General features: G+C 64.4%; 45 protein-coding genes and 1 tRNA gene. 34 read left to right on the forward strand and 12 right to left on the reverse strand.

Going from position 1 to position 51,948, the window contains the following annotated elements; all coding sequences use genetic code 11:
* Nucleotides 1-170 precede the first annotated feature (170 nt).
* The 5 genes from RBB31_RS18950 (at nucleotide 171) to RBB31_RS18970 (ending at nucleotide 4,504) form a co-directional block, all read left to right on the forward strand.
* On the forward strand, nucleotides 171-827 hold the full coding sequence (locus RBB31_RS18950; protein ID WP_306130824.1) for a CatB-related O-acetyltransferase: 657 nt from the start codon (nucleotides 171-173) through the stop codon (nucleotides 825-827).
* A gap of 243 nt (nucleotides 828-1,070) precedes the next feature.
* Nucleotides 1,071-1,925 (forward strand): MaoC family dehydratase N-terminal domain-containing protein, encoded by an 855-nt coding sequence (locus RBB31_RS18955; RefSeq protein WP_306130862.1) that lies wholly within the window; start codon nucleotides 1,071-1,073, stop codon nucleotides 1,923-1,925.
* Nucleotides 1,922-3,160, forward strand: coding sequence for a CoA transferase (locus RBB31_RS18960; RefSeq protein WP_306130825.1), 1,239 nt, complete (start codon nucleotides 1,922-1,924; stop codon nucleotides 3,158-3,160). The genes RBB31_RS18955 and RBB31_RS18960 overlap by 4 nt, the downstream gene beginning before the upstream one ends.
* A gap of 89 nt (nucleotides 3,161-3,249) precedes the next feature.
* Nucleotides 3,250-3,325 (forward strand) — tRNA-Trp (locus tag RBB31_RS18965).
* Nucleotides 3,326-3,502: 177 nt separating this feature from the next.
* On the forward strand, nucleotides 3,503-4,504 hold the full coding sequence (locus tag RBB31_RS18970; protein ID WP_306130826.1) for a PleD family two-component system response regulator: 1,002 nt from the start codon (nucleotides 3,503-3,505) through the stop codon (nucleotides 4,502-4,504).
* A gap of 56 nt (nucleotides 4,505-4,560) precedes the next feature.
* On the opposite strand, the gene RBB31_RS18975 is transcribed toward RBB31_RS18970, so the two are convergent.
* Genes RBB31_RS18975 through ugpB form a run of 4 tightly spaced genes read right to left on the reverse strand, consistent with a single transcriptional unit; the run spans nucleotide 4,561 to nucleotide 8,738 of the window.
* Nucleotides 4,561-5,643, reverse strand: coding sequence for an ABC transporter ATP-binding protein (locus tag RBB31_RS18975; protein WP_306130827.1), 1,083 nt, complete (start codon nucleotides 5,641-5,643; stop codon nucleotides 4,561-4,563).
* A gap of 3 nt (nucleotides 5,644-5,646) precedes the next feature.
* The gene (ugpE, locus tag RBB31_RS18980) at nucleotides 5,647-6,495 is read right to left on the reverse strand and encodes a sn-glycerol-3-phosphate ABC transporter permease UgpE (protein WP_306130828.1); all 849 of its coding nucleotides are present in this window, start codon (nucleotides 6,493-6,495) and stop codon (nucleotides 5,647-5,649) included.
* Nucleotides 6,495-7,376 (reverse strand): sn-glycerol-3-phosphate ABC transporter permease UgpA, encoded by an 882-nt coding sequence (ugpA, locus tag RBB31_RS18985; protein WP_306130829.1) that lies wholly within the window; start codon nucleotides 7,374-7,376, stop codon nucleotides 6,495-6,497. The genes ugpE and ugpA overlap by 1 nt, the downstream gene beginning before the upstream one ends.
* A gap of 45 nt (nucleotides 7,377-7,421) precedes the next feature.
* Nucleotides 7,422-8,738: a sn-glycerol-3-phosphate ABC transporter substrate-binding protein UgpB gene (ugpB, locus tag RBB31_RS18990; protein WP_306130830.1), complete on the reverse strand. Its 1,317-nt coding sequence runs from the start codon at nucleotides 8,736-8,738 to the stop codon at nucleotides 7,422-7,424.
* 276 nt (nucleotides 8,739-9,014) lie between these two features.
* Between ugpB and RBB31_RS18995 the strand changes: the two genes are divergently transcribed.
* The 5 genes from RBB31_RS18995 to rplA all read left to right on the forward strand — a co-directional run bounded on the left by RBB31_RS18995 (nucleotide 9,015) and on the right by rplA (nucleotide 12,466).
* Complete coding sequence (locus RBB31_RS18995; protein ID WP_306130831.1) at nucleotides 9,015-9,854, forward strand: hypothetical protein; 840 nt, start codon at nucleotides 9,015-9,017, stop codon at nucleotides 9,852-9,854.
* A gap of 132 nt (nucleotides 9,855-9,986) precedes the next feature.
* Nucleotides 9,987-10,184, forward strand: coding sequence for a preprotein translocase subunit SecE (gene secE / locus RBB31_RS19000; RefSeq protein ID WP_057796846.1), 198 nt, complete (start codon nucleotides 9,987-9,989; stop codon nucleotides 10,182-10,184).
* 190 nt (nucleotides 10,185-10,374) lie between these two features.
* Complete coding sequence (gene nusG / locus RBB31_RS19005) at nucleotides 10,375-10,908, forward strand: transcription termination/antitermination protein NusG (protein WP_306130832.1); 534 nt, start codon at nucleotides 10,375-10,377, stop codon at nucleotides 10,906-10,908.
* A gap of 432 nt (nucleotides 10,909-11,340) precedes the next feature.
* Nucleotides 11,341-11,766, forward strand: coding sequence for a 50S ribosomal protein L11 (rplK, locus tag RBB31_RS19010; protein ID WP_103762101.1), 426 nt, complete (start codon nucleotides 11,341-11,343; stop codon nucleotides 11,764-11,766).
* 1 nt (nucleotide 11,767) lies between these two features.
* Nucleotides 11,768-12,466: a 50S ribosomal protein L1 gene (gene rplA, locus RBB31_RS19015; RefSeq protein WP_306130833.1), complete on the forward strand. Its 699-nt coding sequence runs from the start codon at nucleotides 11,768-11,770 to the stop codon at nucleotides 12,464-12,466.
* Between the two features lie 69 nt (nucleotides 12,467-12,535).
* On the opposite strand, the gene RBB31_RS19020 is transcribed toward rplA, so the two are convergent.
* On the reverse strand, nucleotides 12,536-13,522 hold the full coding sequence (locus RBB31_RS19020; RefSeq protein WP_306130834.1) for a PleD family two-component system response regulator: 987 nt from the start codon (nucleotides 13,520-13,522) through the stop codon (nucleotides 12,536-12,538).
* Nucleotides 13,523-14,063: 541 nt separating this feature from the next.
* Here RBB31_RS19020 and rplJ point away from each other — a divergent pair.
* From rplJ to RBB31_RS19050, 6 genes are all read left to right on the forward strand, one after another.
* On the forward strand, nucleotides 14,064-14,582 hold the full coding sequence (rplJ, locus tag RBB31_RS19025) for a 50S ribosomal protein L10 (RefSeq protein ID WP_103762104.1): 519 nt from the start codon (nucleotides 14,064-14,066) through the stop codon (nucleotides 14,580-14,582).
* A gap of 72 nt (nucleotides 14,583-14,654) precedes the next feature.
* Complete coding sequence (gene rplL / locus RBB31_RS19030; RefSeq protein ID WP_222452564.1) at nucleotides 14,655-15,038, forward strand: 50S ribosomal protein L7/L12; 384 nt, start codon at nucleotides 14,655-14,657, stop codon at nucleotides 15,036-15,038.
* Nucleotides 15,039-15,404: 366 nt separating this feature from the next.
* Nucleotides 15,405-19,571 (forward strand): DNA-directed RNA polymerase subunit beta, encoded by a 4,167-nt coding sequence (rpoB, locus tag RBB31_RS19035; protein ID WP_306130835.1) that lies wholly within the window; start codon nucleotides 15,405-15,407, stop codon nucleotides 19,569-19,571.
* 92 nt (nucleotides 19,572-19,663) lie between these two features.
* A complete protein-coding gene (rpoC, locus tag RBB31_RS19040; RefSeq protein WP_306130836.1) occupies nucleotides 19,664-23,905 on the forward strand; it encodes a DNA-directed RNA polymerase subunit beta' in 4,242 nt (1,413 codons plus the stop codon).
* Between the two features lie 126 nt (nucleotides 23,906-24,031).
* On the forward strand, nucleotides 24,032-25,465 hold the full coding sequence (locus RBB31_RS19045) for an amidase (RefSeq protein WP_306130837.1): 1,434 nt from the start codon (nucleotides 24,032-24,034) through the stop codon (nucleotides 25,463-25,465).
* Nucleotides 25,462-25,959: a L,D-transpeptidase gene (locus tag RBB31_RS19050; protein WP_306130838.1), complete on the forward strand. Its 498-nt coding sequence runs from the start codon at nucleotides 25,462-25,464 to the stop codon at nucleotides 25,957-25,959. The genes RBB31_RS19045 and RBB31_RS19050 overlap by 4 nt, the downstream gene beginning before the upstream one ends.
* Nucleotides 25,960-26,175: 216 nt before the next feature.
* Here the strand turns inward: RBB31_RS19050 and RBB31_RS19055 are convergent, their stop codons facing one another.
* Nucleotides 26,176-26,829: a YggS family pyridoxal phosphate-dependent enzyme gene (locus RBB31_RS19055; protein WP_306130839.1), complete on the reverse strand. Its 654-nt coding sequence runs from the start codon at nucleotides 26,827-26,829 to the stop codon at nucleotides 26,176-26,178.
* 174 nt (nucleotides 26,830-27,003) lie between these two features.
* Here RBB31_RS19055 and RBB31_RS19060 point away from each other — a divergent pair, with 174 nt between their 5' ends.
* A complete protein-coding gene (locus tag RBB31_RS19060) occupies nucleotides 27,004-27,492 on the forward strand; it encodes a DUF3576 domain-containing protein (RefSeq protein WP_306130840.1) in 489 nt (162 codons plus the stop codon).
* A 17-nt stretch (nucleotides 27,493-27,509) separates the two neighbouring features.
* Here RBB31_RS19060 and RBB31_RS19065 read toward each other — a convergent pair whose 3' ends face one another.
* The gene (locus RBB31_RS19065; RefSeq protein ID WP_306130841.1) at nucleotides 27,510-28,757 is read right to left on the reverse strand and encodes a glycosyltransferase; all 1,248 of its coding nucleotides are present in this window, start codon (nucleotides 28,755-28,757) and stop codon (nucleotides 27,510-27,512) included.
* Between the two features lie 198 nt (nucleotides 28,758-28,955).
* On the opposite strand from RBB31_RS19065, the gene leuS reads away from it, so the two are divergent.
* From leuS to holA, 3 genes are read left to right on the forward strand one after another with little or no spacing between them, the layout of a single operon-like run.
* The gene (gene leuS, locus RBB31_RS19070) at nucleotides 28,956-31,508 is read left to right on the forward strand and encodes a leucine--tRNA ligase (protein WP_306130842.1); all 2,553 of its coding nucleotides are present in this window, start codon (nucleotides 28,956-28,958) and stop codon (nucleotides 31,506-31,508) included.
* Nucleotides 31,495-31,986, forward strand: a complete 492-nt coding sequence (lptE, locus tag RBB31_RS19075) for an LPS assembly lipoprotein LptE (RefSeq protein WP_306130843.1) — start codon at nucleotides 31,495-31,497, stop codon at nucleotides 31,984-31,986. The genes leuS and lptE overlap by 14 nt, the downstream gene beginning before the upstream one ends.
* Nucleotides 31,983-33,008 carry a DNA polymerase III subunit delta gene (gene holA / locus RBB31_RS19080; RefSeq protein ID WP_306130844.1) on the forward strand — a complete coding sequence of 342 codons (1,026 nt, stop codon included), beginning with the start codon at nucleotides 31,983-31,985 and terminating at the stop codon, nucleotides 33,006-33,008. The genes lptE and holA overlap by 4 nt, the downstream gene beginning before the upstream one ends.
* A 6-nt stretch (nucleotides 33,009-33,014) precedes the next feature.
* Here the strand turns inward: holA and RBB31_RS19085 are convergent, their stop codons facing one another.
* Nucleotides 33,015-33,443 (reverse strand): GFA family protein, encoded by a 429-nt coding sequence (locus RBB31_RS19085; RefSeq protein ID WP_306130845.1) that lies wholly within the window; start codon nucleotides 33,441-33,443, stop codon nucleotides 33,015-33,017.
* 131 nt (nucleotides 33,444-33,574) lie between these two features.
* Between RBB31_RS19085 and RBB31_RS19090 the strand changes: the two genes are divergently transcribed.
* Nucleotides 33,575-34,162 carry a glutathione S-transferase family protein gene (locus tag RBB31_RS19090; protein ID WP_306130846.1) on the forward strand — a complete coding sequence of 196 codons (588 nt, stop codon included), beginning with the start codon at nucleotides 33,575-33,577 and terminating at the stop codon, nucleotides 34,160-34,162.
* Nucleotides 34,163-34,180: 18 nt separating this feature from the next.
* Here RBB31_RS19090 and RBB31_RS19095 read toward each other — a convergent pair whose 3' ends face one another.
* Complete coding sequence (locus tag RBB31_RS19095; protein WP_306130847.1) at nucleotides 34,181-35,353, reverse strand: TIGR03862 family flavoprotein; 1,173 nt, start codon at nucleotides 35,351-35,353, stop codon at nucleotides 34,181-34,183.
* A gap of 167 nt (nucleotides 35,354-35,520) precedes the next feature.
* Here RBB31_RS19095 and RBB31_RS19100 point away from each other — a divergent pair, with 167 nt between their 5' ends.
* The 3 genes from RBB31_RS19100 to RBB31_RS19110 are packed head-to-tail and all read left to right on the forward strand — an operon-like array spanning nucleotide 35,521 to nucleotide 37,675.
* Entirely contained in the window at nucleotides 35,521-35,814 is a 294-nt protein-coding gene (locus RBB31_RS19100; RefSeq protein ID WP_306130848.1) for an HNH endonuclease, read from the forward strand.
* 58 nt (nucleotides 35,815-35,872) lie between these two features.
* A complete protein-coding gene (locus tag RBB31_RS19105; RefSeq protein WP_306130849.1) occupies nucleotides 35,873-36,235 on the forward strand; it encodes an STAS/SEC14 domain-containing protein in 363 nt (120 codons plus the stop codon).
* Nucleotides 36,236-36,271: 36 nt separating this feature from the next.
* The gene (locus RBB31_RS19110; RefSeq protein WP_306130850.1) at nucleotides 36,272-37,675 is read left to right on the forward strand and encodes a multicopper oxidase family protein; all 1,404 of its coding nucleotides are present in this window, start codon (nucleotides 36,272-36,274) and stop codon (nucleotides 37,673-37,675) included.
* Between the two features lie 76 nt (nucleotides 37,676-37,751).
* On the opposite strand, the gene RBB31_RS19115 is transcribed toward RBB31_RS19110, so the two are convergent.
* Nucleotides 37,752-38,366 carry an enoyl-CoA hydratase/isomerase family protein gene (locus RBB31_RS19115; RefSeq protein WP_306130851.1) on the reverse strand — a complete coding sequence of 205 codons (615 nt, stop codon included), beginning with the start codon at nucleotides 38,364-38,366 and terminating at the stop codon, nucleotides 37,752-37,754.
* Nucleotides 38,363-39,106, reverse strand: a complete 744-nt coding sequence (locus tag RBB31_RS19120; RefSeq protein WP_306130852.1) for an SDR family oxidoreductase — start codon at nucleotides 39,104-39,106, stop codon at nucleotides 38,363-38,365. The genes RBB31_RS19115 and RBB31_RS19120 overlap by 4 nt, the downstream gene beginning before the upstream one ends.
* Before the next feature lie 162 nt (nucleotides 39,107-39,268).
* On the opposite strand from RBB31_RS19120, the gene RBB31_RS19125 reads away from it, so the two are divergent.
* The 7 genes from RBB31_RS19125 (at nucleotide 39,269) to RBB31_RS19155 (ending at nucleotide 47,565) form a co-directional block, all read left to right on the forward strand.
* On the forward strand, nucleotides 39,269-40,810 hold the full coding sequence (locus tag RBB31_RS19125) for a DUF2125 domain-containing protein (protein ID WP_306130853.1): 1,542 nt from the start codon (nucleotides 39,269-39,271) through the stop codon (nucleotides 40,808-40,810).
* A 91-nt stretch (nucleotides 40,811-40,901) separates the two neighbouring features.
* On the forward strand, nucleotides 40,902-42,422 hold the full coding sequence (locus tag RBB31_RS19130) for a DUF2125 domain-containing protein (RefSeq protein ID WP_306130854.1): 1,521 nt from the start codon (nucleotides 40,902-40,904) through the stop codon (nucleotides 42,420-42,422).
* Nucleotides 42,423-42,426: 4 nt separating this feature from the next.
* Nucleotides 42,427-43,956: a hypothetical protein gene (locus RBB31_RS19135; RefSeq protein WP_306130855.1), complete on the forward strand. Its 1,530-nt coding sequence runs from the start codon at nucleotides 42,427-42,429 to the stop codon at nucleotides 43,954-43,956.
* Nucleotides 43,957-44,067: 111 nt separating this feature from the next.
* Complete coding sequence (locus tag RBB31_RS19140; RefSeq protein ID WP_306130856.1) at nucleotides 44,068-45,411, forward strand: TldD/PmbA family protein; 1,344 nt, start codon at nucleotides 44,068-44,070, stop codon at nucleotides 45,409-45,411.
* Nucleotides 45,398-46,189, forward strand: coding sequence for a 3'(2'),5'-bisphosphate nucleotidase CysQ (locus RBB31_RS19145; protein WP_306130857.1), 792 nt, complete (start codon nucleotides 45,398-45,400; stop codon nucleotides 46,187-46,189). Before RBB31_RS19140 ends, RBB31_RS19145 begins: the two co-directional genes overlap by 14 nt.
* Nucleotides 46,190-46,345: 156 nt before the next feature.
* Nucleotides 46,346-46,615, forward strand: coding sequence for a hypothetical protein (locus tag RBB31_RS19150; RefSeq protein ID WP_306130858.1), 270 nt, complete (start codon nucleotides 46,346-46,348; stop codon nucleotides 46,613-46,615).
* A 47-nt stretch (nucleotides 46,616-46,662) separates the two neighbouring features.
* Nucleotides 46,663-47,565 carry a DMT family transporter gene (locus RBB31_RS19155; protein WP_306130859.1) on the forward strand — a complete coding sequence of 301 codons (903 nt, stop codon included), beginning with the start codon at nucleotides 46,663-46,665 and terminating at the stop codon, nucleotides 47,563-47,565.
* Here RBB31_RS19155 and RBB31_RS19160 read toward each other — a convergent pair.
* A complete protein-coding gene (locus tag RBB31_RS19160) occupies nucleotides 47,498-48,325 on the reverse strand; it encodes a glycosyltransferase (protein WP_306130860.1) in 828 nt (275 codons plus the stop codon). The two genes, RBB31_RS19155 and RBB31_RS19160, sit on opposite strands and share 68 nt — an antisense overlap.
* A gap of 458 nt (nucleotides 48,326-48,783) precedes the next feature.
* On the opposite strand from RBB31_RS19160, the gene rpsL reads away from it, so the two are divergent.
* Genes rpsL through fusA form a run of 3 tightly spaced genes read left to right on the forward strand, consistent with a single transcriptional unit; the run spans nucleotide 48,784 to nucleotide 51,782 of the window.
* Nucleotides 48,784-49,155, forward strand: coding sequence for a 30S ribosomal protein S12 (rpsL, locus tag RBB31_RS19165; RefSeq protein WP_103762132.1), 372 nt, complete (start codon nucleotides 48,784-48,786; stop codon nucleotides 49,153-49,155).
* A 12-nt stretch (nucleotides 49,156-49,167) separates the two neighbouring features.
* Entirely contained in the window at nucleotides 49,168-49,638 is a 471-nt protein-coding gene (rpsG, locus tag RBB31_RS19170) for a 30S ribosomal protein S7 (protein ID WP_057796812.1), read from the forward strand.
* Nucleotides 49,639-49,658: 20 nt separating this feature from the next.
* Entirely contained in the window at nucleotides 49,659-51,782 is a 2,124-nt protein-coding gene (gene fusA, locus RBB31_RS19175) for an elongation factor G (RefSeq protein ID WP_306130861.1), read from the forward strand.
* The last annotated feature ends 166 nt before the right edge of the window (nucleotides 51,783-51,948 follow it).

The raw sequence follows: 51,948 nt of genomic DNA on the forward strand, positions 1-51,948 counted from the left end.
CCATCCGCGAAGGCGGCCGCACCGTCGGCGCCGGCGTGGTGTCGAAGATCCTCGAGTGATCCGAGGCACGGCGTTGTTCCGGATGTGACCCGGGAACTCTTTGAGACATTTGAAAGGGCGTCCAGAACGGGCGCCCTTTCCTTTTCGGGGTTGGAGTGAGATCAAGGCACATGACACACCCGTTTCCCGCCCCCGACACGCGCAACCCGGTGATCCTGCCCGATGGCAGCGCTCATGCGGGGACCGTTTTTCTGAAGGCCGTGATCGACCATTCCCGGTTCATCGTCGGAGATTACAGCTATGCCAGTGCGACCCGTCCGCCCGAGGACTGGGCCGCGCACCTGGCGCCGTACCTGTTTCCCTTTTCGGACGAGAAGCTGGTGATCGGCAAGTTCTGCCAGATCGCCGACGGGGTGGTGTTCATCACCGCCTCGGCCAATCATCGGCGCGACGGGTTCTCGACCTTTCCCTTTGCGGTGTTCGACCATGCCACGGCCGCAAACCGGCCAAGCCTGCCGGAGTGGTCCGGACCGGACACGGTGCTGGGGCATGACGTCTGGCTGGGCAAGGATGCGCGCGTACTGCCGGGGGCGCGGCTGGGCAATGGCGTGATCGTCAGCGCGGGGGCGGTGGTGCGAGGTGAGATCCCGGATTACGCGGTGGTGGCCGGCAACCCGGCGCGGGTGGTGAAGTTGCGGTTCGCCGCAGACACCATCGCGCGGTTGAACGAGATTGCGTGGTGGAACTGGCCCATCGAACGCATCCTGAAGCATGAGGCGGCGATCTGCGGCGCGGACTTGGATGCGCTTGAACGGGCGGCACCTTAGGGCCGACTGAGGCAATCTGCCGCAAAGCGAAACAGGTTCCGACAGGGCTGCTTTCAGCGATCTCGCTGTCGCGCATGAGCGCCGACGCGGGCTGAAAGCGCCATGAAATCAACGCCCAGACTTCCGGTGTGCATCTGCAGCAAAGATGCGGCATACCGTAGTATTCATTTAACATATTGAAATGTTGACATTTTTTCTGACTAGGCCAAGCTCTCGCACGAGGAGGAGCACGCCTTGGATCAAGTGAACCTGTCAGCATGGGAAGGCCGGACCGAACGGCGGGAGGGTGGGATCTCTCCGGCGCAGGCGGCGCAGATCCATGCGACCATCGGCGACCCGGCCAAGGACGCGCCGGAGGCGGGCGCGGCGATGCCGCCGCTGTGGCACTGGTGCGCCTTTCCGCCCGTTTGCCCGCTGGAGGAGCTTGCAACGGACGGACATCCGAAGCTGGGAGGCTTCCTGCCGCCTGTGCCGCTGGGGCGGCGGATGTGGGCCGGGGGCAAGCTGCGTTTTGGAGCGCCGCTGCGCGTGGGGGTGCCGTTCGACAGCCGCTCGACCATCGTGGGCGTGACCGAGAAAGCGGGCAAGACCGGGCGCATGGTTTTCGTGTCCGTCGATCATGAACTGAGCGCCGAGGGTGCGGTGGTGATCGAGGAGCGGCAGGACATCGTCTACCTGGACCTGCCGACCGAGTTTCGACCGCCGGCGAAGCAGCCGATGCCGGAGGAGACGGTCGGGCGCTGGAGCCAGCCCGTCAACGAGGCGCTTCTGTTCCGTTTCTCGGCCATCACCTTCAACGCGCATCGCATTCATTACGACCTGCCGTATGCGCAAGAGGTCGAGCATTATCCGGGCCTTGTCGTTCATGGGCCGATGCAGGCCGCGTGGCTGATGCGGGCGGCGACGGACGTGAAGGGGCGGGCCCCTGAAAGTTTTACCTTTCGGGGCGTGCATCCGATGCTGTTGGTGCCCGGGGCCACCAACGAAATGACCATTGCCGCCTACGCGCAGGAGGAGGCGCGCGGGCTGACGTTATACACCGGACAGGCCGGGCATCAGTGCATGCAGGCCACCGCCACATGGGAGGAAACCACATGAACAAGATCCTGAAAGGCATGAGAGTGGTCGAGGGGTCCGCCTTTGTCGCGGTGCCGCTGGCAGGCATGACGCTGGCGCAGATGGGCGCCGAGGTGATCCGGTTCGACCGGCTGGAAGGGGGCCTGGATTACGGGCGTTGGCCGCTGGCGCCCGATGGGCAGAGCCTGTTCTGGGCAGGGCTGAACAAGGGAAAGAAATCGGTCGCGGTGAACATGCGGTCGCGCGAGGGTCGCGAGCTGATCAGCCGTATCATCACTGCGCCGGGGCGCGATGCGGGGCTGTTTTTGACCAATCTGCGGGTGCGTGGCTGGATGGATTACGCGACACTCAGCAAGCGGCGGCGGGACCTTGTGATGGTCAGCATGCTGGGAGATCGCGAGGGGCGGTCGCAGGTGGATTACACGGTGAACCCGGCCATCGGCGTGCCGCACATGACCGGGCCGGAGGGGCATCCGGACCCTGTGGCAAGCGCGCTGCCGGCCTGGGACCTGATTGCCGGGAACCTTGCCGTGTCCAGCCTGCTGGCTGCCGAGCGGCACAGGCTGCGCCATGGCGAAGGGCAGGAGGTTGTCCTGACGCTGAAGGACGTGGCGGCGGCGACGATGGCGCATCTGGGGATCGTGGGCGACGTGCACCTGAACGACCACGATCGGGGCAAGTCGGGCAACGCACTCTATGGCGCCTACGGGCAGGACTTTGCCTGTGCCTGCGGCGGGCGTGTGATGGTGATCGGGCTGACCCAGCGGCAGTGGGAAGGGCTGGTCAAGGCCACGGCCACCGAGGATCAGATGAAACTGCTGTCGCGGCGGCACGGGGTGGATTTGAGCGACGAGGGCGTTCGCTGGCGCCTGCGGCACGAGATTACCGCCATCCTGGCGCCGTGGTTCGCCGAGCGGCGGATCGAGGACTTCGCGGGCGACTTCAACGCCATGGGTCTGACTTGGTCGGTGTTCCGGGGCACGCGCGAGGCGGTGCGCGCGGACCCGGATTTCGGCGAGGCGAACCCGATGTTCTCGATGACCGAGCAGCCCGGCATGGGCCGATTCCCGGTGCCGGGGCACCCGGCGGCGTTCGGCAGCCATGGCCGCGTACGGCCTGTGCCCGCGCCGGCGTTGGGGGCGCATACCGAGGAGGTTTTGGGCGATGTTGCGCGGCTGAGCGATACGGAAATTTCGAAGTTGTTCGACGACGGGATCGTGGCGAGCCCGGAATATGGCAAGAAATCGGCAGCCTGATCAAAGAAATAAAGTCGAAAAATCCGCGTGCGCGTCAGGAAGGGGACTTGATTCCGCCGTGCAGGTGCCGTACCTGAGGCGTCGGCCTTAGGGGTATAGCTCAGCTGGTAGAGCGACGGTCTCCAAAACCGTAGGTCGCGGGTTCGAGCCCTGCTGCCCCTGCCAACCTCCTTTTACGTATTGGAAAATTCCGGTTCGCTTCGGCGCGTTTCAGCGCATTCGAGCGGATAATCGCTGATTTTCCGCATCACGAAATTAACCCCAGGCCGTCGCAATGTTACCTCATTCATCCCCTAATTGTATCGAGAGTGGTTAACCGTCGTTAATGAAGGGATGTGCCCCATGAGAATCATGGTTGTCGACGATGAAGAAATCATCATAGCGCTGCTGACCGAACACCTCAGGGAGATGGGGTTCGACGATGTCACCACGGCGGCATCGGGCGAGGAGGCGCTGGAGATCATTGCCGAGCAGGATTATCCGTTCGATTGCTTCCTGCTGGACATCAAGATGGGCGGCATGGACGGGATCGAGCTGTGCTCTCGGATCCGCGAAATGTCGCAATACCGGATCGCGCCGATCATCATGATCACCTCGGCGGCGGCCAAGCTGCACATGAACGAGGCGTTCGATGCAGGGGCGACCGACTACATGATGAAGCCCATCGAGCATCTGGACCTGCGGGTGCGCATCCAGATCGCGATGCTGCTGGTCGAGACGTTGAAGAGCGAGGCCGAGAGCCGCCTGGCGCTGAAGACTGCGCTGCAGACCGCGCCCGAGGCTGGCCAGTTCGACCCGTCGATGCGGATCACCTATTCGAACGTGCCGAACATGCGCGACTATTTCCAATTGGAGAACCGTCTGCTGCGCTTGAGCGAGGGTGTCTATGCGATGACCCTGCTGTCGATCGAGATCGAAGGGATCGAGAACCTTGGCTCACGCCTGAGTCAGGCGGAGTTCCTGGACGTGGTGGAGGCGGTGGCGAACATCATCGGCAAGACCCTTCCGGCCAGCGGGGCGTCGCTGTCCTATGTGGGCTACGGCAAGTTCATCTGCCTTCTGGTGGTGCGGAACCATATCGTGCCGAACCTCTTGCAGGCGCGCATTCGAGACGCGTTCCACAGCTACGAGGTGGCGCACAGCGTCCTGTCGCCGGGTGACCTGGTGCTGAACGTGTCGGCGCTGTCGAACAAGCGGATGCTGGCACCCGATATCGCCATCGGCCTGATCCGGCGGTTCGTCGGCAGCCTTGGAACCAGCGAAGACATGCTGTTGCCGCCGATCTCGAAGGTGCAGGACCGCATCTTTCGCAAGAGCGCGAACGCCAAGAACGACGCGTCCTGATTGCCGCGCGCAGCGGACAGGCGCGGGACGGATGGCGACCGAGTCGAGCTGAAACTCTAGGTCGCGATCCGTGCCCCGGTGACCGCGTCGAAAAGGTGCATTTTGTCGGGGCTGGCGCTGGCGGTGAGCATGTGTCCCGCGGCAGGAGCGTCGGCGGCGTTGAGGCGCATTATGACCGGCGTGTCGCTGTCTGCAAGACAGGCATGCAGCAGCGTGTCGGCGCCGAGATGTTCGGTGAAGACGGACCTGAGCGCCAGAGTGATGGGGCCGGCGTGCCCCACCACGAGGTGCTCGGGGCGCAGGCCGAGCGTGAGTGCCGCCCCGGGCGGCCTTGAGATCGGTGCGGGCAGAGGGATCGCCGTACCGTCGGCAAGCGTTGCCGAGGCCTGATCGCGGGACAGAGTGGCGTTCAACATGTTCATGGCGGGGGTGCCGATGAAGTCGGCCACGAAGCGTGTGGCAGGGCGGTGGTAGAGATCCATGGGCGTGCCGATCTGTTCCACGCGGCCTTGTGACATGATGATGATCCGGTGGGCGAGGGACATTGCCTCGACCTGATCGTGCGTCACGTAGATGAAGGTGGCGCCGAGGCGCTGGTGCAGGGATTTGAGCTCGGCCCGGAGTTGCGTGCGCAGCTTGGCGTCAAGGTTCGACAGCGGCTCGTCGAAGAGGAACACCGCCGGGTCGCGGACGATGGCGCGGCCCATGGCGACGCGCTGGCGCTGGCCGCCTGAAAGCTGGCGGGGCTTGCGGTCGAGGTAGTCCTCGAGGCGCAGGGTGCGCGTGGCCTCGGCAATCCGGGTGTCGATCTCGGCGCGGGGCAGGCCCTCGTTTCTCAGCCCGTATTCCATGTTCTTGCGCACGGTCATGTGCGGATAGAGGGCGTAGTTCTGGAACACCATGGCGATGTCGCGATCGCCTGGTTCCAGCCCGTTGACGTGGCGCTTGCCGATGTGAAGGTCGCCAGTGGTGATGGTTTCCAGCCCCGCAATCATGCGCAGGATGGTGGATTTGCCGCAGCCCGAGGGGCCGACCAGGACGATGAATTCGCCGTGTTCGATCTCGGCCGAGACGTCGGAGACGGCGATGACGTTGCCAGGATAGGTCTTGCCCAGCCGGGAGAGGTTCAGGTTGGCCATTGATTACTTCTCACTGTCCACGAGGCCTTTGACGAAGAGCTTCTGCATGGCGACGACGACCAGCACAGGCGGGATCAGCGCCAGCATGGCGGTGCCCATGATGAAGTGCCAGACGGGCAGGGCCTCGCCGGAATTGGTCATGCGCTGGATGCCCATGACGATGGTGTAGAGGTCCTCTTCGGTGGTGACGATCAGTGGCCAGAGGTACTGATTCCAGCCGTAGATGAAGAGGATGATGAAGAGCGCCGCGATGTTGGTGCGGCTCATGGGTAGCAGGATATCGAGGAAGAAGCGGACGGGCCCGGCGCGGTCGATTCGGGCGGCCTCGACCAGTTCATCCGGGACGGTGAGGAAGAACTGGCGGAAGAGGAAGGTGGCGGTGGCCGAGGCGATTAGGGGGATCGTCAGGCCCGCGTAGGAGTTCAGCATCCCCAGTTTCGTCACCACGTCGAAGGTCGGCAGGATGCGGACCTCGACCGGCAGCATGAGGGTGACGAAGATCATCCAGAAAAAGCCCATGCGGAAGGGAAAGCGGAAATAGACGATCGCATAGGCCGAGATGATCGAGATGGCGATTTTACCGATAGTGATGGCCAAAGCCATGATGAGGGAGTTCAGCATCATTCGCCCGAGGGGCACGCCGCCCGCCTCGGGCAGGCCGATGGTCAGAAGCTGGCTGTAGTTCTGCCAGCCCTGATCGCCGAACCACAGGGGGATGGGCGATCGGGCCAGCGCGTCGGGCCCGTGGGTGGAGGCGACGAGCGCCATCCAGACCGGGAAGCACAGGAAGGTCACACCAAGGATCAGCGCCGCGTGTGTAAGGAAGGTGAGGAAGGGGCGGTTCTCGACCATCAGTAGTTCACCTTGCGCTCGACATAGCGGAACTGGATGAAGGTCATGGCGATGACGAGGGCCATGAGGATCACCGACTGCGCCGCCGAGCCGCCGTAATCCTGGCCGACGAACCCGGTGGCGTAGACCTTGAAGACGAGGATCGACGTGGCGTCGGCGGGGCCGCCCTCGGTCGTGGCGTGGATAAGGGAAAACGTGTCGAAGAAGGCGTAGACGAGGTTCACGACCAGCAGGAAGAAGGTGGTCGGCGTCAGGAGCGGAAAGGTGATCGACCAGAAGCGGCGCACGGGGCCGGCGCGGTCGATGGCGGCGGCCTCTATCAGCGACTTGGGGATGGATTGCAGCCCGGCGAGGAAGAAGAGGAAATTGTAGCTGACCTGTTTCCACGCGGCGGCGACGATGACCATCAGGAGGGCCTGGTCGCCGTTGACGTAGTGGTTCCAGTCGATGCCAACTTCGCCCAGCCAGTAGGCGACGATGCCCAGGGAGGGGTTCATCAGGAAGTACCAGATCACGCCCGCGAGCGCGGGGGCCACGGCGTAGGGCCAGATGAGCAGGGTGCGATAGGTGGTGGCGGCGCGGATGACGCGGTTGGCGGCGACGGCGAGGCCCAGCGACAGGGCCATGGCGAGGAAAGCCACGGAGAAGCCGAAGATCAATGTGGTCTTGAACGAGCGCAGGTAGGAGGGATCGTTGAAAAGCGCCTCGTAGTTGCGCAGGCCGACCCAGTCGCGCGAGAAGCCGAACGCGTCCTCGAGGAAGAACGAGCTTTCCAGCGCCTGGTAGGAGGGCCAGAAGAAAAAGACGAGGGTGATCGCGATTTGCGGGGCGACCAGAGCATAGGGCAGCCACCGGGAGCGGAAAACGACGCGTTTCTGCATGATTAGAGTGGGGTAGGGTGGGTTTGAAACCCACCCTACGCGGCCTTAGGAGTTGGCGTCCTGGAATTTGCGCAGCAGCGCGTTGCCGCGCTCGACGGCGGCATCCAGTGCCTCCTGCGCGGACTTGTCACCGGCCCAGACGGCTTCGAGCTCTTCGTTGATGACATCGCGGACCTGGACGAAATTGCCGAAGCGGATGCCCTTGGACGCCGGGGTGGGCGTATTCAGCGACAGTTGCTTGATGGCGGTGTCGGTCAGCGGGTCGGTCTCGTAGAAGCCCTGTTCCCGGCTGAGTTCATAGGCGGCGGTGGTGATCGGAACGTAGCCCGTGCCCTGGTGCCATTCGGCCTGTTGCTCGGGCGAGGACAGGAAATTGAAGAACTCGGCGACGCAGGTGTATGCGGGCTGCTCATGACCTTGCAGGACCCACAGTGTGGCGCCGCCGATGATGGAGTTTTGCGGTGCGTCGGCCACGGCGGTATCGAGCGGCAGCATGGTCTGACCGAACTCGAAATCGGTGATCTCGTCCTTGAAGCCGCCGTAATAGGCCGAGGAGTTGATCCAGAGTGCGGTCTCGCCGTTGACGAACTGCGCCCGGCTGTCGCCGCGGCGTCCGCCATAGGCGAAAAGGCCTTCGTCGCCCATGTCGGCGATGCGCTGGATGTGGTTGACCACGTTCTCGTTGTTGAAGGTGAATTCGGTATCGAGACCGGCAAAGCCGTTTTCCTGTGTGGCCATCGGCAGGTCGTGCCAGGCCGAGTAGTTCTCGATGTTGACCCAGGACTGCCAGCCGAAGGAGAAGGGTTTTTCGACGCCGTTCTCTTTCAGCTTGCGGGCCGCCTCCTCGACCTCGTCCCAGGTGGTGGGGATCTCGGCACCGGCGGCGTCGAGCGCGGTCTTGTTGTACCACAGGACGGGGGTGGAACTGTTGAAGGGCAGGGACAGCAGGTTGCCGTCGGTGTCGGTGTAATAGGAGATCACGGCGGGCAGGTATTCGGACGGATCGAAGTCGATTCCGGCATCTTCCATAAGCTTGTAGACGGGATAGATCGCGCCGTTGTCGCCGGCGGCCATCATGGTGGCGGTGCCGACCTCGAAGACCTGAACGACATGGGGCTGCTCGCCGGCGCGGAAGGCGGCGATGGCGGCAGTCATGTTCTCGGTGTAGTTGCCCTTGTAGACCGGGTTGACCCTGCAGGTGTCGGAGCCTTCATTGAACTTGGCCGACATTGCGTCGACGCGTTCTCCCAGGTCGCCGCCCATGGCGTGCCAGAACTGGAATTCGGTCTTTTCGGCGGCCAGCACCGGTTGTGCGACCAGCGCGATGGCCGTGGAGGCCGCGAGGATGCGATTGGAATTCATTGAGGTCTCCCGTCAGTGGTTTGAGCAAAGGCGATGGGCCGGGGCACCAAGGCACCGGCCGGTCCGCCCCGATTAGAGGGGTTTTGTGACAACCAGATGATGGCAGGCCGGAAGTGTGCTCTGCCCACGGATGCACCGGCCAATTTTCCGCCCCGGCACCGCCTTTATTCAGCCGCATTTCAGCCCTAGCATCACCATGAATCGCGATGCGGACCTTCGGGGAAGGGCCTGACGCGGTCACCGCGTGGGGGCGTGGAACCGTAAATGAGTGCTGCCATGAGCATGACAGATACGCGCCGGCCGGCGCTTCGGAACGATCTATACATCCGCAGCGAAGAGCTGCCGGGGACGCCGGCAGTGGATGCGGGCGCCGCGACGGATATCGAAAACAACGCCGACACCCTGATCCGGCAGTTGCTGATCGAGGAAAAACGCCGTGCGGCGCCGGAACGACTGCCGGATATCGCGCCGCAGGAAGAGGTCCTGACCTATGATGAGCCGACGCTGCCACGGCGCGAGCCGGTGCGGGAATCGATTGCGCAGATCCTGAAGGCCGAGCGGGCCGGGGCGTCTGCAGAGGTGTCGCCCCCGCGGGGGCGGCTGCGGTTGCCGCGCCTGACCTTGTCCCGGCGGACAGTCGCGGAGACGCCGCAGTGCGCGCCTGCGAGGCCGGCCGCATCCGAGGCGGCAGCGCCAGTTCGCACGCGGACGGCCATGCGTTTGCCGGTTTGGCTGCGCACGTATCGACCGACGAAAAAACATGTCGCCTGGGCCGTGGTCGCGGCGCTTGTGCTTTATCGCCCGCTGATGGTGCCACTGGCGGCATTACTGCTGGTGTGGCTGGTGTTGATCGCCTACCTGAGCCTCGGCCCCGACAGATGGGGCGAGATCATCGGCGGCGCGTGGCATAGGCTGCATGCCCGCAATCCCGAGCTGGCGGAGCGCGTGCGGCAACGGGCCGATCGCTTTGCCGAGAAGTTCGATCGGTTGCTGGACTGGTTGCCGGCCTCCTGGGCCGAGCGGCTTGCGCTGCCGGATTTCTCCGGTGCGGACGACCCGGACGAGAACCGGCCCGACCCGTTCGATCGGCTGGCTGCCGAGGCGCGCGAGAGCTGATCGCCCGCGACCGGCGGGAAGGCCACAAGCTTCGCTTCGGGCACGCCGCGCGCGGTCTCGGCTCTTGAATTCGTGGCGCGCGCGGCGTATGTCGCGCGTCACGAGGTTTCCAACGAAGAAAGACGCGCACCGATGGCCGTTACAAATCCGCTTCAGTTCATCCAGCAGGTCCGCGCGGAAGTGGCCAAGGTCGTGTGGCCCACCCGGCGCGAGGTTCTGCTGACAACGGTCATGGTTTTCATCATGGCTGCGTTGACGGCGGTCTTCTTCGCGCTGGTCGACCTGGCGATCCGCAGTGGCCTGGAAGGTCTGCTTGGCCTCTTCGGCTGAGGCGCGCGAAATTTGACGCTTGAGCCTTGAAATGAAGGCCAAAGGGCGGTAACTGACCCGACACTTCCAGCAGCGCGCGGCGATTCGGCCCGCGCGCTGAATTGTTTCTGGAAGGTGGTTTGGGCCGGGAAGGCCCTTCGGAATATGAACTTTCCGGGCGGGACCCGGGCAACGAGGGATGGTGCTCAGCATGGCGAAACGGTGGTATTCGGTCAGCGTTCTTTCCAATTTCGAAAAGAAGATCGCAGAGCAGATCCGGCAATCCGTGGCCGAACAGGGCCTCGAAGACGATATCGACGAGGTTCTGGTGCCGACCGAGGAGGTCATCGAGGTGCGCCGCGGCAAGAAGGTGACCGCAGAGCGGCGCTTCATGCCGGGCTATGTACTCGTGCACATGGAAATGTCGGACCAGGGCTATCACCTGATCAACTCGATCAATCGTGTCACCGGCTTTCTGGGTCCGCAGGGGCGGCCAATGCCGATGCGTGATGCCGAAGTGAACCAGATCCTGAACCGCGTGCAGGAAGGCGAGGACGCGCCGAAACTGCTGGTCAGCTTTGAAGTGGGCGAGAAGGTCAAGGTCAACGACGGCCCGTTCGAGGATTTCGACGGCATGGTCGAGGAAGTGGACGACGACAACCAGCGCCTGAAGGTGACGGTGTCGATCTTCGGTCGCGAGACGCCGGTGGAGCTGGAATTCACCCAGGTGACCAAGCAGGGGTAAGGTGGTGGTCCGCTTTGCGGGAGAAAGCGGACGTTCTGTTCTGACGGTTAGGAGACGCGCATCGACGGGCCGTGGTGCGGCGAACCGACGATGGTGATGGGCAATTTATGTCTGCCAACCACATCCAACCCGAGAGCGCGGCACTTCACCTGCCCAATCGCCGTGCCGGGGGACGGCCCGGCGATGCGCGGCGGGCTTCGCCCTGGTTCCGCGCGGGTGCTTTGCGACTGGGGCAACCAGGGGCTCGAAGCGGACCTTAGGGCGTAAGATACTGCCCGCTTGCAAATGCGCCCCTTCGCTTGTATGTCGCCGCAATTGCCCCGAGGGGCGATTCATCCATGTGGGAGGCGAGGCGGTCGCGATCGTCGAACCTGACCACATCAACATAGGCCTAAGGACGCGTCCCGAGGCTGTTTGAGAAGGAGAAGGCCAATGGCCAAGAAACTTGCCGGCACCATGAAGCTTCAGGTGCCTGCCGGACAAGCGAACCCGTCCCCGCCGGTTGGTCCGGCGCTGGGTCAGCGCGGCATCAACATCATGGAATTCTGCAAGGCGTTCAACGCCAAGACGCAGGAGATGGAGCCCGGTGCACCGTGCCCGACCGTGATCACCTACTATCAGGACAAGTCCTTTGAAATGGACATCAAGACGCCGCCGGCGTCGTACTACCTGAAGAAGGCTGCCAAGCTGAAGTCGGGCTCCAAGACCCCGGGGCGCGAAAGCGTTGCCACGGTGAGCCCCAAGCAGCTGCGCGAGATCGCGGAAGCGAAGTGGAGAGACCTGAACGCGAACGACGTCGAATCCGCGATGAAGATCATCGCAGGGTCCGCGCGGTCCATGGGCATCGAGGTGAAGTAAAATGGCGAAACTTGGAAAACGTACCCGCGCCGCCCGCGAAGCCTTCGCGGACAAGCACAACGTGACGGTCGAAGAGGCTGTCGCTCTGGTCAAGAACCACGCCAGCGCGAAGTTCGACGAGACTGTCGAGATCGCCGTGAACCTGGGCGTCAACCCGCGCCACGCCGACCAGATGGTCCGTGGCGTCGTCGGCCTGCCGAACGGCACCGGCAAGGACGTGCGCGTTGCCGTCTTCGCCCGTGGCGCCAAGGCGGACGAGGCCAAGGAGGCCGGGGCCGATATCGTCGGTGCCGAGGACCTGATGGAAACCATCCAGGGCGGTGAGATCAACTTTGACCGCTGCATCGCGACGCCGGACATGATGCCCATCGTGGGCCGTCTGGGCAAGGTGCTGGGCCCGCGCAACCTAATGCCGAACCCCAAGGTCGGCACGGTGACGATGGACGTGGCCGACGCCGTGAAGGCCGCCAAGGGCGGTGAAGTGCAATTCAAGGTCGAGAAGGCCGGTGTGGTGCACGCAGGCGTTGGCAAGGCCTCCTTCGACGAAGGCAAGCTGGTCGAGAATGTCCGCGCTTTCATCGATGCCGTGCAAAAGGCGAAACCCGCCGGCGCGAAAGGCACTTACATGAAGAAGGTGGCGTTGAGCTCGACCATGGGTCCGGGCGTCAGCATCGCGATCGAAAGCGCCGTGACCGAGTAAGCGGACACGTTTCGAGATTGAAAAGGCCCCCGAGAGTTTCGGGGGCCTTTTTCGTTGGGAGCAGGGTGGTCAGCCAGATGCACTGACCTTGCCGGGCCAGCTATCTTCCGGCCCGTCGTTCTCGTCCAGGCGTTTCCGCCGGGCGCTTTCAAGCGCCGCGACGAGCGCCTCGGTGCCGGTGCAGCCGGGCTTCCATTCGAACGGGGTCACGTCGCCGATGGTAGCCGTGACGTTCATCGGCCTGCCATCGTTGAAATGCGAATCGACGCGCTGCAGGATGGCTTGCAATCTTTGGCCGATCTGGTCGAAGCCGGACCGCCATCCGTCCTCGACCACGCAGAGGAATTCGCCGTTTCCGGTATATGCGACCAGGAACTGGTGCCCTTCGAGCAGAACCGAAATCGCTTCGCAGATATCGGTTACGAGGCATTCGAATTCGTAGGCGGTGCACCGGGCGTGAAGGTCGACGATATCGTTGATGCCGATGGCGAAGGCGGCCGAGCCGAAAACCTTCTTGCGGGCCATGACGGCGACGTAATTTTGCAGCGCGCGGTGATCGATCACGCCGTCGATGTCTTGCGGATGGAACGGGACGTCCAGGGGCAGGGGGCCGTCGCCTCCCGCCGCATTGGTTTCGGCGTCCGGCGGGGTCGTGTCGGTCGACGGCATTTCGGACTTGGCGACAAGGCTTTCGATCAGGGCGATCCTTTGGCGCAGTTCGTCGATGTCGAAGGGCTTGGGGATGAAGTCGCTCGCGCCAGCCGCGAAGGCCTGATCGAGCGATGCTTTGTCGGACATCGCGGTCAGCATGACGATCGGTGTCAGTTGGTGGTCGGGGCGATCCCGCAGGATGTGGCAGAGATCTATGCCGTTGGTTCCGGGCATCTGGATGTCGACCAGAAAACAGTCGATCGGCTGGCCGTCCGGGTCGGCCACCACGCCGAGCGCGTCGACCACGCAGGGGGCCTTGGACAGGGTGTGCCTGCCGTCCTGCGTGATCAGAAGTTCCAGCAGGTCGAGGATGGCCGGTTCGTCATCTACTGCGAGCAGGTGCATGTCGTGCCTCATATCAAGCATTTGGTCCCGGGCAATCGGCGCACCGGGACCCTTGGTACAATCAGAGGGAGAAAGAAGGCGCGAGCGAGGCAGGAAATCGTTAATTTTTCAACACCTGCGTTTCTCGGTACCGGTCGGAGGCCCGGGCCGCGCGGCGTTTTCGGGTCGAGACTTGCGCGTCGGGCGCGGGCGTGTCAGAGTGTCGCCCACGCTGCGTGAGATCGTTTCGATCCGCGCATGTTTGCCTGTCGTGGCAGGCGATGAATTTCCCCCTTGGCATTTGCCGCCATGCGGCATAAACACCGGCCTTGCACGTATGGCTCGATTCGTCGGGCCATTTGTGTTTCGTCCGAGACGGTGGGTGACCGGGATTTGCCGGTCATAATTCCTGCCCGAGACGGGAAAGACCAGAATTCTCGAGGTTCTCCTTGGTATCAAGGCGTGCCCCGACTGGCTCAGCCCCGTTAGCGGACCCTTTGCCGGGTCGTGAGTGGCCCGGTGGTACTGAGCCGGGGGACACCCCCAAATTTGGAGTGAAACTGTGGATAGAGCCCAGAAAGAGAAAGTGGTCGACGAACTCGGCCAGATCTTCGAAAGCTCTGGCGTCGTTGTGGTTGCCCACTACGAAGGCCTTACAGTTGCGGAGATGCAAGACCTGCGCGCCCGTGCGCGCGAGGCCGAAGCATCTGTTCGCGTTGCCAAGAACAGGCTCGCAAAGATCGCCCTTGAGGGCAAGCCTTGCGCAAGCATCGCCGATTACCTCTCGGGCATGACCGTGCTCACCTTCTCCGAAGACCCCGTGGCAGCAGCCAAGGTCGCGGAAGGTTTCGCCAAGGACAACAAGAAGTTTGAAATCCTTGGTGGCGCCATGGGTGAGACGGCCCTGGACCGGGCCGGTGTCGAAGCCACGTCGAAACTGCCGTCGCGCGAGGAGCTTATCTCCACCATCGCCGGCATGCTTGGCGCACCCGCTTCGAACATCGCCGGTGCGATCGGCGCACCTGCAAGCAACATCGCGAGCATCCTTTCGACCATCGAAGAGAAGGCGGAAGCAGCGTAAGCAACTGCAAGTCCTGCGTACGGGTTGCAATACCGACGTTGGAACACATCTTAGAACGGAAAGAGCTGAAAAATGGCTGATCTGAAAAAACTTGCTGAAGAGATCGTTGGTCTGACGCTTCTCGAAGCACAAGAACTGAAAACCATCCTGAAAGACGAGTACGGCATCGAGCCCGCAGCCGGCGGCGCGGTCATGATGGCGGGCCCGGCAGGCGGCGACGATGCCGCAGGCGGCGGCGAAGAGCAAACCGAATTCGACGTCATCCTGAAGTCGGCCGGTGCTTCCAAGATCAACGTGATCAAGGAAGTCCGCGCGATCACCGGCCTGGGCCTGAAAGAAGCCAAGGACCTGGTCGAAGCCGGTGGCAAGGCCGTCAAGGAGCAGGTCTCCAAGGACGAAGCCGACGAGATCAAGGGCAAGCTGGAAGCAGCTGGCGCCGAAGTCGAACTCAAGTGATCCCGGCATCGGCGGGATCATCCCGGACCTGATCCGGGATCTCCTGCCGGCGTGACGATGTCCCGGATCAAATCCGGGGCGGGATCGTATGAAATCAGGCTGGACCGGGCAAAATCCCGGTCCAGCCGAACCTGTCTCAGAGAGGCCCTTGCGGCCGGTCGCGGTAATCCGGGAGGTCCCGGATCAAGTCCGGAAGGTCCCGGATCAAGTCCGGGACAAGGGGTTCTCTCAGGCGAGGTTCAACGATCGGGTGGTCCCTTGTGGGATTGGGACCAAGAATGGATCGTTCCCGCCTCTCTCGGGTGGCTCTGCCGCTGTGGCCCGACAGCGTGCAGGACCGGTGAGAAATGAAAGGTGACTTGTCACATGGCGCAAAGCTTTCTTGGCCAGAAACGTCTTCGTAAATATTACGGCAAAATCCGCGAAGTTCTGGAGATGCCGAACCTCATCGAGGTGCAGAAATCCTCGTATGATCTTTTCCTGAAATCCGGCGACCAGCCCGAGCCCATGGACGGCGAGGGCATCAAGGGTGTCTTCCAGTCGGTGTTCCCGATCAAGGATTTCAACGAGACCGCGGTGCTCGAATTCGTCGATTACGAGCTGGAAAAGCCGAAATACGACGTCGAGGAGTGCATGCAGCGCGACATGACCTACAGCGCACCGCTGAAGGTGACGCTGCGTCTGATCGTGTTCGATGTGGATGAAGACACCGGCGCGAAGTCCGTGAAGGACATCAAGGAACAGGACGTGTTCATGGGCGACATGCCCCTGATGACGCCCAACGGCACCTTCGTGGTGAACGGCACCGAGCGGGTGATCGTCAGCCAGATGCACCGTTCGCCGGGCGTGTTCTTCGACCACGACAAGGGCAAGACGCATTCGTCCGGCAAACTGCTGTTCGCCTGCCGCATCATTCCCTATCGCGGCAGCTGGCTGGACTTCGAGTTCGACGCCAAGGACATCGTGTTCGCCCGGATCGACCGCCGCCGCAAGCTGCCTGTGACCACCCTGCTCTATGCGCTGGGGCTGGACCAGGAAGACATCATGACGGCCTATTACGATACGGTCGACTACAAGCTGAAGAAGAAAAAGGGCTGGGCCACCAAGTTCTTCCCCGAGCGCGTGCGCGGCACGCGCCCGACCTATGATCTTGTCGACGCCAAGTCGGGCGAGGTGATTGCCGAAGCGGGCAAGAAGGTCACGCCGCGCGCCGTCAAGAAGCTGATTGACGACGGCGAAGTCAAAGAGCTGCTGGTGCCTTACGAGCAGATCGCGGGCAAATACGTGGCGCGTGACATCATCAACGAGGAAACCGGCGCGATCTATGTCGAGGCCGGCGACGAGCTGACGATCGAGCGCGACAAGGACGGCGAGATCATCGGCGGCACCGTTCAGGAGCTGATCGAGGCGGGCATCACCGATATTCCGGTGCTGGATATCGACAACATCAATGTCGGCCCGTACATGCGCAACACCATGGCGAATGACAAGAACATGAACCGCGAAACCGCGCTCATGGACATCTACCGCGTCATGCGCCCGGGCGAGCCGCCCACCGAGGAAGCCGCAAGTGCCCTCTTCGATACGCTGTTCTTCGACTCCGAGCGCTATGACCTGAGCGCCGTGGGCCGGGTAAAGATGAATATGCGCCTGAACCTCGACAAGCCCGACACGCAGCGCACGCTGGACCGGTCGGACATCGTTGCCTGTGTCAAGGCGCTGGTGGAACTGCGCGACGGCAAGGGCGACATCGACGATATCGACCACCTCGGCAACCGCCGGGTGCGCTCGGTCGGTGAGCTGATGGAAAACCAGTACCGCGTCGGCCTTCTGCGGATGGAGCGCGCGATCAAGGAGCGGATGTCGTCGGTCGAGATCGACACGGTGATGCCGCAGGACCTGATCAACGCGAAACCGGCCGCGGCCGCCGTGCGCGAGTTCTTCGGCTCAAGCCAGCTGAGCCAGTTCATGGACCAGACCAACCCGCTGTCGGAAGTGACGCACAAACGCCGCCTGTCGGCGCTTGGACCGGGCGGCCTGACGCGGGAGCGTGCGGGCTTCGAGGTGCGCGACGTGCACCCCACGCACTATGGCCGGATGTGCCCGATCGAGACGCCGGAAGGCCCGAACATCGGTCTGATCAACAGCCTTGCCACGTTCGCGCGGGTCAATAAGTATGGCTTCATCGAAACGCCCTATCGCAAGGTGGCGAACGGGCAGGTGACCGACGACGTGACCTACATGTCGGCGACCGAGGAAATGCGGCACACCGTGGCGCAGGCCAACGCGTCGCTGGATGAAAGCGGCAAATTCGTCAACGAGATGGTCAATACCCGGCAATCCGGCGAATACATGCTGGCCCCGGTCGAGCATGTGGACCTGATCGACGTCAGCCCGAAACAGCTGGTGTCGGTTGCGGCCTCGTTGATTCCGTTCCTGGAAAACGACGACGCCAACCGCGCCCTGATGGGCTCGAACATGCAACGGCAGGCGGTTCCGACGCTGCGCTCCGAGGCGCCGCTGGTGGGTACGGGCATCGAGGGCGTCGTGGCCCGCGATTCGGGTGCGTCGGTTCTGGCGCGCCGGGCCGGTGTCATCGACCAGGTGGATGCGAGCCGGATCGTGATCCGGGCGACCGAGGACCTGGAAATCGGCGACCCGGGCGTGGACATCTACCGGATGCGCAAGTTCCAGCGCTCGAACCAGAACACCTGTATCAACCAGCAGCCGCTGGTGAAGGTGGGCGACACCGTGCAGAAAGGTGAGGTGATCGCCGACGGACCGTCGACCGACCTGGGCGAACTGGCGCTGGGCAAGAACGTGCTGGTCGCGTTCATGCCGTGGAACGGCTACAACTTCGAGGACTCGATCCTGATCTCCGAACGGATCGCACGGGACGACGTGTTCACCTCGATCCATATCGAGGAATTCGAGGTGGCGGCCCGCGACACCAAGCTGGGGCCGGAAGAGATCACCCGCGACATCCCCAACGTCGGCGAGGAAGCCCTGCGCAACCTCGACGAGGCGGGCATCGTCTATATCGGCGCCGACGTGGAGCCGGGCGATATCCTTGTGGGTAAGATCACGCCGAAGGGTGAAAGCCCGATGACGCCGGAAGAAAAGCTTCTGCGTGCCATCTTCGGTGAGAAGGCATCGGACGTGCGCGACACCTCGCTGCGGGTGAAACCGGGCGACTACGGCACTGTCGTGGAAGTTCGCGTGTTCAACCGTCACGGCGTGGAGAAGGACGAGCGTGCGCTTCAGATCGAGCGTGAAGAGGTCGAGCGCCTTGCCCGCGACCGCGATGACGAGCTCGCGATCCTAGATCGCAACATCTATGCCCGTCTGAAATCGCTGATCCTTGGCAAGACCGCCGTGAAAGGCCCCAAAGGCGTCAAGGCGAACTCGGAAATCACAGAGGAACTGCTGGACACGCTGAGCCGTGGCCAGTGGTGGCAGCTGGCTCTGAAGGACGAGAAAGATGCGCAGATCGTCGAGGCGTTGAATGACCAGTACGAGGCGCAAAAGCGCACGCTTGACGCGCGGTTCGAGGACAAGGTCGAGAAGGTGCGCCGGGGCGACGACCTGCCGCCGGGCGTGATGAAGATGGTCAAGGTCTTCATCGCCGTGAAGCGCAAGCTTCAACCGGGCGACAAGATGGCCGGGCGTCACGGCAACAAGGGCGTGATCTCCAAGGTCGTACCGATGGAAGACATGCCGTTCCTGTCGGACGGCACGCCGGTCGACTTCTGCCTCAACCCGTTGGGGGTTCCGTCCCGTATGAACGTGGGACAGATCCTGGAAACCCACATGGGCTGGGCCGCGCGCGGCCTTGGCATCAAGATCGACGAGGCGCTTCAGGACTATCGCCGCACCGGCGACCTGACGCCTGTGCGCGAGGCGATGCACCACGCCTATGGCGACGATGTCTATGACGAGGGCATCGCCAACATGGACGAGGCGGCGCTGATCGAGGCGGCGGGCAACGTGACGCGCGGTGTTCCGATCGCGACGCCGGTCTTCGACGGCGCGAAGGAGCCTGACGTGAACGACGCGCTGAAGCGGGCCGGGTTCGACGAAAGCGGCCAGTCGGTGCTGTTCGACGGGCGCACGGGCGAGCAATTTGCACGCCCCGTGACCGTCGGCGTGAAGTACCTGCTGAAGCTGCACCACCTTGTGGACGACAAGATCCACGCGCGCTCGACCGGGCCGTACAGCCTGGTGACCCAGCAACCGCTGGGCGGCAAGGCGCAGTTCGGTGGCCAGCGCTTCGGGGAGATGGAGGTCTGGGCGCTGGAAGCGTACGGGGCGGCCTACACCCTGCAGGAGATGCTGACCGTCAAGTCGGACGACGTGGCAGGCCGGACCAAGGTCTACGAGTCGATCGTCAAGGGTGAGGACAACTTCGAGGCCGGTGTGCCCGAGAGCTTCAACGTTCTCGTGAAGGAAGTCCGTGGCCTGGGCCTGAATATGGAGCTGTTGGACGCGGAGGATGACGAGGAAGACCCGTCTTCCGACATCGCGGCGGAATAACGTGGGTTCTCACCCACCCTACGGGCCAATCGTAGGGTGGCTGGAACCCACGCGCCGCCCCCTCCTACGCTCCTCTTTTTTAGGAATTCGAAATGAACCAAGAACTGACAAACAACCCGTTCAACCCCGCCGCACCGGCGAAGGTGTTCGACGAAATCAAGGTGTCGCTCGCCAGCCCGGAACGCATCCTGTCTTGGTCTTACGGCGAGATCAAAAAGCCGGAAACCATCAACTACCGGACGTTCAAGCCCGAGCGTGACGGTCTTTTCTGTGCGCGTATCTTCGGCCCGATCAAGGACTACGAGTGCCTATGCGGCAAGTACAAGCGCATGAAATATCGCGGCGTCGTCTGCGAGAAATGCGGTGTGGAAGTCACCCTCCAAAAGGTCCGCCGCGAGCGGATGGGTCATATCGAACTGGCCGCGCCTTGCGCGCATATCTGGTTCCTGAAATCGCTGCCCAGCCGCATCGGCCTGATGCTGGACATGACGCTGCGCGATCTGGAACGCGTGCTTTACTTCGAGAACTACGTGGTGATCGAGCCGGGCCTGACGGACCTGACCTATGGCCAGATGCTGACGGAAGAGGAATTCATGGATGCGCAGGACGCGTATGGCATGGATGCCTTTACCGCCAATATCGGCGCCGAGGCGATCCGCGACATGCTGGCGAACATCGACCTTGAATCCGAGGCCGAGAACCTGCGCGCCGACCTGGCCGAGGCCACTGGCGAGCTGAAGCCGAAGAAGATCATCAAGCGTCTGAAAGTTGTCGAGTCGTTCATCGAATCCGGCAACCGTCCGGAATGGATGGTGATGACGGTGATCCCGGTCATTCCGCCGGAACTGCGCCCGCTGGTGCCGCTGGACGGTGGCCGGTTCGCGACGTCCGACCTCAACGACCTTTACCGTCGTGTGATCAACCGGAACAACCGCTTGAAGCGGCTGATCGAGCTGCGCGCGCCCGACATCATCGTGCGTAACGAAAAGCGGATGTTGCAGGAATCGGTCGACGCCCTCTTTGACAACGGCCGTCGTGGCCGCGTCATCACCGGCGCCAACAAGCGTCCGCTGAAATCGCTGTCGGACATGCTGAAAGGCAAGCAGGGCCGCTTCCGCCAGAACCTTCTGGGCAAGCGGGTCGACTTCTCGGGCCGGTCGGTCATCGTGACCGGGCCGGAACTGAAGCTGCACCAGTGCGGCCTGCCCAAGAAGATGGCGCTCGAGCTCTTCAAGCCGTTCATCTATTCGCGGCTGGAGGCCAAGGGCCTTTCCAGCACCGTGAAGCAGGCGAAGAAGCTGGTCGAGAAAGAGCGGCCGGAGGTCTGGGACATCCTCGACGAGGTGATCCGCGAGCACCCGGTCCTGCTGAACCGTGCGCCGACGCTGCACCGGCTGGGCATCCAGGCGTTCGAACCCACGCTGATCGAAGGCAAGGCGATCCAGCTTCACCCGCTGGTCTGCTCGGCTTTCAACGCCGACTTCGACGGTGACCAGATGGCCGTGCACGTTCCGCTGAGCCTCGAGGCGCAGCTGGAAGCGCGTGTTCTGATGATGTCGACGAACAACGTTCTGTCGCCTGCCAACGGCGCGCCGATCATCGTACCGAGCCAAGACATGGTTCTGGGTCTCTACTATACCTCGATCATGCGCGAAGGCATGAAGGGCGAAGGCATGAGCTTTGCCTCGATCGACGAGGTGCAGCACGCGTTGGATTCCGGCGAGGTGCACCTGCACGCCAAGATCACCGCACGCCTGCCGCAGATCGACGAGACCGGGCAGGAGGTGATCCAGCGCTTCGAGACCACGCCGGGCCGGGTGCGTATCGGGGCCTTGCTGCCGATGAACGCCAAGGCGCCGTTCGAACTGGTCAACAAGCTGCTGCGCAAGAAAGAGGTGCAGCAGGTCATCGACACCGTCTATCGTTATTGCGGTCAGAAGGAATCGGTCATCTTCTGCGACCAGATCATGAGCATGGGCTTCAAGGAAGCGTTCCGCGCCGGCATCTCGTTCGGCAAGGACGACATGGTGATCCCCGAGGACAAATGGGGCATCGTCGAAGAGACCCGTGAACAGGTGAAGGGCTTTGAACAGCAGTACATGGACGGCCTGATCACGCAGGGCGAGAAGTACAACAAGGTGGTCGACGCCTGGTCGAAATGTAACGACCAGGTCACCGAGGCGATGATGGGCTCCATCTCGGCCGAGGTGAAGGACGAGAACGGTGCGGTCGCGGAACCCAACAGCGTCTACATGATGGCGCACTCGGGTGCGCGTGGCTCGGTCACGCAGATGAAACAGCTGGGCGGTATGCGCGGCCTGATGGCCAAGCCGAACGGCGACATCATCGAGACGCCGATCATCTCGAACTTCAAGGAAGGTCTGACCGTTCTCGAATACTTCAACTCGACCCACGGCGCCCGGAAGGGTCTGTCGGACACCGCGTTGAAGACGGCGAACTCGGGCTACCTGACCCGTCGCCTGGTGGACGTTGCGCAGGACTGCATCGTGCGCGAGCATGATTGCGGCACCGACCGTGCGATCACCGCGGAACCGGCCGTCAATGACGGCGAGGTCGTGGCGTCGCTGGCGGAACGTGTACTGGGCCGTGTCGCGGCCGAGGACATCGTGAACCCGGTCTCGGGCGAGGTGATCGTGGCGGAAGGCCAACTGATCGATGAGCGTCTGTCGGACGCGATCGACCAGGCCGCCGTGCAGACCGCACGCATCCGCAGCCCGCTGACCTGCGAGGCCGAGGATGGTGTATGTGCGATGTGCTATGGCCGTGACCTTGCACGCGGCACGATGGTGAACACCGGCGAGGCCGTGGGCATCATCGCGGCGCAGTCGATCGGTGAACCCGGCACCCAGCTGACGATGCGGACCTTCCACATCGGCGGCGTGGCGCAGGGTGGCCAGCAATCGTTCCTGGAGGCCAGCCAGTCGGGCAAGATCGCGTTCGAGAACGCCCAGACACTGGAGAACTCCAGCGGCGAGACACTGGTCATGGGCCGCAACATGAAAGTGTTGATCAAGGGCGAGAAGGACGTCGAACTGGCCAGCCACAAGGTGGGCTACGGTACCAAGCTTTTCGTCAAGGAAGGCGACACAGTCGCACGTGGCGACAAGCTGTTCGAGTGGGATCCCTATACCCTGCCGATCCTGGCCGAGAAGGGCGGTACGGCGAAGTTCGTCGACCTGACCGTGGGTGTATCGGTGCGTGACGTGACCGACGATGCCACCGGCATGACGCAGAAGATCGTGTCCGACTGGCGCGCCGCGCCCAAGGGCAACGAGTTGAAGCCCGAGATCCTGATCGCCGACAAGGATGGCGAGCCGGTCCGCAACGATGCGGGCAACCCGGTGACCTATCCGATGTCGGTGGACGCGATCCTGTCCATCGAGGAAGGGCAGGAAGTGCATGCGGGTGACGTGGTTGCGCGTATTCCGCGTGAAGGCGCCAAGACCAAGGACATCACCGGCGGTCTGCCGCGTGTGGCCGAACTCTTCGAGGCGCGTCGTCCCAAGGATCACGCCATCATCGCCGAGATCGATGGCTACGTCCGCTATGGTCGCGACTACAAGAACAAACGTCGCATCAGCATCGAGCCTGCCGACGAGTCGCTGGAGCCGGTCGAGTACATGGTGCCCAAGGGCAAGCACATTCCGGTTCAGGAAGGTGACTACGTCCAGAAGGGTGACTACATCATGGACGGCAACCCGGCGCCGCATGACATCCTGTCGATCATGGGTGTCGAGGCGCTTGCCGATTACATGATCGACGAGGTCCAGGACGTCTATCGACTGCAGGGCGTGAAGATCAACGACAAGCACATCGAGGTTGTCGTGCGCCAGATGCTGCAGAAGTGGGAGATCCAGGATTCCGGTGAAACCACGCTGCTGAAGGGCGAGCATGTCGATAAGGCAGAGTTCGACGCGGCCAACGAGAAGGCGATTGCCCGTGGCAAGCGCCCGGCGCAGGGCGAGCCGATCCTTCTGGGGATCACCAAGGCGTCGCTGCAAACCCGCAGCTTCATCTCGGCGGCCTCGTTCCAGGAGACGACGCGGGTTCTGACCGAAGCCTCGGTTCAGGGAAAGCGCGACAAGCTCGTGGGCCTGAAGGAGAACGTGATCGTGGGTCGCCTGATCCCGGCCGGCACCGGTGGCGCCACGCTGAACATGCGCCAGATCGCGCAGCAGCGTGACAACGTGGTGATCGAGGCCCGCCGCGAGGAGGCCGAAGCGGCCGCCGCCCTGGCCGCCCCGGTCGACGACGTGGTCGGTGGCGACGAGTTCGACACGCTGGTCGAGACGCCGGAAAGCCGCGAGGACTGATCCGCGCATTAGAATTGAGAGAGGCCCCGTCACTGGCGGGGCCTTTTTCGTTTCGGGCATGTCGTTTGCTTGGTCGGGCTTTCAACCATCATCGGTTTTCGACATGGTGACCGCATGGGAGTCGCCATGACCGATAATGATTTTTGCTATCTTTCCGCGACGGATGTCCTGGCCCGGTTCAAGTCGCGCGACCTGTCGCCTGTTGCATATCTGGAGGCACTGATTGCCCGGACCGAGGCGGTGAACCCGGACCTGAATGCCTATACCGAAGCCTTTTTCGACAACGCGCTGGACGCGGCGCGCGGGGCCGAAACCGCTTATGAAAACGGCACGGCGCGCGCTCTGGAAGGGCTGCCGGTCGCGGTCAAGGATGCTCAGCGGGTCGAAGGGCAACGCACCACGCAAGGGTCTTGGTCGATGGGGCGCGAGGTGGAAACGCAGTCGGATCCGATGATCGAACGCCTGTTGGCGGCGGGGGCGATCATCCCGGCCCGCACCACTACGCCGGAGTTCTGCCTGTCGGGCGTCTGCCGGTCCGAGCGGTTCGGCGTGACGCGCAACCCCTTCAACCTCGATTACAGTCCTGGCGGCTCGTCGGGCGGGTCGGCGGCTGCGCTGGCGGCGGGGATGGTGCCGCTGGCCACGGGCACCGATATCGGCGGGTCGATCCGGATCCCGGCCAGCGCCTGCGGGCTGGTAGGCTACAAGCCGCCGCACGGGCGCAACCCCGACGGGCCGCCGGCCAATTTCGACCGCTACAACCACTGCGGTTTCCTGAGCCGCAGCGTGGCGGATTGCGCGCTGGGGCAGAATATCGTTTCAGGCCCCCATCCGCGCGATCATGACAGCCTGAGGGATCGCGTGGTGCTGCCGCTGGAAGGGGGCGGACGGCCCTTGAAAATAGCGTTCTCGATGGACCTCGGATATGTCCCGATCGACGACGACGTGCAGCGTAATACCTTGGCCGCGCTAGAGGTTTTTCACGATTCCGGATGCGAGGTGGTCCCGGTGGACGTGGGGTGGGATGCGCGCGTCGACGAGGCGGCGATGCAATGGTACCTGGCGATGCATTTCGGTCGCGCGCCGCTTTGGGCGCTGGAGGAGTACGGGGGGCGGATGACGGATTACGCCATCGCCACGGCAGAGGCGGCGGCACGGTTGGGGCCCGATGACGTGGCGCGATCCTGGGAGGTGCAGCACGACATGTACCAGCGGATCGGCGCGATCCTGGAGGATGCGGATATATTCATGTGTCCAACGCTTTCCGTGGGGTGCGTTCGGGCCGACCATGATCCGATCGGTCCGGGGTTCACCGTCGCGGGGCAGGAAGTGGATCCGGAGTATGGCTGGGTCCTGACGCATCAGTTCAACATGCTGCACAACTGCCCGGTGATGTCGGTGCCCACGGGACGGGACCGGCACGGGGTGCCGACGGGGATGCAGATCGTCGGGCCGACATTCGACGATGCGCGGGTTTTCGAGGCGGCTTTTCTGTATGAAAATCAATCGCCTGAGATGTTTCTTCCAAGTTCAGGCTTGCCCGGGGGGCTTGCAGCATGACGCCGCAGGACATGGTTCTGACGCGCATTGGAGTGCGATTCATGGGCCGGCTGTTTCCCTGCACGATCGGCCGCGGCGGCAGGACCCGTGACAAGCGCGAGGGGGATGGCGCAACGCCGGTGGGGACGCACCGGATCGTCGGGATGATGTATCGACCTGACCGAATGGCAAGGCCGGCGGACTGGGCGGTGCCGATACGGCCGGGCGATCTGTGGTCGGACGACCCTGCGCACAGGGATTACAACCTCATGGTTTCAAAGCCTTATGCGCATTCGCACGAGGTCTTGCGGCGGGGTGATCCGCTTTATGACCTGATCCTGATCACCGACTGGAACTGGCCGAGGGCGGAGCGGGGCAGGGGATCGTGCATCTTCCTGCACCGCTGGCGTCGGCCGGGGTATCCTACGGCAGGTTGCGTGGCCTTCAGGCCGGATCATCTGCGCTGGATCGCCGGGAAGATCACTCTGGGGACACGGTTGATCGTGCCGGGGTGAGCGCGGCAAATCGCGTGTCGGTATCGCGTCGGTATCCGGGTGGCAGAGCGTCGGTGCCGTTGGCGCGGAAATTTCCTTGGAAAGGAAATTGTCAAAAGTCTTCGAAAGACTTTTGACCCGGCCTCACCCTGGATGGTTGCGAAGGGCCTTGGCGCCTGTCTTTGAAACCAGCGCGGATCGCGGCGGGCCAGGCCAGCTCGGGAGTTCTCCGAGCGTTCAGTCGTGCTCGCGTTCCCCGAAGATGGCGCTGCCGACGCGGATATGGGTGGCGCCCAGGGCGATGGCGCGTTCGAAATCGCCGCTCATGCCCATGGAGAGGCCGGACAGGCCGTTGCGTTCGGCGATCTTCGCCAGCAGGGCGAAATGCAGGCTGGGCTCCTCGTCGATGGGTGGAATGCACATCAGCCCCTCGATCTCAAGGTCGAGGGTGCGGCACTCGGCGATGAAGGCGTCGGCCTCGTTGGGGAGGATACCGGCCTTCTGGTCCTCTTCGCCGGTGTTGACCTGGATGAAGAGGCCGGGGCAGCGCCCCTCTTCCTGGGCCAGCCGCGCGATGGTCCTGGCCAGCTTGGGCCGGTCGACGGAATGGATCGAGTCGAACAAGTCGAACGCCTGACGCGCCTTGTTGGTCTGGAGCGGGCCAATGAGGTGCAGGACGACGTCATCGTAGCGCTCCCGGAAACCGGGCCATTTACCGGCCGCTTCCTGCACGCGGTTCTCGCCGAAGACGCGGTGGCCTTCGTCCAGCACGGCGGTGACCCGGTCGTCGGGCTGCACCTTGGAAACGGCGATCAGTTCGACCGAGCCGGGGTCGCGGCCGGCGTCCTGTTCGGCGGCTGCGATGCGGGCTTGGATATCGTGCAGGCTCATCGTGGGAATCCGGGCGATTTCGACTGTCGGCTTAGTGCCACAGGACGGACGATTGCGCAAATCCCGGCGCCCGGGAACCACAGTCGCGATCCATTCGGACACGGGGACCGGATAACAACCTTGCCGACGTTGGTATGGTTGGATAATGAAGGGAAAACTGGAACGGGTGGTGGAATGTTCAAATCCCCTTTGAAAAGCGCCGTGGTGCTGTTGGCGAGCGTGGGCCTGCTGGCTTCGTGCAGCGCGTTCAGGAATGCCAAGCTGGACCCTGACGCGTACAAGGTCGAAGGCGGCCCGAACCAGACACCGACGGCCGCGACAGGGGGCACCAGCCTGTTCGACGCCTTCAAGAACGATGGCACGGGTGGTATCCGGGTGAACCGGTTTTTGTGGACCGCCTCGCTGGAGGTCCTGGATTTTCTTCCCGTGCAGAGCGCGGATCCGTTCACCGGCGTGATCTCGACCGGGTATGGTCGGCCGCCGGGCGGCGGGCGGGCCTATCGCGCGACCGTGCTGATCAGCGATCCGGCGCTGGATGCGCGGGCGCTGAACGTGGCGCTGCAATCGCAGAGCGGCCCGGTTGCCGCGGGCACGCAACGCGCCATCGAGGATGCGATCCTGAGTCGCGCCCGGCAACTGCGTACGCAGGCCGGCCGCTTCTGACCCCTGACGGGCGCGTCCTAGACCGGCGCGCCTTCCATTATGTCCGATATCCATTCAACCTGGCGCGGCAGGCAGATCGTGCGCAGATCGTACTTGTCGCGCATCAGATCCCGCGCGGCCGCACCGAGCCTGCGCCGCGCCGCTTCGTCTTCGAGCAGCGCGCAAACTTCGTCGACCAATGCTTCGCCGTCGAAGAAATCGACCAGGCGGCCGGTCTCGTCGTGGCGAATCACCTCGCGCACGGGCGTGGTGTCGCTGGCGACGATCGCCGCGCCGCAGGACATCGCCTCCATCAGCGACCAGCTGAGTACGAAGGGATAGGTAAGGTAGACATGCACGCGGCTGACCTGCAGCAAGCGCAGGAACTGGTCGTAGGGAATGCGGCCAAGGAAGTGGACACGGGCCATGTCGGCGTCGGAGATCTGGTCGCGCACCTCGTCGAGGAAAATCTGTTTCCAGGTCTGCCCCTTTGGCGGGGCGGCGCCATAGCTGACCTCGTCGCCGCCGACGATCAGCACCTTCGCGTTGGGCCGTTCGCGCAGGAGGCGCGGCAGGGCGCGCATGAAGATGTGGTAGCCGCGATAGGGTTCTAGGTTCCGGTTGACGAAGGTGATGACCTCGTCGTCCCGGGTGACGTCGACCTGGCCTTCGATCGTCAGCCGGACATCGGGCTTTGGACAGGCGGAGAGCGTGTCGATTCCGTCATGCGAGACGGTGATCTTGCCGCGGAACTCGGCGGGGAAGGTATCGGCCTGGAACCGCGTGGGGCTTATCCCGGCGTCGGCAACGGGAAAATGCAGGTGATTGTTGATGTTCTTCATCCGGATGCGCAGCGCCTGAAGCCCACGGTCCGACTTGGCGAATTCGGGGTCGAAGTCGAGGTGCTGGTCATCGGTCAGGTGGTAGAGCTCGCAGTAGATGGCAAGCCGTGCCTCGGGCCAGACATCGCGCAGGAACATCGATTCGCCCCAACCGTGATGCGCGAGGATGAGATCGGGGACATACCCCTGCTCCCTGAGCGCGCGGGCGGCGCGGTAGCACGCGTCGCCGCGGGTGACCTTGGTGTCGAGATCGACCAGCCAGGGATGCAGGTTCTGTCTCGCGCGCTTGGGCAGGCTGTAGGGCACGACCTGCACCCCGTTCCAGGTGGTCGGCTTGTCGACCTTGAGCGTCAGGGCCACGCAGTGATGCCCGCGCGAGGCCAGCAGGGGTGCCAAATGCTTGTACTGGCCGGGAAAGTTCTGATGGATGAAGAGGATTTTCATGAAAATGCCTGTGCGGTTTTTCCGGCTTATAGCGGTGGGGCGGAATTTTGCAAAATTCCGCGTCGGAAAATACGGATTTTCCGGCCCGATTTCTTGCAAGAAATCGGTTACGTCTGATTTTTGCCCGCTGCGCACTGGACCCTGCGGGCGCGGGGCCCTATCACCCTTTGGAGTTTGAGAAACAGGGACCGGACGGACATGTCGCGTTATTCCGCCGCCGAGATCGAAGCAAAATGGCAAAAGGCCTGGGACGAGGCCGGGATTTTCCGGGCCGAACGGTCGCGGGACAAGCCGAAATACTATGTGTTGGAGATGTTTCCCTATCCGTCGGGGCGCATCCACATGGGGCATGTGCGTAACTACACGATGGGCGACGTGATCGCGCGGTACCGGCTGTCGACCGGGCACAGCGTGCTGCATCCGATGGGCTGGGACGCGTTCGGGATGCCCGCCGAGAATGCCGCGATGGCGAGCGGAGGCCATCCCAAGGACTGGACCTATGGCAATATCGCGGACATGCGCGGGCAGATGAAGCCGCTGGGCCTGTCGATCGACTGGAGCCGGGAGTTTGCCACCTGTGATCCCGAATACTATGGCCAGCAGCAGGCGCTGTTCATCGATTTCCTGGAAAAAGGGTTGGTCTACCGCAAGAACGCGGTGGTGAACTGGGACCCGGTGGACATGACCGTGCTGGCCAACGAGCAGGTGATCGACGGCAAGGGCTGGCGGTCTGGCGCGGAGGTCGAGAAGCGCGAGCTGACGCAGTGGTTCTTCAAGATCTCGGATTTCTCGGAAGAGCTTCTGGAGGCGCTGGACGGGTTAGAGAACTGGCCCGCCAAGGTGCGGCTGATGCAGGAAAACTGGATCGGCAAGTCGCGCGGCATCGAGATTCCGTTCGAGCGGACGGATGCGGATGACCCGATCATCTGTTACTCGACCCGGCCCGACACGATGCGCGGGGCAAGTTTCATCGCGATTTCGCCGGAGCATCCGGTGAGCCGCGAGCTGGCGAAGGACAAACCCGAACTGGCGGCGTTCATCGCGGAGACGCGCAAGATGGACACCACAGAGGCCGCGATGGAGAAGGCCGAGAAGAAGGGGATCGACACCGGGATCACGGTGCGGCACCCGGTCTGGCCGGAGCGGGAGCTGCCCGTCTGGGTCGGTAATTTCGTGTTGATGGATTACGGCACCGGCGCTGTCTTCGGCTGCCCGGCGCATGACCAGCGGGACCTTGATTTCGCGCGGAAATATGGGCTTGAGGTGCGCAATGCCTTTTACCTGCCCGGGCAGGAAAAGGATGTCGAGACCGAGGCGCTGGTGCCAGCCAAAACCGAAACGGTGGTGTATATCGACCATTTCGCAGGCGTGGGCGAGGCCACCAGCCAGGAAGGGATCGACGCCACGATCGACTGGTTCGAGGAAAAGGGGCTTGGCACGGGGCAGGTGAAGTATCGCCTGCGCGACTGGGGGTTGTCGCGGCAGCGGTATTGGGGCTGTCCCATTCCCGTGGTGCATTGCGAGGCCTGCGGCGTGGTGCCCGAGAAGAAGGAAAACCTGCCGGTCGAATTGCCTTATGACGAGGGCGGCACGCCGATTGATTTCAGCATTCCCGGCAACCCGCTGGATCGGCATCCCTCGTGGCGCGACTGCAAATGCCCGAGCTGCGGCGCGGAGGCGCGGCGCGAGACCGACACGATGGACACCTTCGTGGACAGCTCCTGGTACTTCGCGCGATTCACTGCGCCGGATGCGGACACGCCAACGCGGATGGAGGATGCCGAGTACTGGATGAACGTGGATCAGTATATCGGCGGCATCGAGCACGCGATCCTGCACCTGCTGTACAGCCGGTTCTTCGCCCGGGCGATGCATATCTGCGGGCACCTGCCGGAAAAGGCGATCGAGCCGTTTGACGCGCTGTTCACGCAGGGGATGGTGACGCACGAGATCTACCAAACGAAGGACGACAAGGGCCGCCCGGTCTATCACCTGCCAGAGGACGTGACCGACGGCAAGCTGGCCGATGGTACGCCGGTCGAGGTGATCCCCTCGGCCAAGATGTCGAAGTCGAAGAAGAACGTGGTCGACCCGGTGAACATCATCGAGGCGTTCGGGGCCGATACCGCGCGGTGGTTCGTGCTGTCGGACAGCCCGCCGGAGCGGGACGTGGAGTGGACCGCCGCCGGGGCCGAGGCGACGTTCAAGCACCTGGCGCGGGTCTACCGGATCGTGTCGGAGATTGCAGGGGATACCAGCCCGGCCAATGCGTCCGAGGATGAGGCGCTTGCAAAAGACATGCACCGGGCGATCCATGACGTGACGGGCGGCGTGGAAAGTTTTGGCTTCAACGCGGCGATTGCCAAGCTGTACGGCTTTACCAATACGCTGGCCAAGTCCGGTGCAGGCGCGGAGGCGAAGAAGGCCGCGGCGAAAGTTCTGGCGCAGCTGATGTCGCCGATGACGCCGCACCTGTCCGAAGAGCTTTGGTCGGTGCTGGGCGGCGAGGGGCTGGTGGCGCAGGAGCGCTGGCCTGTGGCCGACGAGGCGATGCTGACCGATGACAACGTGACGTTGCCCATCCAGGTCAACGGCAAGCGCCGGGCCGAGATCAGCGTGCCCAAGGACATGGACAAGGCGGAGGTTGAAAAAGTCGCGCTGGCGCACGAAGCTGTGGCAAGGTCGCTGGATGGGGCCCAGCCCAAGAAGGTCATCGTTGTCCCGGGGCGGATCGTGAATGTCGTCGTTTAACCGTCGTTTCGTGTTGCTGGGTCTGCCTGCCGGGCTGGCCGCCTGTGGCTTTGCACCCGCCTACGGGCCGGGGGGAGCGGCGCAGAAGTTGCAGGGCGCGGTGCTGGTGGATGCACCGGACAGCCGTCCGGGCTATTTATTGACGCGCCACGTCGAGGAACGGCTGGGGCGCGGCGAGCGGCAGGTGTACGGGCTGAGCTATTCGATCAATCTGACGGAAGAGGCCGTCGCGATCTCGAGCACCAACGTGACGACGCGCTACAACCTGCTGGGCAACGTGAAATACGCTCTGCGCGATCTGCAGAGCAATGCGGTGGTGCTGAGCGGGCAGGCGGACAGCTTTACCTCCTACTCGGCCTCGGGGACCACCGTGGCGACGCAGGCGGCGCAGCGCGACGCGGAGGCGCGGCTGATGGTGATCCTGGCGGACCAGATCCTGAACCGGCTGACCGCCGAGGCCGGCAAGCTGCCGGCATGAAGCTGTCGCCCCGCGATGCGCCGGCGTATTTCGCGCGGCCCGATCCCGACAAGACCGGCCTGCTGATCTATGGCACCGACGCGATGCGCGTGGCGCTGAAGCGGCAGGAGGTGATCGCGGCCCTTATCGGACCGCAAGGCGAGGAGGAGATGCGGCTGACGCGTATCCCGGCGGGCGATTTGCGCAAGGACCCGGCGATGCTGCTGGATGCGGTCAAGGCGCAGGGCTTCTTTCCCGGCCCGCGCGTGGCCTTTGTCGAGGACGCCAACGAGAGCGTGGCGCCGGTGGTGACGGCGGCGCTGGAGGACTGGCAGCCGGGGGATGCGCAGGTGGTGGTGACCGCCGGCGGCCTGAAGGCGACGTCGAAGCTGCGCAAGCTGTTCGAGGGGCATAAGAATGCCTATGCGACCGCGATCTATGACGAGCCGCCGGGGCGAGCCGAGATCGAGGCGATCCTGGCAAAGGCGGGCTTGCGGGATATTCCGCGCGAGGCGATGGCGGATCTGAATGCGCTGGCCCGCGCGCTGGACCCGGGCGATTTCCGCCAGACGATGGACAAGCTGGCGCTGTACAAGCGGGGCGATGACACGCCATTGAACGCCGAGGATATCGCCGCCTGTGCGCCGGTGTCGGTGGAGGCGGATCTGGACGACGTGCTGCACCTTGTGGCGGAGGCGAAACCTGGCGAGATCGGCCCGGTGATGAAGCGGTTGCGGGCGCAGGGGGTGCAGCCGGTGGGCTTGTGCATGGCCGCGAACCGGCATTTCCGCACGTTATACGCGGCGGCCAGCGATCCGGGCGGGCCGGGGCAGGGCATTGCCCGCGTGCGCCCACCGGTCTTTGGCCCCCGGCGCGACCGGATGCAGCGGCAGGCGGCGCATTGGGGCGCGGCCAAGCTGGAAGAGGCGCTGGGCGTGCTGACCGACACCGACCTGCGCCTGCGCTCGGCGGGGCAGACGGCGCCGGACATGGCGCTGGTGGAGCGCGCGCTGATCCGGCTGGCGACGCTGGCGCAGCGATAGGCCGGTTCAGGAGATGTCGGCGAACATGGCCAGCGTCTCGGCCTCGGTCATGCGCTTGTGGTCGCCGGCGAGCGCGTAGCCGTCGGGCTTGCGGTCGATGAAGATCTCCTCGGTGAGGCTGATGCCGGAGGGATCGTCCAGAAGGCCGAGGCCCACATGCATGTCGCCCTGCATCGGGCCCGGTGCGGTGACGCGGTAGAAGAGGTTTGTGCCGCAGGTGGCGCAGAAGCAGCGCTCGGCCCAGTCGGACGAGGTGTAGGCGCTGATGTTCTGCGCACCGGTGATGGTCGCGCCGCCGGCCGGGACATGCAGGCCAAGGTAGATGCCGCCGGACCATTTGCGGCACATGCCGCAGTGGCAGGCGCCGGTGGTGTCGGGGGCCTCCGCGATATCAAGCGTGACGGCGCCGCAAAGGCAGGTGGCAGTCTTGTGCATGTGAAGTCTCCGGCCAGGTGGGCGCAGGATAGGCGACCAGTATGACAGGAAATGTCAGCAATGGGTCGGTTTTTCGTTGCACCGGCGTGAAAGCCGGGCAAGCGTGAGGCGACATTTCCAGGAGAGACGCGATGTACGAGGTGATCGGATCGAAAGCCAGCCGGGCCTTTCGGGTGCTGTGGATGCTGGAGGAACTGGGGCTGGACTATGACCACACGCCTGCCGGGCCGCGCAGCGCCGAAGCGGTGGCGGCAAACCCGTCGGGCAAGATACCGGCGTTGCGGGTGGATGGCGCGGTGGTGACCGAGTCGATCGCCATCATGGCGTATCTGGCCGACCGGCACGGGGCGCTGACCCATCCCGCCGGCAGCCTGGAGCGGGCGCGGCAGGATGCGCTGACGCACCAGATCCTCGACGACGTGGATTGCAGCCTGTGGATGGCGGCGCGGCATACCTTCGTGCTGCCCGAGGAGAAGCGGGTGCCCGAGGTCAAGGAAACGCTGAAATGGGAATACGAGGCCAATATCGCGCGGTTGTCCGAGGCGCTGGACGGCCCGTTCCTGACGGGCGAGGAAATGACGGTGCCCGATATCCTGCTGGTTCACTGCCTGCGCTGGGCCGAGATCGCGAAATTTCCCGAGCCGGGGGAGGTTCTGGCGGACTACCGCGCCCGGCTGGAGGCGCGCCCGGCCTTTCAGAAGGTCGTTGCGATGGCGTGAACCGGGAATCGCGGTCGGTCAGGACCGGGACGTGCGCGTCGCGAACCGGGCCGCGGCCTGGCCGGCCCAGAGGCCCGTGGCGAGGCAGGCGGTCAACAGATAGCCGCCGGTGGGCGCCTCCCAATCGAGCATCTCGCCGGCGGCGAAGGTGCCGGAGCGCGAGAGCAGCATAAGGTCGGGGTCGAGGGCGTCGAAGCGCAGGCCGCCGGCGGTCGAGATGGCCTCGTCAAGCGGGCGGGGGCTTTGGAGAGGGACCGGCAGGGCCTTGACCAGCGGTGCGAGATCGGCGGGCAGGGGGCGGGCCACCTCGTGCAGCAGGGCCTGTTCGGCAGGGCCGAGACGGAGCGTCTTGCGCAGGTGGTTCGACAGGCTGGCCTTGCCGCGGGGGCGGCCCAGGCGGGCGCGGACCTCGTCGTGTGACAGGTCGGGCCGCAGGTCGATCGTGAGGGGTGCCCCCTCGCGCAGGGGTCGGGACAGGGCATAGAGACCACCGCCTTCGAGCCCGGCGGCCGACAGGACGATTTCGCCGCGCGAGACCTGCGGCCCGGCGTGCAGCGCGATGTTCTTCAACGGCTGGCCGAAATGGCGTTGCATGTGATCGGACCAGGCGACGGTGAACCCCATGTTGGCGGGCTGGAACGGGGCCGTCTGGCCGGGAAGGTGCGCGGCCCAGGCCCCGTCCGAGCCCAGCCGCGCCCAGCTGGCCCCGCCGCAGGCCAGCACGGTGACGGTGGGCGTGCGGCGGTGCGGGCCCTGGGGCGTGTCGAAGAGCACGGCGTCGCCCTCCCACCCGGTCCAGCGCCAGCGGCGGTGAAGGGTGACGCCCAGTCCATCCAGCCGGGCGAGCCAGGCGCGCAGCAGGGGGGAGGCTTTCATCGCGGCGGGAAAGACGCGGCCGGTCGTGCCCGTGAAGGTGGGCTGGCCCAGCCCTTCCGCCCAGCGGATGACATCGTCGGGACCGAAGGCCGACAGCATTGGGCGCAGCCGGGGTGCCGCCTCGGCATAGGCGGCGAGGCAGGTGTCGAGATCCTCGGCCTTGGTCAGGTTGAGGCCCGATTTGCCCGCCATCAGGAACTTGCGCGCGGGCGAGGGCCTGGCCTCGGCCACGGTGACGGCACAGCCCGCGGCGGCCAGCGCCTCGGCGGCCATGAGGCCCGCCGGGCCGGCCCCGATGACGAGGGCGGTCGTCATGCGCAGCTCAGTGTCCGACGCGCCGGTCTGGACAGGTGCGGTCGCGTTTCATGTGCTCGAGGCATTGGCGGGCCTTTCGGATTTGGCGGAGGGACGCTAGCCCCTTGCCAAGTCGCATCTCGCCTCCATCCTGTTGCCTGTCAGATGGCAAAGATCAAGGGAAAGCGATGGAGGACCCGGTATGTCCGCTTTGCGGACGGCCCATCCCGCCCGAGGCGAAGCAGAGCCTGCACCACCTGGTGCCCAAGCTGAAAGGCGGCAAGGGCGGGCCGGTCGTTCTGTTGCACCAGATCTGCCACAACGAGATTCACGCGACGCTGACAGAGGCGGAGCTGGCGCGGGACTATGCCACGGTCGAGGCGTTGCGGGCGCATCCGCGGCTGGAAAAGTTCATCCGCTGGGTGGCCAAGCGCCCGCCCGCATTTCATTCAAAAACGCCGGGTGGGCGGCGGAAACGTTGATCGAGCGCAAGGCCGGACGTGTCGGCTTGCAGTAACCTATATGCGGGAGGATCGGATCATGACCGTTCATTATGAAGAAGACGCGGAAACGAAGACTGTCGAGCTGACCGTATCCGGAAAGGTCACGCGGGACGACTACGACCGGATCGTAGGCCGGATGCAGGGGTTCATTGACGCCCATGGCACGGTGAAGCTGATCGAGGTGATCGAGAGCCTCGACGGGTTCGAGCCCTCGGTAATCTGGCCGGGGATCAAGTTCGATTTCAGGAACCTGCGCCATATCAGCCATGTGGCGGTGGTGTCGGATATCGGCTGGATCGGGCCGGTGTCGAAGGCGGCGGGGGCGCTGATGTCGACTAAGCTGCGGACGTATGACCTGGCGGATCTGGATGCGGCGCGGGAGTGGATCGCGTCAGAGTGACTTGACCATGTGCCGGGATGGGCCACTCTAGCGGGCGTGGTAACATGCGAGGGCAAGATGGATCCGACACGGCGGGACGTGATGGCGCTGGTCGGCGGACTGGCCGGGGCGCAGGTGGTGCCGGGGCTGGCTTGGGCCGGTGCGCCGGGGCACAGCCTGACCGCCGCGCCCGCCGAGGTGCAGTTGGCGCCCGGGGACTACCCGAAGACGCGCGTCTGGGCCTACGGCGGGCAGGTGCCGGGGCCGGTGTTGCGCCAGCAGCAGGGCGAGATGTTCGAGGCGCGGCTGGTCAACGGGCTGGAGCAGGAAACGACCGTGCATTGGCACGGGTTGCGCCTGCCCAACGCGATGGACGGCGTGCCGGGCATGACGCAGGCGGCGGTGCGCCCCGGCGAGAGCTTCGACTATCGCTTTGCGCTGCGCGATGCGGGCACGTTCTGGTACCACCCGCACGCCAACTCGCTGGAGCAGATCTCGCGCGGGCTGGCCGGGGTGCTGGTGGTGGACGAGGCGGAGCCGCCGGAGGTGGATGCCGAGGAGATCCTCGTGCTGGATGACTGGCGGCTGACCGAGGACGCGCAACTGCATCCCGAGTTCGGCAACCGGCACGACATGTCCCATGCCGGGCGGCTGGGCAATTACATCACGGTCAATGGTGTGGGGGAGTTGCGGCGCAGCTATCCGCGGGGTACGCGGTTGCGGCTGCGGCTGGTGAATGCGGCGACGGCGCGGGTGTTCCGGCTGGTGTTCCAGGGGATGAAGGCGTGGACCGTCGCGCTGGATGCGATGCCGGTGGAGCGGCCCGAGCGGGTCGAGCAGCTGGAACTGGGGCCGGCGCAGCGCGCGGACCTGATCGTCGATATCACCGCCGAGACCGGGGAAGAGGCGATCATCGGATCGGTGGAGCGGGACGGGACCTATGCGACCGTGGCCGTGTCGGTCGACGGCGCGGAACAGGCCGTGCGGGAGGCGCCGCAGGCATTGCCGCCCAACGACCTGCCCGTACTGGCATTGAAGGATGCGCGGCAGGTGCCGCTGGTCATGCAGGGCGGCGCGAGGCGGGGCCTGCCGGAGCGGGTCGTGTGGAAAGGCTCGAAGATGGAGGCGCGGGCGCTCTATGAGGCGGGGCAGTTCTGGGCCTTCAACGGGCAGGCCGGGATGGACCGGGCACCGCTGATCGAGGCGGCTCTGGGCGAGACGGTGCGGGTGCCGATGGAGAACCGGACGGCGTTTTCCCATTCAATGCACCTGCATGGGCAGCATTTCCGCGAGGTTCTGCCGGGGATCGGTCTGGGGCCGTGGCGCGATACGCTGGTGATCCATCCCGACGAGAGCCGCGAGATCGCCTTCGTCGCCGAGAATCCGGGCGACTGGATGTTTCACTGCCATATGGCCGCGCACCAGATGTCGGGAATGATGAACTGGATTCGCGTGGGCTAGGGGCCGTTTTCCGCGCGGAAAACGGGATAGAAAATACGTATTTTCTATACTGGAATTTTCGAAAATTCCGGCGCGCTCAGGGGCGGCAGAGGTGCTTGATGCCTGCCGCGTGGTCGGGCGTTGCGCCGAGCGCATCGGTGGCGAGCGAGCGGGCGGTGTCGAGCAGGGCATCGTGTTCGGTCACCTGGTCGACCAGACCCCAGTGATGCGCGGTGTCCGTGTCGATCTTCTGGCCCGCCATCAGGATCATCTTGGCCCGCGACGGGCCGATCAGCCTCGTCAGCCGCCCCGGATCAGAGGGTTGCGGCAGGAAGCCCAGTTTCATCACCGGATAGAAGAACCTGGTGCCGGGCACCGCGATGCGCAGGTCGCAGGCCAGCACCATGCCCATGGCCCCGCCCGCGACGGTGCCGTTGAGTGCGGCGATGGTCAGGCAGGGCAGCGTCGAGAGCGCGCCCGAGAGGCGCTCCCATACCGGGTCGGTCGGCAGGCCGGACTTGGCGGCCTCGAGGTCCATGCCCGCCGAGAACGCCTTGCCGCGGCCTGTGAGGACCAGCGCGCGGGCCTCGGTGGCGGCCTCGGCGATATCGGCCAACTCGGTCAGCATGGCGTGGGTCAGGGAATTGGCCTTGTCCGGCCGGTTAATGGTGACGGTCCAGAGGCCGTCGTCGGATTTGTCGAGGTCGATCATCTGAGCCCCACCGCGAGACGGATATCCTCGTTGCGCAGGCTGATGTCCTGACCCAGCCAGCCATCTGCCTCGGGTGTGCACATCCAGGCGAGCGCGCGGGCGGGCCAGTCGGGCGGGATGTGGTCGGACCAGTCGAGCTGGGCCACGGGGTTCATGCCGCTGGCCTTGATCTGGTGCTGCATGTCGGTGGCCACCGTGCCGGGCGACAGGCCCAGCACGCGAATGCCGTGATCGCGGTTTTCCTTGTCGGCGGCGCGGGTGAGCATCAGTGCCGCGGCCTTGGAGGCGCAATAGTGGCTCCAGCCTTCGAGCGCGCTGGTGGCGGCGCCGGAGCTGATGGTGATGATGGTGCCGGAGCCGGCCTGTTTCATGACCGGCAGGGCGGCGCGCATGCCGTGGAAGACGCCCTTGAGGTTGATGTCGATGACCTTGTCCCATGCGTCGGGATCGACGTCTGACAGGTGCGCGATGGGCTCGATCACCCCGGCGTTGCCGATCAGCACGTCCAGCCCGCCAAAGCGGTCGGTGGCGGCGGCCACGGCGGCGCTGACATCGTCGTAGCGGCTGACGTCGCAGGATACGGCCAGCGCGCGGTCGCCGATCTCCGACGCGATCTCTTCGATCGCGGCGGTGCTGCGTGCGGCGAGCACCACGTTGGCGCCGAGAGCTGCGAAGTGGCGGGCGGTGGCGGCGCCGATGCCACGGCTGGCGCCGGTGATCAGGACGGTCTTGTCTTGCATGGATTGAACCTTTTTCATCGCTGCGGTGACGTATGTTCACGCCAGAGCTATCGCCTGGAACCGGCGAGGTCCAGCGCAAGGCAGGGAATACCCCCCTTGACCATGATTGCGCGACAACGGAAGCTGGAGCAAAGCGGGGATTTCAAAGCGAAAGGATTCTTCATGAAAATATTCGGTATGGCGGGCAAGGCGCGGTTCGGAACCGCCACGGCGATCGGTCTCGCGCTTGCAGCGGGAAGCGCGCAGGCAGACGTGACGCCGGCGGATGTCTGGGCGGACTGGCAGGAGTACCTGGCCAGCGCGGGCTATGAGGTGAGCGGAGAGGAAAACCAGTCGGGCGATGCGCTGACGGTGTCAGATATCACCATGTCCATGGTCATCCCCGAGGAGGACACGACGGTCTCGGTCGACATGGGCGAGATGACCTTTACCGACAATGGTGACGGAACCGTGTCGATCACCTTGCCCGCGTCGATGCCGATGACCGTGATGGTCTCGTCACCGGATGCCGAAGACTTCAGCGTCGGGATGCAATACGACACCACGGGTCTGGAAATGACGGCGTCCGGCGATGCCGATGACCTGCTTTACAATTACACGGCAGATGAAGTCGCCATCATCCTGAACGAGGTGACGGTCGAAGGCGAGACCATGGATCTTGGCACTGTCGAGTTCCGGATCGCCGATGTCAGTGGCACCACCACCATGAAGATCGGCGATCTGCGCACTTCCGAGCAGAAGATGACCACGGGGCCGGTGACCTATACCGTCGATATCGACGAGCCCGAGGGCGAGGGCGGGGAGATCATGCTGAACGGCCAGTTCGCCGGCATGACCGTCGCGGCCAACGGCACGATGCCGCTGGAAATGGACCCTGCAAACCTGGGGGCGTCGATCGAGAACGGTTTCGACGTGGACGCGACGGTGGCCTATACCGAGGGGTCGAGCGAATTCAAGCTGGTCGATCCGCCGCAGACGACCGAAGGCACGACAAGTTCGGACGGTGGCGAGATCACCGTCGCGCTGGGCGGAGACGGGCTGACCTATGATCTGTCATCCAGCAACATGCAGCTGAAGATGACCGGGGGCGACATCCCGCTGCCGATCGAGGTCGCGTTCGGCACCGCCGCGTTCAACCTGACCATGCCCGTCGCCAAGAGCGAAGAGGAACAGGATTTCGCCATGGGCTTGACGCTGGGCGAATTCACCATGTCGGACATGATCTGGGGCATTTTCGACCCCGCGGGCCAACTGCCGCATGACCCGGCGACGATCGACCTCGACCTGACCGGGACGGCCAAGCTGTTCTTCGACCTGTTCGATCCCGAGCAGATGGAGGCTGCGGAAACCGGCGAACTGGGGATGCCGGGCGAGCTGAATACGCTGGACATCAACACGCTGACGGTCAGCGCCGCGGGCGCGGAACTGACCGGCGAAGGTGAATTCACCTTCGACAATACCGACCTCGAGACCTTCAACGGGATGCCCGCGCCGGACGGGTCCGTCGACCTCAGGCTGACGGGCGCGAACGGGCTGCTGGATACGCTGATCGCCATGGGCCTTGTGCCCGAGGAACAGGCGATGGGCGTGCGCATGATGATGGGCATGTTCGCGGTGCCCGGCGACGGCGAGGATGTGCTGACTTCGAAGATCGAGGTCAACAGCGACGGGCAGGTCCTGGCCAACGGGCAGCGCCTGCGCTGAGCCCGAGGACGACAAGGAAATCCGAGGGGGCCGGACGATCCGGCCCCTCGTGCTTTTGACGGTTTTCGAGTGCTGACGAGAGGTAAGCCTTATGACGAATTTCCGCGTGTTTCCCGTGATTTTGAGCGCCTCTGCCGTGATGCCGGTGGCGGCGCTGGCCGATGTGACGGCCGAGCACGTGCTGACCAACATGATGGCCCCGGCCCGTGCCCTTGGCTTTGACGTCACCGCCGAGCCGGTGCGCGAGGGCGACAGCCTGCGGGTTGAGAGCATGGTCATGACCTATGCCCTGCCGATGGACGCGGGCGAGGCGCGGCTGAGCTCGAACGGGTTCACGCTGACCGAGCAGGGCGACGGCAGCGTCGCGCTGAGCTATTCCGAAGGGATGACGGCCGAGGTCACCTTTACTTTGCCTGACGAGGGCGAGGTGATGTCGGCAACGCTGACCTACGAGGGCTTTGACACACCGACCATCGCCACCGGAACGCCGGGGCAGGTGAGTTACGAGGGCGCGTTCGAGAATGCGCGGTTCGCCCTGACCGATTTCACCGTGCCGGACGAAGGCGTGCTGGACGTGTCGGTGCAAGGCACGTTGACCGGCACCAGCCGGTACGAGATCACCGAGGGCGATATCGTGAAGGTGTCCATGTCCACGACCTCGGACACCATGACCTTCGACACGAAATTCAGCGATCCGGAAGGCGCGGTGTCGAGCGGGACGCAAAAGATGACCGGTGGTACGTCGGAGTTGGAAATGGCGATCCCGGCGGGCCAGATCGACCTTTTGAACCTTGACGATGCGCTGCGGGCCGGGCTGATGCTTGTGGCCAGGACCGGAGGCATGCGGGTGGATGGCACGACGGTGACAAAGGTCGAGGACACGGAGATGCGCCAGGCCACCGCCTATACCATGGACAGCAACGACATCTCGCTGGGCGAGGATGGCCTGTCGATGAGTGGTGTCTATACCGATTTCGCGTTCGAGTTCCTGATGCCGCCGGACCTGCCGTTTCCGATTGCGGGCGAGATTGCACGCAGCGAGGGCCGGGTCACCGCGCCGTTGACCGAGACCGATGGCGCAGTTCCGGTGGAGGTGCGCATGACGTTGGAAGAGGTGTCGCTGGACGAGGCGATCTGGGCGCTGTTCGATGGGCAGGAACAACTGCCGCGCGACCCGATGACGGTGGTTCTGGACCTGTCGGGCGAGGCCGCGCTGAGCCGCGATCCGCTGGATATCATGCGGATGATGGAAGTCCCGCCGGCCGAGGAGACGCTGGGCCGGATCGAAAGCCTGCGTTTGAACGAGCTGGTGGTGCGCGCGGTGGGCGCGGAGCTTACCGGCAGCGGTGCCTTCGAGATCGACAACGAGGATTACGAGACTTTCCCGGGTATGCCTGCCCCGAGCGGCAGCGTGGACTTGCGGGTCAGCGGGGCCAACGGCCTGATCGATACGCTGGTCGCCATGGGGCTGGTCCCCGAAGAGCAGGCGATGGGAACCCGCATGATGCTGGGAATGTTCGGCACACCCGGCGAGGGCGAGGACGTGATCACCTCGACCATCGAGGTGACCGAGGATGGCCAGGTGCTGGCCAACGGTCAGCGCTTGCGGTGAGCCGATGAGACGACGGCTGGCATTGGCGGCTGCGGTGCTGTGCGCGCCGCAAGCCGCGTTTGCCGAGCTGACACCCGACGAGGCATGGGGCGTCTGGACGGCACAGTTCGAGGCGCTTGGCCTTGAGTGGGAGGCCGAAGCCGTGCCCGAGGGCGATGCGCTTGCGGTGGGGCCGATCTTTCTGACGATGCGGTTTCCGGGGCTTCCACTGAAGATGAATCTGCAACTGCCGGGCCCGCGTTTCGTGCCCGACGCCGGGGAGGTCGAGGTGCAGTTGCCCGCGTCCGACACCATGCCTTTCAGCCTGTCCCCGACAGGCGACGGAGGACCGGGTATTGCCGCGTCCGGCGCGTTGGCCTGGCGGATGGAGGATGTCCGCGTGCGGATGCGCGAGGCCGACGACGGCGTCGAGACGCGCTGGAGCGGGGCGCGTTTCGAGATCGACATGACCGAATACGGGTTTCGCGGCCGGCCCTTTCCGGCGGAATACCGATACGTGCAGTCCCGTTTCGACATCACGCAGACCAGTCGGATCGCCGATGGCTGGCTGCATTTCACGCGCCGGGGCGAGGCCGGACAGGTGGTGATCGACTATGGCTATGGTGACGGGACCACCCCGCAGGGTCTGGCCGGTACGCTGAAGCGCGACGAAGTCGAGACCCTGACCGAATTGCGCCTGCCGCGGGATGGACCCGCGCTCGACCGTCTGCCGGAGCTTGCAGAGGCGGGCATGACGCTCAGACACGAAGCCGTGGCGGCGGCGGGGCTGGATGAGGACGAGGAATGGGTCGCCGGCGATTTGATTGCCACGGGCGAGACCAGGTGGGTGAACATCACCGCGCTTTTCACGCTGGCGGGCGAGGGGGCTCGTGTCGTCTCGGGCTCGGACGGGGCCGTGATGCAATTGACGGACAAGGCGCTGGACCTCGACGTGGACCTGGAGGCGGCGCGGGTTCTGCTGGACCTGGCGATGCCGGTCCTGCGCAAGGTCGAGCCGCAGGATTACGCGCTGCGCTTCGAACTGGACGGCTTGACACTGTCCGAGGACACCTGGGCACAGTTTTTCGTGGCCGACGGTCTGGCGCGGCAGACGGCGGACCTGAAGGTCGACCTGGGCGGCAAGGCGATACTTTTGGAGACGGTCTTTGACCTGGCGGCGCTGGGGCGGTCGTTTTACGGCGCCCTGCCGGTTTCGATAGAAACGCTGGACCTCAAGGCGTTGGAGGTCCGGTTCTGGGATGCGGAACTGACCGGAAGAGGCGCGGTGGAATTCGATCATGCTGCCCCGCGCATGCTCGACGGGTTCCCGGCCGCCAAGGGAGACGCCCGATTCGAGCTGGTTGGCGCGCAGGACCTGCTTGACCGGCTGATCGCTGTCGGTGTTCTGACGGCCGAGGACGCGATGTCGGCCCGGATGATGATGGGCATGTTCACCGCGCCGGTGGAGGGTGAGGGCGAGACCGACGCAGTGCGCGCCGAGGTCGAGATCGGCCCTGACGGTCAGGTCACGGTGAACGGGCAGCGGCTGCGCTGACCGCGCCCCGCATGGCTTGCGCCCGTTCCGGCGGCGCAGTAGATCGGTCCTCGACCCTATCCCTCATGCCGCCAAGATGCCCGATCGGGGCGGCGCAACCAGGAGACTTTCATGTCCGTGACCCCGGAAACCCTGACCGAAGCGCTGCTGTCCGCCGCCCGCAAGGCCGGCGCAGAGGCGGCGGATGCGGTGGCTGTCGAGCGGCGGTCGCAAAGCATCAACGTCCGGGGCGGGACGCTGGAACAGGCCGAGCGGTCGGAAAGCGTCGAGATCGGGTTGCGGGTGTTCGTGGGACAGCGGCAAGCCTGTGTCGGGGCGTCGGACACGCGCGACGAAACGCTGGCAATGCTGGCGGAGCGGGCCGTTGCCATGGCGCGGGAAGCGCCCGAAGATCCGTTTGCCGGGCTGGCGGCGCCCGAGCAGCTGGCGCGGGACTGGGACGCCGCGGCGCTCGAACTGCACGATCCCGGCGCCGAACCGGCGGCGCCCGACATGCAGGAGGCCGCACTCGCGCTGGAGGCGGCGGCGATGGGCGTTGATGGAGTGACCCAGGTGCAGGCGGCTGCCGATCACCAGGTCGAGCAGATGCACATGGCCGGCTCGAACGGGTTCTCGGGCGGATTTACCAGCAGCGCCCGCAGCCTGAGCGCCGTGGCGATCGCGGGGCAGGGCACCGGGATGCAGCGCGACTATGACGCCGATACGCGCGTGTTCGCCGAAGACCTGCGCACGCCCGAGGAGATCGGGACGCGGGCGGGCGAGCGGGCCGCGGCGATGCTGGATGCCAAGAAGCCTTATACCGGGTCCTATCCCGTTCTTTACGACGAGCGCGTGGCCGCAAGCCTGATCGGGCATCTTCTGGCGGCGATCAACGGTGGCGCGGTGTCGCGCGGGGCATCCTGGCTGATGAACCGGATGGACGCGCCGGTGCTGCCGGACGCGCTGTCGCTGATCGACGATCCGCTGCGCCCGCGCGCGCTTGGCTCGCAGCCTTTCGATGCCGAGGGGCTACCGGTGGCAAGACGGGCGCTGGTGCAGGACGGCGTGCTGAAATCCTGGATCCTGGACCTGTCGACGGGGCGCAAGCTGGGCCTGCCATCGACGGGTCATGCGCGGCGGGCGCCCTCGTCGGTACCCTCGCCTCTGTCGACCAACGTGACGCTGACGCAGGGCGACAAGAGCCGCGAAGAGCTGATGGCGGAAATGGGCACGGGCCTGCTGGTGACGTCGATGATCGGCTCGACGATCAACCCCAACACGGGCGATTATTCGCGCGGGGCGTCGGGGTTCTGGATCGAGAATGGCGAGATCGCGTTTCCGGTGAACGAATGCACCATCGCGGGCAGCCTGCCGGAGATGTTGCGCGGAATCATACCGGCGAACGACGCGCGTCCCTGGAAGTCGCGCGTGGTGCCGTCGCTGCTGGTCGAAGGATTGACCCTTGCCGGCAACTGAGCTGGACCTTTTGATCGCGGCGGCGCGGGCGGCGGGCGAGGTGGCCTGCCGGTATACCGGGCCCGAGGCGCGGGCCTGGGACAAGCCGGGTGATGCCGGGCCGGTGACCGAAGCGGACCTCGCGGTGAACGAGGTGCTGGCCGAACAGTTGCGCGGTGCGCGGCCGGACTATGGCTGGCTGTCGGAGGAGAGCGCGGACACGCCGGAGCGGCTGTCGCGCGAGCGGGTGTTCATCGTCGACCCAATCGACGGCACGCGCAGCTTTATCGAGGGTACGCGGACCTGGGCCCATGCGCTGGCCGTGGTCGAGCGGGGCGACGTAGTGGCCGGCGTGGTCTACCTGCCGATGCGGGACATGATGTACGCCGCTGCACGCGGACAGGGGGCGACGCTGAATGGCCGGTTCCTGAAGGTAAGCGATGCGGCGTCGCTGGACGGCAGCAGCATGCTGGCCGCGAAACCGAATTTCGATGCGCGGCACTGGCGGTCCGGGCGGCCGCCCGGAATGGACCGGGGATTTCGCCCGTCACTGGCCTATCGGCTGGCGCTGGTGGCCGAGGGGCGGTTCGACGCGATGATGACGTTGCGCGGGGCATGGGAGTGGGACATCGCGGCGGGCGATCTGATCCTGCGCGAGGCCGGTGCCGTGACGTCGGACCGGGAAGGGCAGCCGCTGAGGTTCAACAACCCCATGCCGAAGCTCGACGGGGTCGTGGCTGCGAACGCGGCGGTGCATGGCGCGTTGCTGGAGGCGCTGGCGCCCGGGGCTGCGATCTGATCCGATTGTGCGGCTGCGCCGCGCAGGTTTGGTTTGTTCGAGTATTTACGGAACGATGAAACTCGGGTTCGAGCGACAGATTGGCGCGTCTTATCCGGGGCGGTAGAAGCGCGTGCAGCCCCGCCTAGATAACCGTTTCCGGAAGGGAGACGGGATATGGACCGACAGACGGTAGAACAGGACGCGCGCAGTGTGGAATACCTGCGGCAGAGGGAGATCTTCGACCGCAGCATGGCGGAGCTGCGGACGGAGCGGCGCAGGCGGGAGGCCAGCGGGTACGCGGTGATGGCCATGGCATACAGCCTTGAAGGGGCCACGCGGAAAGAGACCCGGTTGGGCAAGGCCGTGACGGCGTCGCACTACGCTCTTGTATCCTTCGTGGCGGTGGTGCCGAACGTGGCGATGATCCTGATGCTGGCGGACTGATACGCTTGCCGCTTGTACCGGCTGCGGCGCCGGTCTAGAGCCGGGGCATGACCCGTTCGGACAACCTGACCGGCGCGCTGCTGATGATGGCGTCGATGGCGTGCTTCACCTTCAACGACACCGCCATGAAGGCGATGGCGGGGGACGTGCCGCTGTTTCAGTTGCTGCTGCTGCGCGGGCTTCTGACAAGCGCTCTGGTGGCGTTGGTGGCATGGCGGATGGGCGCGCTGCGGGCAAGGCTGCCGCGCCGCGACTGGGGTCTGATGGCCGCACGAACGGGCGCGGAGGTAGGCGCGGCCTATTTCTTTCTGACGGCGCTTTTCAACATGCCGCTGGCCAACGTCACGGCGATCCTTCAGGCGCTGCCGCTGACCATCACGCTGGCCGCCGCGCTGTTTTTGCGCGAGCCGGTGGGCTGGCGGCGGATGCTGGCGATCCTGGTGGGGTTCGCCGGGGTGCTGCTGATCGTGCGGCCGGGGACGGCGGACTTCAACTTTTACGCGGTCTACGCCCTGCTGGCGGTGGGGTGCGTGACCGTCCGCGATCTGTCGACGCGGCGGCTGTCGAAGGAGACGCCGTCGATTTTTGTCACCTTGCTTACATCCGTCGCGACGATGACGATCTTCGGTCTGCTGAGCCTGGGCGTGCCGTGGGCGCCGATGGGCGGGCGCGAGATCGGGTTGGTGGGCGCCGCTTCTTTGCTGATCATCGGCGGCTATCTGTTCTCGATCATGGTGATGCGGGTGGGCGAAATCAGCTTTGTCGCGCCTTTTCGCTATACCGGCCTGTTATGGGCGATGCTGCTGGGGTTCGTGGCCTTTGGCGAGTGGCCGGAGACGTTGACATTGATCGGCGCGGCGATCGTGGTGGGCAGCGGGCTGTTCACGCTCTACCGCGAGACGCGGCTGGGACGGAAAAGGCCGCTTGCACAGCCGCCTCGTCGACATTGAAGCGATCCTTGAAAAAGGCGCGCTGATCGTCGGTCAGGGGCGCGAGGCCCTCGGTGCTGATCCGGGCGTGGCTGTCGTTGTCGTCATGGAGTGCCCGCAGGTACATCGCGGTTTCGGGCTCGATCAGGGTGGGCATGGTGTGATGCAGCTTGTGATGGCCGTAGTTCATCACCGTCCTGGGGTCGCCGGGGCGGAACAGCACGGCCAGGCCACAGGCCAGGAACTGGCCCTGGATCTCCTGCGCGAGGATGCCTTCGGGTGTGAGCTTGACCGAATAGCCGCGGGAATATTCGATCACCATGTTCTGCCAGCCGTCGCGCAGCTTGCCTGCAAGCCGCGCAGTGCGCCGAATGCCGCGGATGAAATTGGTGCCGACCGCGTCGTCGTCGTCGAGCCGGAACTGGAGGGATTCCTCATCCTTGCCTTCGGCCAGTTCGCGCTGAATGGCGATCTGCATCGCGGTGCGGTGCTTCATCGGTTCGGCGGTGACGATGGAGATCTGTTCGACAGGTGCGCAGATGTCGTTGAGCCGGTCCCAGTAGGGTTTGGGCATCCGTTCGCCGGTGAGCACGAGGAAGGTGAAGCGCTTGTCCTTCTGCGCGGCGATGGAGGGCAAGGTGAGGGTCTCGAAATGGCGGAACCGCAGGTCCATCCGCTCGGGCGCATAGAGATAGGCTTCGCGCTCCTCTACCGTGTCGTGCATCCGCTTGAAGCCGCCCAGGGCGGGATAGGAAAACCGGCAGATTCCGATAGCGCGCATGGGGCGGGGGACCTTCGAGACGTGTTTGCGCATGGTTGCAAATGCGCGTGAAGCGGGCAAGCGGGAAACCGGGGGTTGCCCGGACGGTTGCCGGGCGGTAGTGCGGTCCGGCGGCGGCCTGACGGGGCGCAATGCCGCGCGTCGCGGCGAATTTGCCGGGGGTTTGCCGCTTTGCAATCTCGGGCGGATGGGAGTGTTGACACCTGCGACGACTCCCCCTATACGCCGCTCATCTCGACCGTGGGGGCCGCCCCGAGTGTCGAACTCAAAATTCTAGTGGACAAGATCCGGGCCGTTTGAGCGCCCCGATCCTCTGGGAACCCGCCGCGTCGTTTACCTCGGAATGGAAACGATTGCGGTATTTGCGCATTGCGGACGCGTGATGTGCGAAACGAACTGAAACCGCGCGGGGGTGACCCGGTGCAAACACATGTGTTGAGAGACGGGAAAGAGACCCTATGCCAACGATCCAACAGCTGATCCGCAAGCCGCGGCAGCCGAAAACAAGAAGCCAGAAGTCGATGCACCTGCAAGGGTGCCCGCAGAAGCGCGGCGTTTGCACGCGCGTCTACACCACCACGCCCAAGAAGCCGAACTCGGCCATGCGGAAGGTTGCCAAGGTGCGCCTGACCAATGGCTTCGAGGTCATCAGCTATATCCCCGGCGAAAGCCACAACCTGCAGGAACACTCGGTGGTCCTGATCCGTGGCGGCCGTGTGAAAGACCTTCCCGGTGTGCGTTACCACATCCTGCGCGGTGTCCTGGATACCCAAGGCGTCAAGGACCGCAAGCAGCGTCGTTCGAAATACGGCGCCAAGCGTCCCAAGTAAGAGGAATTTCAGATGTCTCGTCGTCACGCCGCTGAAAAACGTGAAATCCTGCCCGACGCCAAGTATGGCGACCGGGTTCTGACCAAGTTCATGAACAACCTGATGATCGACGGCAAGAAGTCGGTCGCGGAGAAAATCGTCTACAACGCGCTGGATCGCGTCGAAGACAAGGTCAAGCGCGCGCCTGTGGAAATCTTCCACGAAGCGCTGGACAACATCAAACCGTCGGTCGAGGTTCGCTCGCGCCGTGTCGGTGGTGCCACCTACCAGGTTCCGGTCGAGGTTCGCCCCGAGCGCCGCGAGGCGCTGGCGATCCGCTGGCTGATCACCGCCTGCCGTGGCCGCAACGAGAACACGATGGAAGAGCGCCTTGCAGGCGAGCTTCTGGACGCCGTGAACTCGCGCGGGACCGCCGTCAAGAAACGTGAAGACACCCACAAGATGGCCGAGGCGAACAAAGCCTTCAGCCATTACCGCTGGTAAACCTCTAGAGGCATTACATCATGGCACGCGATTATCCGCTCGAACGCTACCGCAACTTCGGCATCATGGCCCATATCGACGCAGGCAAGACCACCTGCTCGGAACGGATCCTGTTCTACACCGGCAAATCCCACAACATCGGTGAGGTGCACGATGGTGCGGCCACGATGGACTGGATGGAGCAGGAGCAGGAACGCGGGATCACCATCACGTCGGCCGCCACCACCACCTTCTGGCAGTGGCAGGAAGACCCGACGAAAGAAGGCACCGACGACACCAAGTTCCGCATGAACATCATCGACACACCCGGCCACGTCGACTTCACCATCGAAGTCGAGCGTTCGCTGGCCGTGCTTGACGGTGCCATCTGCGTGCTGGATGCCAACGCGGGTGTCGAACCCCAGACCGAGACCGTCTGGCGCCAGGCCGACCGCTACAAGGTGCCGCGCATCGTCTTCGTCAACAAGATGGACAAGATCGGTGCCGACTTCTTCAACTGTGTCGAGATGATCGAAAGCCGCACCGGCGCGAAGGCCGTTCCGATCGCCATGCCGATCGGCGCCGAGAACGAGCTGGAAGGCATCATCGACCTGGTCACCATGGAAGAGTGGACCTGGAAAGGTGAAGACCTAGGCGCGTCCTGGACCCGTCAGCCGATCCGCGACAGCCTCAAGGACCAGGCAGACGAATGGCGCGGCAAGCTGATCGAGAACGCCGTCGAAATGGACGACGACGCGATGATGGAATACCTGGAAGGCAACGAGCCCGATGTGCCGACCCTGCGGAAGCTGATCCGCAAGGGCACGCTGTCGCTGAGCTTCGTTCCGGTTCTGGGCGGCTCCGCGTTCAAGAACAAGGGTGTGCAGCCGCTGCTGAACGCCGTGGTCGACTATCTGCCGAGCCCGCTCGACGTTGTCGATTACATGGGCTTTGCCCCGGATGACGAGACCGAGACCCGCAACATCGCCCGCCGCGCGGACGATTCCATGCCGTTCTCGGGCCTGGCGTTCAAGATCATGAACGACCCGTTCGTCGGTTCGCTGACCTTCACGCGCATCTACTCGGGCGTGCTGAACAAGGGCGACACGGTCCAGAACTCGACCAAGGGCAAGAAAGAGCGCATCGGCCGTATGATGATGATGCACTCGAACAACCGCGAAGAGATCGAAGAGGCATTCGCCGGCGACATCATCGCGCTGGCCGGTCTGAAGGACACCACCACGGGCGACACGCTGTGCGATCCGAAAGAGCAGGTGGTTCTGGAAACCATGACCTTCCCCGATCCGGTGATCGAGATCGCGGTCGAGCCCAAGACCAAGAACGACCAGGAGAAGATGAGCCAGGGCCTGGCCCGTCTGGCCGCCGAGGACCCGTCCTTCCGCGTCGAAACCGACATCGAGAGCGGTCAGACCATCATGAAGGGCATGGGCGAGTTGCACCTCGACATCCTGGTCGACCGTCTGAAGCGCGAGTTCAAGGTCGAAGCCAACATCGGCGCGCCGCAGGTGGCCTATCGCGAGACCATCAGCCACGAGATCGAGCACACCTACACCCACAAGAAACAGTCGGGTGGCTCGGGTCAGTTCGCCGAGGTCAAGCTGATCATCTCGCCGACCGAGCCGGGCGAAGGCTATTCGTTCGAGAGCCGCATCGTCGGTGGTGCCGTGCCGAAGGAATACATCCCCGGCGTCGAGAAGGGCATCGAGAGCGTGATGGACAGCGGCCCGCTGGCCGGCTTCCCGGTGATCGACTTCAAGGTCGCGCTGATTGACGGCAAGTTCCACGACGTGGACTCCTCGGTCATGGCGTTCGAGATCGCGGCACGGATGGGCATGCGCGAAGGTCTGCGCAAGGCCGGTGCGAAATTGCTGGAGCCCGTCATGAAGGTCGAAGTGATCTCGCCGGAAGAGTATACCGGCAACGTGATCGGCGACCTGACCTCGCGTCGGGGCCAGGTGTCGGGCCAGGAGCCCCGCGGCAACGCCATCGCGATCGCCGCGAACGTGCCGCTGGCCAACATGTTCGGCTACATCAACACGCTGCGTTCGATGTCGTCGGGCCGCGCCCAGTTCACCATGCAGTTCTCGCATTACGAGCCTGTGCCGTCGAACATCTCGGAAGAGATCCAGGCGAAATACGCATAACCCGGGTGGCGGGGCGAACCCCGCCCTACCCATCACCGTAGGGTGGGGTTTCACCCCACCGTCCGACAAGAAAAAGAGGAGCCAAACCCATGGCAAAGGAAAAGTTTGACCGTTCGAAACCGCACGTGAACATCGGGACCGTTGGTCACGTTGACCACGGCAAGAC

The organism is Roseovarius sp. MMSF_3350 (assembly GCF_030733425.1).
Lineage (GTDB): Bacteria > Pseudomonadota > Alphaproteobacteria > Rhodobacterales > Rhodobacteraceae > Roseovarius.

What these genes read in the sequence shown, in the direction of transcription:
- lptE (WP_306130843.1), top strand. Translation starts at nt 31,495, where the DNA reads ATGTCGTCGTTTAACCGTCGTTTCGTGTTGCTGGGTCTGCCTGCCGGG.
- rpoB (WP_306130835.1), top strand. Translation starts at nt 15,405, where the DNA reads ATGGCGCAAAGCTTTCTTGGCCAGAAACGTCTTCGTAAATATTACGGC.
- RBB31_RS19045 (WP_306130837.1), top strand. Translation starts at nt 24,032, where the DNA reads ATGACCGATAATGATTTTTGCTATCTTTCCGCGACGGATGTCCTGGCC.
- rpsG (WP_057796812.1), top strand. Translation starts at nt 49,168, where the DNA reads ATGTCTCGTCGTCACGCCGCTGAAAAACGTGAAATCCTGCCCGACGCC.
- nusG (WP_306130832.1), top strand. Translation starts at nt 10,375, where the DNA reads ATGGCGAAACGGTGGTATTCGGTCAGCGTTCTTTCCAATTTCGAAAAG.
- RBB31_RS18995 (WP_306130831.1), top strand. Translation starts at nt 9,015, where the DNA reads ATGAGCATGACAGATACGCGCCGGCCGGCGCTTCGGAACGATCTATAC.
- RBB31_RS19085 (WP_306130845.1), bottom strand. Translation starts at nt 33,443, where the DNA reads ATGCACAAGACTGCCACCTGCCTTTGCGGCGCCGTCACGCTTGATATC.
- RBB31_RS19055 (WP_306130839.1), bottom strand. Translation starts at nt 26,829, where the DNA reads ATGAGCCTGCACGATATCCAAGCCCGCATCGCAGCCGCCGAACAGGAC.
- RBB31_RS18975 (WP_306130827.1), bottom strand. Translation starts at nt 5,643, where the DNA reads ATGGCCAACCTGAACCTCTCCCGGCTGGGCAAGACCTATCCTGGCAAC.
- RBB31_RS19020 (WP_306130834.1), bottom strand. Translation starts at nt 13,522, where the DNA reads ATGCACCTGCTCGCAGTAGATGACGAACCGGCCATCCTCGACCTGCTG.
- rplL (WP_222452564.1), top strand. Translation starts at nt 14,655, where the DNA reads ATGGCTGATCTGAAAAAACTTGCTGAAGAGATCGTTGGTCTGACGCTT.
- RBB31_RS19130 (WP_306130854.1), top strand. Translation starts at nt 40,902, where the DNA reads ATGACGAATTTCCGCGTGTTTCCCGTGATTTTGAGCGCCTCTGCCGTG.
- RBB31_RS18950 (WP_306130824.1), top strand. Translation starts at nt 171, where the DNA reads ATGACACACCCGTTTCCCGCCCCCGACACGCGCAACCCGGTGATCCTG.
- leuS (WP_306130842.1), top strand. Translation starts at nt 28,956, where the DNA reads ATGTCGCGTTATTCCGCCGCCGAGATCGAAGCAAAATGGCAAAAGGCC.
- RBB31_RS19100 (WP_306130848.1), top strand. Translation starts at nt 35,521, where the DNA reads ATGGAGGACCCGGTATGTCCGCTTTGCGGACGGCCCATCCCGCCCGAG.
- RBB31_RS19115 (WP_306130851.1), bottom strand. Translation starts at nt 38,366, where the DNA reads ATGATCGACCTCGACAAATCCGACGACGGCCTCTGGACCGTCACCATT.
- holA (WP_306130844.1), top strand. Translation starts at nt 31,983, where the DNA reads ATGAAGCTGTCGCCCCGCGATGCGCCGGCGTATTTCGCGCGGCCCGAT.
- RBB31_RS18970 (WP_306130826.1), top strand. Translation starts at nt 3,503, where the DNA reads ATGAGAATCATGGTTGTCGACGATGAAGAAATCATCATAGCGCTGCTG.
- ugpE (WP_306130828.1), bottom strand. Translation starts at nt 6,495, where the DNA reads ATGGTCGAGAACCGCCCCTTCCTCACCTTCCTTACACACGCGGCGCTG.
- RBB31_RS19160 (WP_306130860.1), bottom strand. Translation starts at nt 48,325, where the DNA reads ATGCGCGCTATCGGAATCTGCCGGTTTTCCTATCCCGCCCTGGGCGGC.
- rplA (WP_306130833.1), top strand. Translation starts at nt 11,768, where the DNA reads ATGGCGAAACTTGGAAAACGTACCCGCGCCGCCCGCGAAGCCTTCGCG.
- RBB31_RS19140 (WP_306130856.1), top strand. Translation starts at nt 44,068, where the DNA reads ATGTCCGTGACCCCGGAAACCCTGACCGAAGCGCTGCTGTCCGCCGCC.
- RBB31_RS19135 (WP_306130855.1), top strand. Translation starts at nt 42,427, where the DNA reads ATGAGACGACGGCTGGCATTGGCGGCTGCGGTGCTGTGCGCGCCGCAA.
- rpoC (WP_306130836.1), top strand. Translation starts at nt 19,664, where the DNA reads ATGAACCAAGAACTGACAAACAACCCGTTCAACCCCGCCGCACCGGCG.
- secE (WP_057796846.1), top strand. Translation starts at nt 9,987, where the DNA reads ATGGCCGTTACAAATCCGCTTCAGTTCATCCAGCAGGTCCGCGCGGAA.
- RBB31_RS19105 (WP_306130849.1), top strand. Translation starts at nt 35,873, where the DNA reads ATGACCGTTCATTATGAAGAAGACGCGGAAACGAAGACTGTCGAGCTG.
- fusA (WP_306130861.1), top strand. Translation starts at nt 49,659, where the DNA reads ATGGCACGCGATTATCCGCTCGAACGCTACCGCAACTTCGGCATCATG.
- RBB31_RS19120 (WP_306130852.1), bottom strand. Translation starts at nt 39,106, where the DNA reads ATGCAAGACAAGACCGTCCTGATCACCGGCGCCAGCCGTGGCATCGGC.
- RBB31_RS19095 (WP_306130847.1), bottom strand. Translation starts at nt 35,353, where the DNA reads ATGACGACCGCCCTCGTCATCGGGGCCGGCCCGGCGGGCCTCATGGCC.
- RBB31_RS18960 (WP_306130825.1), top strand. Translation starts at nt 1,922, where the DNA reads ATGAACAAGATCCTGAAAGGCATGAGAGTGGTCGAGGGGTCCGCCTTT.
- ugpB (WP_306130830.1), bottom strand. Translation starts at nt 8,738, where the DNA reads ATGAATTCCAATCGCATCCTCGCGGCCTCCACGGCCATCGCGCTGGTC.
- RBB31_RS19065 (WP_306130841.1), bottom strand. Translation starts at nt 28,757, where the DNA reads ATGAAAATCCTCTTCATCCATCAGAACTTTCCCGGCCAGTACAAGCAT.
- rplK (WP_103762101.1), top strand. Translation starts at nt 11,341, where the DNA reads ATGGCCAAGAAACTTGCCGGCACCATGAAGCTTCAGGTGCCTGCCGGA.
- RBB31_RS19125 (WP_306130853.1), top strand. Translation starts at nt 39,269, where the DNA reads ATGAAAATATTCGGTATGGCGGGCAAGGCGCGGTTCGGAACCGCCACG.
- rpsL (WP_103762132.1), top strand. Translation starts at nt 48,784, where the DNA reads ATGCCAACGATCCAACAGCTGATCCGCAAGCCGCGGCAGCCGAAAACA.
- RBB31_RS19150 (WP_306130858.1), top strand. Translation starts at nt 46,346, where the DNA reads ATGGACCGACAGACGGTAGAACAGGACGCGCGCAGTGTGGAATACCTG.
- RBB31_RS19090 (WP_306130846.1), top strand. Translation starts at nt 33,575, where the DNA reads ATGTACGAGGTGATCGGATCGAAAGCCAGCCGGGCCTTTCGGGTGCTG.
- ugpA (WP_306130829.1), bottom strand. Translation starts at nt 7,376, where the DNA reads ATGCAGAAACGCGTCGTTTTCCGCTCCCGGTGGCTGCCCTATGCTCTG.
- RBB31_RS19155 (WP_306130859.1), top strand. Translation starts at nt 46,663, where the DNA reads ATGACCCGTTCGGACAACCTGACCGGCGCGCTGCTGATGATGGCGTCG.
- RBB31_RS19060 (WP_306130840.1), top strand. Translation starts at nt 27,004, where the DNA reads ATGTTCAAATCCCCTTTGAAAAGCGCCGTGGTGCTGTTGGCGAGCGTG.
- RBB31_RS19050 (WP_306130838.1), top strand. Translation starts at nt 25,462, where the DNA reads ATGACGCCGCAGGACATGGTTCTGACGCGCATTGGAGTGCGATTCATG.